This window comes from Enterobacter sp. RIT637 (assembly GCF_019718755.1).
Lineage (GTDB): Bacteria > Pseudomonadota > Gammaproteobacteria > Enterobacterales > Enterobacteriaceae > Enterobacter.
Genome location: NZ_JAIHAZ010000023.1, coordinates 1 through 48584, shown reverse-complemented (window position 1 = coordinate 48584; position 48584 = coordinate 1). Strand labels below are relative to the sequence as shown.

Sequence of the window (48584 nt, the reverse complement as noted above, 5' to 3'; positions counted from 1 at the left end):
ATAAATTGTTAAAGAGCAGTGCAACGCGGCTTTCGCTCACCGTTGCGAGGTGGCGTATATTACGCTTTCCTCTTTCAGAGTCAACCCGTTATTTCAGGATTTTTTCTCTTCAACCGAACCGCTTGTTTGTGAAGTGATTCACATCCGCCGTGTCGATGGAGGCGCATTATAGGGAGTTATCAGCAGGCCGCAACCGCTAAATGACAGAAAAATGACTGACTGCTGCATTCCACAGCAAAACCCCGCCTTATACCTTTTTACGCACAGACTTATCCACAGTCGCCCTTCAAATCCACTATACTAGCGACAAATATTCCCCCTGCAGGCTCCTCCCATGACCACACAACGTCTCACCCGTGACTGGCGCATCCCTACAGCAGGACTAATGGTGCTGGTACTCCTCTTTGCAGGTTTTACGCTTCATACGCACTGGAACGCCTTTATTCAGTGGTGCCTCGCCACCCAAATCACCTTACATCGCTATCTGGTGATGTACTTGCTCCAGCTGAATAACCATCAGTACAGCGGCGGTCTGTGGCTGCTAACCGGCTCCTTCCTTTATGGCGTACTTCACGCCATCGGACCGGGACATGGCAAATTCATTGTCACCACCTATCTCAGTACAAATAAAGAAAGCGAACTGGCCGCCCGGGTTGTGCCGTTTCTCGGCAGCCTGATGCAGGGCGTCAGCGCCATACTCTTTGTCTTTATACTGGCGATAGGGTTTAACCTCGCCTCGGGGGATATCAGCACCAGCCGATGGTATGTAGAGAAGGTCAGCGCCGTCCTTATTGGTGCATTCGGCGCATATGTGATTTATCAGGCACTGAAAAGCCTGCGGCCGCGTCGAATGACAATCTCCTCCATCAAGCCCTTCCACCCGCATGATGAACATTGCGGTTGTGGTCATCATGGCGTAGGAGCCGAGCTGACAAAAGGCGACTGGAAAACGCGGCTGGGCGTGGTGATGGCGATTGGCGCGCGACCGTGCAGCGGCGCCATCATGATCCTGATGTTCTCGAATGCGCTCGGCATTGTCACCTGGGGGATCGCCGCGGTGATGACCATGTCACTGGGTACCGCGCTTTCTATTATGGGTCTCTCGCTGGCGGTACGTTATGCCCGTGAACGCACGGTGGCGTATTTCGGCGGCGGGTCATCGCTGAGCTGGCTGGTGCCGGTCGTGAAAATTGCGGGAGGGATCGTGCTGATTCTGTTCGCCACCGTCCTGTTCCTGACGGTGATCCCCATCAGCGCCAACGGCGACTATATTGCCGCCGGATGCTAATAAAAGAAAACCCGCCAGCGGCGGGTTTCATTATTACTCGTTAATCCGTGGATGTTGATCAACAAGGCGGGAGCGCTTCTTCTGCAGCTCTTCAATCTCTGCGTCAATATCCTCTATCTTCTGCTCTACGTTATCGTAGTGCTCGCGCAGGATCTCTTTCGCTTCCTGGATATCGGATGCCGCAGGCGTGGCCCCTTTCAGAGGACGGTTCGCCGTCTCCTTCATGGTAAGACCGGTTGCCAGACCAATGACTGCAATAACCATCAGATAATAAGCAGGCATCATCAGGTTCTGCGTGCTTTCCACCAGAGAGGCGGCAAGCGTCGGCGTCAGGCCCGCAATCAGAACCGAGATGTTGAACGCCGCAGCCAGCGCACTATAACGAATGTGCGTCGGGAACATCGCAGGCAATGTTGACGCCATCACCCCGATAAAGCAGTTCAGGATCACCGCCAGCATCAGCAGCCCCGCGAAAATCAACCCCAGCACATTACTGTTGATCAGAATAAAGGCCGGGATCGCCAGCGCAAACAGCGCCACGCTGCCGAGAATGATGAACGGTCGACGACCGAAGCGGTCACTCAGCAGCCCCATAATCGGCTGCACAAACAGCATACCCACCATGATGGCGATAATAATCAGCACACCGTGATCTTCCGAGTAGTGCAGGTTATGCGACAGGTAGCTCGGCATGTAGGTCAACAGCATGTAATAGGTCACGTTGGTGGAAATCACCAGACCGATACAGGTCAGCAGGCTGCGCCAGTGTTTAGTGGCAATCTCTTTGAACGATACTTTCGGACCTTCCTGCAGCCCTTCGCGGTCGCCCTGCTCCAGCTTTTCAACGTGCTGCTGGAACGCTGGCGTCTCTTCCAGCGCATGACGCAGGTAAAGACCGATGATGCCCAGCGGCAGCGCGATAAAGAACGGGATACGCCAGCCCCAGTCGAGGAAGTTCTCTTCACCGACGACGGTTGAAATCAGCACCACGACGCCCGCGCCCATCACGAACCCGGCAATCGAACCGAAGTCCAGCCAGCTGCCCATAAAGCCACGCTTACGGTCAGGTGAATACTCCGCAACGAAGATCGACGCACCGGTATACTCGCCCCCGACGGAGAAGCCCTGCGCCATCTTACAGAGCAGCAGCAGAATCGGTGCCCAGATGCCTATGGTGGCGTAGGACGGTATCAGGCCGATACAGAAGGTACTGATCGACATAATCACAATGGTGATAGCGAGTATTTTCTGGCGACCGTATTTGTCACCGAGCATACCGAAGAACAGACCACCCAGCGGGCGAATCAGGAAGGGAACGGAGAACGTACCCAGCGCGGCAATCATCTGCAGGCTTGGGTCGGCACCGGGGAAGAACACTTTACCTAATGCATAGGCAACAAAACCGTAAACACCAAAATCGAACCATTCCATCGCATTACCGAGCGAGGCGGCGGTGATCGCTTTACGCAGTTTTGCGTCATCGATAATCGTGACATCGCGAAGCGTAATGGGTTTAACCTTTTTCCTTCTTAGCATAGCTTTCCTCGTAGACTTAGCCCTGTCCGTTCCACAGTTAACTCGCGTTCTGTGAACCTGGGATTCGCTCCATGCGAATCGCCTTATTCAAGCGTAGCAGGTTTACTTACATTGACGTTTCACGTCGATACAACCGAACCTGTTGACGCCTGTCTGGGCAGTTAGTGACCTTTTTACCCTACCAGCGTTTATATATGTGATCAACTTCACATATCTTTTTCCCGTTCGTCAAATCATGTCAGACTTTGTCAATTCCTGAGAATGCGTACTTTCTCAAGCGCGCAAAAAAATATGCTTCCGTCCGTTATTATTCGGTGCGCAGCAAAGGATTAAGCCACATTCCGTCACATCGAATTTACATAAATTTTAATAATAAAACGCCGCATGCTTTGTTTACATTCATTATGTGATCAAGATAACTAAAACACTGTTTTATTTTCATTGAATCGCAATTCCAAAGATCGCATCATAAATCCGCAAACATCATCTCTAGTGCTTTCGAACAAAAGAAACGGAAGACACTCATTTAATTTTATTGCATGGATAACGAATTAGCCCCTTCCTGAAGGTTGGTAATTCATTGAATTTATTTATCTATTTTTGAAGCCTTCCGCCAGATACGCGGGGCGAGATGCGAGGGTTAGACATGAAGATTAAAGCCACTATAGAACGTATCCCCGGCGGTATGATGTTGGTTCCGCTGGTACTTGGTGCGATCTTAAATACACTGGCACCGAATACCGGCGCTTATTTTGGTGGATTCACAAAAGGCATGATTAGCGGAACGGTACCGATTCTGGCGGTATGGTTCTTTTGTATCGGTGCATCCATTAATTTACGTGCCACGGGTACGGTATTACGCAAATCAGGAACACTGGTTATCACAAAAATTGCCGTCGCCTGGGTTGTTGCCATGATCTGTGCGATGTTCATTCCGGAGAACGGCATTCAGACCGGATTCTTTGCCGGATTATCCGTGCTCGCCATCGTGTCAGCGATGGATATGACCAACGGTGGTCTTTATGCCAGCCTGATGAATCAGTACGGCACCAAAGAAGAATCCGGCGCGTTCGTGCTGATGTCGCTGGAGTCCGGCCCGCTGATGACCATGTTGATCCTGGGCTCTGCCGGTCTTGCCTCCTTTGAACCTCACCACTTTGTCGGTGCGATCCTGCCATTCCTGATCGGTTTTGCGCTGGGTAATCTGGATCACGATCTGCGCGATTTCTTCAGTAAAGCTACGCCGGTACTGATCCCGTTCTTTGGTTTCGCACTGGGTAACACCATCAACCTGAACGTGATTCTGGATACCGGCCTGCTGGGTATTGTGCTGGGTGTTGCCGTCATCATCATCACCGGTATTCCGCTGATTATTGCCGACCGCGTGATTGGAGGCGGAAACGGAACCGCGGGTGTCGCCGCGTCTTCGGCCGCCGGGGCTGCCGTCGCAAACCCGGTGATTATTGCCCAAATTAACCCAGCCTTCGAACCGGTCGCCGCGTCAGCCACAGCGCTGGTTGCCGCCAGCGTAATTGTCACCGCGATTCTGGTCCCCATCATCACGGCGCTGTATGCGAAACGCTACGGAAATGTGCAAGAGACGCTGCCTGAACCGAAACCAATAGAAATGAATCATTAAAAACCACACCAAACCATCCCCTCTCCCCTGCGTGGAGAGGGTTAGGGTGAGGGGGAAGGGATCAGCCAAAAATCTCTTCCACCATCCCATCCACCAGCCGTTTTGCCGAACAGAGCCTCGGCATGCCCAGCGCGACAGTCTGCCAGCTCTGCGTCACCGACCAGCACACCGGATGCTTATCCGCCAGGCACCAGTCCCCCAACCAGCCCAGCATATCCTTATAATCCATCAGACCGGGGGATGCGGATGTTGTCAGCCATTGATGGTAAAAGTGTCGGGTGGTGGGAGAGGCATTAATACCCTGAGCAAGATAATTCGCCGCCATGCTGCGCAGGTTATCCTTGAGCATGGCCGCCACATCGTCATTTGCCAGGCGGCACGCATCACCAAACGCCCCCCAGCGTAATTCTTCCAGAACAACGTAACAGCGGCCAGCCAAAGACCAACTGTCGTATTGACCGGCACGCCAGCGGGTAAAAATCTGCTCACTATGCTCGCCCGCCTGAACCGTGAGCCCACGCTGCGTCAGCGCTTTCTCTTTATAAGCCGCGCGCTGGCTAAAGTGAGCGGTGAGTTCTTCATACTGCTGTATCAGACCCGGAGGCTGAACGGTGCGCGGGTTCGTCTGCTGCCGAAGCGCCAGCAATTTATCGGTCATACGGGTCAGCGCCAGATGGCCAGGATCGAGCATTCCAGCCAGCTTCTCCGCCAGCCCCAGACGCAATGCCGTATTTTCGGTCAACATTCCCGCCATCGCCCACGGACGTAGCCGGGTGTGCGTCATGATTTCCTGAGTCAAACGCTCACGAAACTGCAGCTGCTGCGGCCCCAGATGGGGATGACGCGCAGCGTCCACGCCCTGAACCAGATCGACCATAAATTTGGGATGAATACACTCCAGCGTCCGCCCGGGACCGTCCAGTACCTGTGTTGTCATGGTTGCTCTGCCGCGAATAGGGTTTGAATATCATCGCGTAACAGTCGGGTATCTTCCTGAATCCACGTTGCAGTCGTAAGACTTTGCTTCAGCATCTGGCTGAGCGCTCGGGTCGAATGCGCATTTTGCTGACGCACTGCGAGACTATCACGCAAGCTTTCCTGTAACCCGGTCAGGCATAATGAAAATTCTGCAAAGAAAGTCGCCATACCTGCCGTAACAGAGACATCGACCTGCGCGGCTAAAGCTTTACCGATTTGTTCACAAAACTGGTCGATATGGAGTTTAAATTTGTCATGAAGCTGCGCGATATCGATGACGTATCGTGTGCGCGTCGCGACAGCGTCCTCCCAGCCCCAGCCCGGATTGTTCAACCAGCGCGAGACGGTTTCACGCATGCTGCCCGCACCCGAAGTTCGTCCGGCAGGACGGTTATCCATCGCAATGGCATCATTGAACAGCGCACGCGTATTGAAGTTCAGCTGATTAGGCTGAAACGCAGGGAAACTGATCCGCGCCCGAAAGCCCGCATGGCTCAGCTGCGCTTTAATCCGCGTTTCTATGGGGCGCATGGCCTCATTCAGCGAGCGTGCCAGCGTGGATTCAAGCTGATCGAAGCGCAGCACCAGCTCTCGACAGATCTTATCCTGCGCATCCAGCATGATCAGTTCACATGAGGAGCTGATCTTGCTCAGTACAACCTGCGCCTGTCCTTCGTCGTCCAGCACCAGATGTCGTGCCTCTTCCACTGCGTCGTTTCGGACACTCAGCGGGTCGATACCAGCGACCCCCATAATATTGCTGTGACTGAAGACCTGCCCAATCGCCTGTTGCAGCGCGTGCTTTTGCCGCGCCATGAACTCATCCGTTGCGCTAAGCGCCTCTTCAACTTCGTGTTGCACTTCATCACTGACCACGCTCTGGCGCGTTTTTATCTGCGCCATGTCGTCCTCAAGCCGGGCAATATTCAGCTCCAGCTCGTCAAAAGCGACGGTCAGCCCCTGATAGCGAAAATCGAGATATTCCCGGGCATTCTGCGCATAGTTGAGCAGCTTGTGGGAAGCCGAACGCAGGGCAAACAGCGAGGCGTTGGCATACGCGGCATAAATCAACTTACGGATGGGTTGTTCAAACAACGAGTCTTCCCACAGCAGGTCCGCGGCATGACGGATATGGTCGATATCGTCCAGATCGGCTGTTCGCCAGCGACGTCCCAGCGCTGCCTCGGCAAAATCCTGCACCCAGCGCTGCGTCTGATGATCAGGGAGCCGTCCGTTAGCGGCCATCTCATAGCGGGCACGATTGGCCAGATAGGCCCACATCGAAGAAACCGGGTAAATCTGCCCAGGCGAAATATTCCCCTTCATTAATGTGCCGGAAATCAACGCCCGGACCTGTTCCTCGTCGTCGCTGTTACGGTCTTTCTGATCGAACTTATTGACCAGCGCATACAGGGGGACCGATTTCCCCGCCACCGAGATCGCCTGACGGACCTCTTCATCGGAAATCGATTTGAGCTGGGTATAGTCCATCACCGCGAGGACAGCCGAGGCGCGAGCCAACTGCTCGCTGAGCATTTTTTGCAGATGCGGCTGTCCGGCTTCATTTGGCCCCGGCGTGTCGAGTAACGTCAGTTGACCCAGATGGACATCCAGCCCTGCGAGATGCACAAACTCCACCTCAATGACCGGAATATGTTCAATGGCCGTATATTCAGAAAACGGAAAATCCACACCCAGCGCCTGAGAAAGGCGCACCAGGTCGTTAAGGCTTTTCAGACAATGGAATATCGGCTCCGCGCCCAGATGATGCTTTTCAAATGGCTCACCTTTTTCGATACGCTCCAGCAGGGTATTCATGTCTTTATCTATTTCAAGACGCTGAGCCAGCTTGCCGCGATCGTCATCGCAGAGCTTTTTCTGCAGTTGCAGGATCAACGCGTCAATAGGAGAGACATGCGAGAAATGAAGTACCGGCTCCTTCTGACCCGGCGTATGGCGGATCAGCGTCGGGAGCGCAGTCATTGGCCGGTTGCGGTTCGGCAATACCTCGGTACCCACAATCGCATTAATGGTGGTTGATTTACCCGCCTTCATGGTCCCGACAATGGCCAATACCATTTCGAGGCGGGTTATTTTGCGTAATTCATTATTTAGCATCGCCTGCTGAGCATCGACGCCTCGGGCGCTGAAATGTAAGGGCAGTACATTATTATTAACGCCTCTCACCGCGGCCGTCGCGCTATCCAGCATCGAACCTGGCATTGATTTCAAGGTCTCAAGATTCTGTAGCGCGAGCTGTAACAGACGCTCAGCTTCCTGGCTTAATTCAAAAATGGTCTGTGTGTGCATGATAAAAGCCTTTCCTTAACGCAAATTTATTACTTTTATTAAGCCACTTTGTTTTGATTATGCTGTTTCGGCTTATATGATCACGTATGGAAACATGTTCGCAAAATATAACTAATTGATGGCTATCAGAAATAAATAACCATCCTTGCAAGGCGCGTAAAACGGCCCCCTTGGCCGGAAAGCCAAAAGATAAAAAGCGTAGCTCATTTTCAGGAAACATCAGGATATATCATTGCTATTTACCCACCTAAAAAGAGAGGTAACTCCCCACCACCATGGGATGAATGGCGTTGGTGAACATGGATAAATAACAACTTGTTGCTTAACCTTATCCGAAATGGAAGAGCGTAGCAATTTGATGCAATAAAATATTCGATATATTTAGCATCATTTCTTTCCATCGTCTTAATGCATCAAAGCATCGCTTAACTGACTGACAGCAAGTGTCACTCGCCGCACAATTTTTGCATTTTTTTTATTATGCAATAGCACCGACAAAAGTGTGGATTTGCGTTATACTTGCCGCCTTTTTCGGCACTCTGCCGTCATTTAGCTGGCACTTTCCAGCGTGTTAACACTTTTTTGAGGATACCGACATGCAACTCCCACACTGCCCGAAATGCAATTCTGAATACACTTACGAAGATAATGGCATGTTCATCTGCCCGGAATGCGCACACGAATGGAATGACGCCGAGCCGTCGCAGGACAGCGATACCCTCATCGTAAAAGATGCGAACGGCAACCTTCTGGCCGACGGCGACAGCGTCACCGTAGTGAAAGATCTGAAGGTGAAAGGCAGCTCTTCCATGCTGAAGATCGGCACCAAAGTGAAGAACATCCGTCTGGTTGAAGGCGATCACAACATCGACTGCAAAATTGACGGCTTCGGTCCAATGAAACTGAAATCCGAGTTCGTGAAAAAGAACTGATTTACCCGCCCGGTGGCGCTTCGCTTACCGGGTTTTCGGGAACTACACTTAACGGGCTTTTCTTACGTGAGGTAAAGATTATGCCGTTAAGTCCCTACATCTCTTTCGCCGGCAACTGTGCAGAAGCCACTTCTTTCTACCAGCAAGCCGTCGGCGCAGAACTCCTTTATAAAATCACCTTCGGCGAAATGCCAAAAGACGAAAACAGCGAGGAAGGCTGTCCGTCCGGCATGCAGTTTCCCGATTCCGCCATCGCCCACTCTAACGTCCGCATCGCGGGCAGCGATATCATGATGAGCGACGGAATACCGCCCGGCAGCAGCGCGCAGTACGCGGGCTTCACGCTGGTGCTCGACACCCAGGACGTGGCAGAAGGTAAGCGCTGGTTCGACAATCTCGCCGCAGGCGGAAATGTCGAAATGGCCTGGCAGGAAACCTTCTGGGCGCACGGCTTCGGTAAGGTCACCGACAAATACGGCGTGCCGTGGATGATTAACGTCGTTAAATCGTAGGCCGGATAAGCGCAGCGCATCCGGCAACAGCGCCCGGTGGCGCTGCGCTGACCGGGCCTACGGTGATTGTCATAAAACTCCCCTCAACTCTTCAAATTCCCGCAACCCACACTTAACCCAAATGTCACATTGATGCGCCAGCATGAGGCCACATTTATCGTGAGGCCCAGCACATGCAAACCGTCATCCGCGTCGAGAAACTGAGCAAGACCTTCAATCACAACAAGGCGCTGCATGCCGTTGATCTGACCGTCCAGCAGGGCGACATGGTGGCGCTTCTCGGGCCGTCCGGTTCAGGTAAATCCACCCTTCTGCGCCATTTAAGCGGCCTCATCACCTGCGATAAAACGCCGGAAAGCCACGTCGAGCTGCTGGGCAATACCGTGCAGCGCGCGGGCCGTCTGGCGAGCGATATTCGCAAAAGCCGCGCCCAGACGGGCTACATCTTCCAGCAGTTCAACCTGGTTAACCGCCTGACGGTGCTGGAGAACGTGCTGATTGGCGCGCTCGGTAGCACCCCGTTCTGGCGTACCTGCCTGCGCTGGTTCTCCCCGTCCCAGAAGCAGGAAGCCTTACAGGCGCTGACCCGCGTCGGCATGGCGCATTTCGCCCACCAGCGCGTCTCCACCCTGTCCGGTGGACAACAGCAGCGCGTCGCTATCGCCCGCGCGCTGATGCAGAAAGCAAAAATCATTCTTGCCGATGAACCCATCGCCTCGCTGGACCCGGAATCGGCACGCATCGTAATGGAAACCCTGCGCGACATTAACCAGCACGACGGCATCACCGTGGTGGTGACGCTGCATCAGGTGGATTACGCCCTGCGCTACTGCGAGCGCATCGTCGCCCTGCGTCAGGGGCACGTGTTCTTTGATGGCGCAAGCCACCAGTTTGATAACGAACGTTTTGACCATCTCTACCGCAGCATTAATCGCGTCGAAGAGAACGCGCAGGCTGCATAACGTCCCCATAACGAGGAATGGAAATGAGCTATAAAACGGTTGCCGCGCTGGCCTTCACCAGCATGTTCAGCATCAGCACCCTGTTAAGCCCGGCGTATGCGGAAGAGCAGGAAAAAGCGCTGAACTTCGGCATTATTTCGACGGAATCACAGCAGAACCTGAAACCCCAGTGGGAACCGTTCCTGAAAGATATGGAAACCAAACTGGGGATCAAAGTGAACGCCTTCTTTGCCCCGGACTACGCGGGCATCATCCAGGGGATGCGCTTTAATAAAGTGGACATCGCCTGGTACGGCAACCTCTCCGCCATGGAAGCGGTGGACCGCGCGAACGGACAGGTGTTTGCCCAGACCGTTGCGGCAGATGGCTCTCCGGGCTACTGGAGCGTGCTGATCGTGAACAAAGACAGCCCGATCAACAACCTCAACGACCTGCTCGCCAAACGCAAAGAGCTGACCTTCGGCAACGGCGATCCGAACTCCACCTCCGGCTTCCTCGTCCCGGGCTACTACGTCTTCGCCAAAAACAACGCCTCCGCCAGCGACTTCAAGCGCACCGTCAATGCCAGCCACGAAACCAACGCTCTGGCCGTGGCCAACAAGCAGGTGGACGTTGCCACCAACAACACCGAAAACCTCGACAAGCTGAAGACCTCCGCGCCGGACAAGCTGAAAGAGCTGAAGGTTATCTGGAAATCGCCGCTGATCCCGGGCGACCCGATCGTGTGGCGTAAAAACCTCACCGAAAGCACCAAGGACAAGGTGTACGACTTCTTTATGAACTACGGCAAAACGCCGGAAGAGAAAGCGGTTCTTGAACATCTGGGCTGGGCACCGTTCCGCGCATCAAGCGATCTGCAGCTGGTTCCGATTCGCCAGCTGGCGCTGTTCAAGCAGATGCAGGGCGTGAAGGACAACAAAGGGCTTAAGGAAGATGAGAAGACCAGCAAAGTCTCTGAAATTCAGGCCCAGCTGGACGATCTCGACCGCCTGACCGCCGCGCTCGGTGCAATGACCAGCGTGAATAAAGCAGTGCAGTAGTGCCTTTCTCCCTCTCCCCGTGGGAGAGGGCCGGGGTGAGGGCATCAGCGCGCACATTTCCCCCTCACCCTAACCCTCTCCCTCAAGGGAGAGGGGACTAAAACCAAAGGAGTCAACATGCAAACCATCACCCTACCACCGCCGAAGCGCAGCTGGTTCTCGCTCATCAGCTGGGCCATCCTGCTGGCGGTGCTGGTTATCTCCTGGAAGGGCGCGGAAATGGATCCGCTGCTGCTCTTCAAAGATTCCGGCAACATGGCGACCTTCGCCGCCGACTTCTTCCCGCCGGACTTCAGCCAGTGGCAGGACTATCTCAGCGAAATGGCCATCACCCTGCAAATCGCCGTCTGGGGCACCGCCCTTGCCGTCGTTCTCTCCATTCCGTTTGGCCTGATGAGCGCCGAAAACATCGTGCCGTGGTGGGTATACCAGCCGATGCGTCGCCTGATGGACGCCTGTCGCGCCATCAACGAGATGGTCTTTGCGATGCTGTTCGTGGTCGCCGTCGGCCTGGGCCCGTTCGCCGGCGTAATGGCGCTGTTCATCCACACCACCGGCGTGCTTTCCAAGCTGCTCTCCGAAGCGGTCGAAGCCATCGAGCCCGGCCCGGTGGAAGGCATCCGCGCCACGGGTGCCAACAAAATCGAAGAGATTCTCTACGGCGTACTGCCGCAGGTGATGCCGCTGCTGATCTCCTACTCCCTGTACCGCTTTGAGTCCAACGTCCGCTCCGCAACCGTGGTCGGCATGGTGGGCGCAGGCGGGGTTGGCGTCACCCTGTGGGAAGCAATTCGCGGTTTCCAGTTCCAGCAAACCTGCGCACTGATGGTGCTCATCATCGTCACCGTCAGCCTGCTGGATTTCCTCTCTCAACGTTTGCGTAAGCACTTCATCTGAGAAGCGAGGCTTTGTTTTCTATGCACTTATCCAGACATCCGACCAGTTACCCGACCCGCTGGCAGGAGATTGCGGCAAAGCTCGAAGTGGAGCTACGCACGCACTACCGCTGCGGGGACTACCTTCCCGCCGAGCAGCAGCTTGCCGACCGCTATGAGGTGAACCGACACACCCTGCGCCGCGCCATTGACCAGCTGGTTGAGCGCGGCTGGGTCCAGCGCCGTCAGGGCGTGGGCGTGCTGGTGCTGATGCGCCCGTTCGACTACCCGCTAAACGCCCAGGCGCGCTTTAGCCAGAACCTGCTGGACCAGGGCAGCCACCCGACCAGCGAAAAGCTGCTCTCGGTATTGCGCCCGGCCTCCAGCCACGTGGCGGACGCGCTGGGCATTCAGGAGGGCGATAGCGTCATTCATCTGCGCACCCTGCGCCGCGTTAACGGCGTGGCGGTGTGCCAGATAGACCACTACTTCGCGGACCTCGCCCTCTGGCCTGTACTGCAAAACTTTGCCAGCGGTTCCCTGCACGACTTTCTTCAGGATGCGACAGGTATTGCCCTCAAGCGCACCCAGACGCGCATCAGCGCCCGTCGCGCGCAGGCGAAAGAGAGCAAGGTTCTCGAAATCCCCAATATGGCTCCGCTGCTCTGCGTGCGCACCCTCAATCACCGTGACGGCGAGATCAACGCGACGGAATACTCCGTCAGCCTGACCCGCGCCGACATGATCGAATTCACCATGGAGCATTGAATGCACTTCGACACCGCTACCCGACAGCGCTGGATGCGCGTGCTGGCCCACAGCCAGCCTGCCGCGCTCTCTGCCCGCATGAGCGCCCTGAGTCTGGCACCCGATTACGACACCCTCCGCGCCCCGGAGATCGGCCTCGTTCAGATCCAGGCGCGCATGGGCGGCACCGGCGAGCGCTTCTTCGCCGGTGACGCCACCCTCACCCGCGCCGCGATCCGTCTGAACAGTGGCACGCTGGGCTACAGCTACGTGCTGGGGCGCGACAAAGCGCACGCCGAGCGCTGCGCGGTGATCGACGCGCTTTTACAGGAACAACCCTATTTTCAGACGTTGATGGAAACCCTTATTGCCCCGCTGGAAGCCGACCGCGCCGCGCGCATTGCCGCGCGTCAGGCCGAAGTGAACGCCAGCCGGGTCGACTTCTTTACGCTCGTTCGCGGAGACAACGCATGACGCTTCAACCTGCCTTTACCCTGGCCGTCCAGGATGCCCAACACAGTTTTCGTCGCCTGCTGAAAGCGATGAGCGAGCCGGGCGTGATCGTCTCGCTGCACCAGCTCTCCCAGGGCTGGCTGCCGCTGAACCTGGCGACCACCAGCGTGCTGCTGACGCTTGCCGACAACGACACCCCGGTATGGCTCTCGGGCGCGCTGTCGAACGATATCGCCAGCCAGAACCTGCGTTTTCACACCGGCGCTCCGCTGGTCGATCAGCCCCAGCAGGCGGTTTTTGCCGTGGCCGACGAGCAAATCAGCCATGAACAGCTCAACGCCCTGAGCGAAGGCAGCGCCGTCGCCCCGGAGACCAGCGCCACGCTGATCCTGCAGGTCTCCAGCCTGAGCGGCGGCCGCATGCTGCGCCTCACGGGGGCAGGCATCGCCGACGAGCGCATGGTCGCGCCGCAGCTGCCGGAGTGCATCATTCACGAGCTGACCGAACGCCCGCACCCGTTCCCGCTGGGCATTGACCTGATCCTGACCTGCGGCGAGCGCCTGCTGGCAATCCCGCGGACCACCCACGTGGAGGTGTGCTGATGTACGTTGCCGTCAAAGGGGGCGAGAAGGCCATCGCCGCCGCCCATGCGCTACAGGCGCACAGACGACGGGGCGATGAACAGCTTCCCGAGCTGAGCGTCGCCCAGATCGAGCAGCAGCTCAATCTCGCCGTCGACCGCGTGATGACCGAGGGCGGCATCGCCGACCGCGAGCTGGCGGCGCTGGCCCTGAAGCAGGCCAGCGGCGATAACGTGGAAGCCATCTTCCTGCTTCGCGCCTACCGCACCACGCTTGCCAAACTGGCGGTCAGCGAGCCGGTGAACACGGCGGAGATGCGCCTGGAGCGCCGCATTTCTGCCGTCTATAAAGACATCCCCGGCGGCCAGCTGCTTGGCCCAACCTATGACTACACCCATCGCCTGCTGGATTTTACCCTGCTGGCGAACGGCGAAGCGCCGCAGCTCAGCACTTCTGACACCGAACAGGAACCGTCTCCGCACGTCTTCAGCCTGCTGGCAAAACAGGGTCTGGCGAAGGCGGAGGAAGATTCAGGCGCGCAGCCGGATGACATCACCCGCACGCCGCCGGTTTACCCGTGCTCGCGCTCGTCCCGCCTGCAGCAGCTGATGCGCGGCGACGAAGGCTATCTGCTGGCGCTGGCCTACTCCACCCAGCGCGGCTACGGGCGCAACCACCCGTTTGCAGCCGAAATTCGCAGCGGCTACATCGACGTCGAAATCGTGCCGGAAGAGCTGGGTTTTGCGGTGAACGTCGGCGAACTGCTGATGACAGAATGCGAAATGGTGAACGGATTTGTCGCGCCCGAAAATGAAGACCCGCACTTTACCCGCGGCTACGGGCTGGTCTTCGGCCTCGGCGAGCGCAAAGCCATGGCAATGGCGCTGGTTGACCGCGCCCTGCAGGCGCCGGACTACGGCGAGCATGTCGCAGGCCCGGCTCAGGACGAAGAGTTTGTGCTGGCCCACGCGGATAACGTTGAGGCCGCCGGTTTTGTCTCGCACCTCAAGCTGCCGCACTACGTCGATTTCCAGGCCGAACTGGAACTGCTGAAACGCCTGCAACGGGAGCGCGCCAATGGCTAACTTAAGCGGCTACAACTTTGCCTATCTGGACGAGCAAACCAAACGCATGATCCGCCGCGCCATCTTAAAAGCGGTGGCTATTCCGGGCTATCAGGTGCCGTTCGGCGGCCGCGAAATGCCGATGCCCTACGGCTGGGGCACGGGCGGTATTCAGATCACCGCCAGCGTGATCGGCGAGGCGGACGTGCTGAAGGTCATCGACCAGGGTGCCGACGACACCACCAACGCCGTGTCGATCCGCAGCTTCTTCCAGCGCGTTACCGGCGTCAATACCACCGAAAAAACCGAAGATGCGACGCTGATCCAGACCCGTCACCGCATCCCCGAAACCCCGCTGGCTGAAGATCAGATTTTGATTTTCCAGGTGCCGATCCCGGAGCCGCTGCGCTTTATCGAGCCGCGCGAAACCGAGACCCGCACCATGCACGCGCTGGAAGAGTACGGGGTGATGCAGGTGAAGCTGTATGAGGATATCGCCCGCTTCGGCCATATTGCCACCACCTACGCCTACCCGGTGAAGGTGAACGGGCGCTACGTGATGGACCCGTCGCCGATCCCGAAATTCGACAACCCGAAGATGGACATGATGCCCGCCCTGCAACTGTTCGGCGCCGGGCGCGAGAAACGCATCTACGCCGTCCCGCCTTACACCCGCGTGGAAAGTCTCGATTTCGACGATCACCCGTTTACGGTGCAGGAGTGGGACGAACCGTGCGCCATCTGCGGATCCAAACACAGCTATCTGGACGAAGTGGTGCTGGACGACACGGGCAAACGGATGTTTGTCTGCTCCGACACCGATTACTGCCGCCAACAGAGCGAGGCGAATGGCCAATGAAACCGCTGCTTTCGGTTAATCACCTGACCCATCTTTATGCGCCGGGCAAAGGCTTCAGCGACGTCTCGTTCGAGCTGTGGCCGGGCGAAGTGCTGGGGATCGTCGGCGAGTCCGGCTCCGGCAAAACCACCCTGCTGAAGTCCATCTCCGCGCGCCTGACGCCGCAACACGGCGAGATCCTGTATCAGGGACGCTCCCTCTACGGCATAAGCGAGGCCGAGCGCCGCCGCCTGCTGCGCACCGAATGGGGCGTGGTGCATCAGCACCCGATGGACGGCCTGCGCCGTCAGGTATCGGCGGGAGGCAACATCGGCGAACGCCTGATGGCCACCGGCGCGCGCCACTACGGCAACATCCGCGCCACCGCACAGCACTGGCTGGAGGAGGTGGAAATCCCCGCCTCGCGCATCGACGACCTGCCGACGACCTTCTCCGGTGGGATGCAGCAGCGCCTGCAGATTGCCCGCAACCTGGTCACCCACCCGAAGCTGGTGTTTATGGATGAACCCACCGGCGGGCTGGACGTCTCCGTGCAGGCGCGCCTGCTCGACCTGCTGCGCGGCCTGGTGGTGGAGCTGAACCTTGCAGTGGTAATTGTCACCCATGATTTAGGCGTTGCGCGCCTGCTGGCGGACCGTCTGCTGGTGATGAAGCAGGGCCAGGTGGTGGAAAGTGGGTTAACCGACCGCGTGCTCGACGATCCACACCATCCGTACACCCAGCTGCTGGTGTCGTCCGTGTTGCAGAATTGAGGGCGCCACCCCGGCAAAACGAACGCAGTCCCTTGTAGGCCGGGTAAGGCGAAGCCGCCACCCGGCAAGAAAACGCCACGAGGCCAACATGATCCACGTACAAAACGTAAGTAAGACCTTTGTGCTCCACCAGCAAAACGGCGTACGCCTGCCGGTACTGCAAAATGCCTCGCTAGAGGTCAGCAGCGGCGAATGCGTGGTGCTGCACGGCCATTCCGGCAGCGGAAAATCCACCCTGCTGCGCTCTCTGTACGCTAACTACCTCCCGGACGAAGGCCATATCCGCATTCGCCACAACGATGAGTGGGTCGATCTGGTGCAGGCCCCGGCGCGTCAAGTGCTGGACGTGCGCCGCACGACGATCGGCTGGGTCAGCCAGTTTCTGCGGGTGATCCCGCGGATCTCCGCCCTGGACGTGGTGATGCAGCCGCTGCTGGATCTCGGCGTGCCGCGTGAAACCTGCGCCGCCAAAGCCGCCAGCCTGCTGACGCGTCTCAACGTGCCTGAGCGCCTGTGGCACCTTGCCCCGTCGACCTTTTCCGGCGGCGAGCAGCAGCGCGTCAATATCGCCCGCGGCTTTATTGTCGACTACCCGATTCTGCTGCTGGATGAACCCACCGCCTCGCTCGACGCTAAAAACAGCGCGGCCGTGGTGGATCTGATCGAACAGGCCAAAGCGCGCGGCGCGGCGATCGTCGGGATCTTCCACGACGAAACCGTTCGCAGCCGTGTCGCAGACAGACTGCACCCGATGGGGACAAACGCATGATTATCAATAACGTCAGGCTGGTGCTGGAAAATGAAGTCGTTGATGGCTCGGTTGAAGTCCATGAAGGCGTTATTCGCGCCTTTGCCGAAACCCAGAGCCGTACCCCTGAAGCGATGGACGGTGAAGGCGGGTGGCTGCTGCCGGGACTGATTGAGCTGCATACCGATAATCTGGACAAATTCTTCACCCCGCGCCCGAAGGTGGACTGGCCCGCCCATTCGGCGATGAGCAGCCACGACGCGCTGATGGTCGCCAGCGGCATCACTACGGTGCTGGACGCGGTAGCGATCGGCGACGTGCGCGACGGCGGCGATCGCCTGGAGAATCTGGAGAAGATGATCAACGCCGTGGAGGAGACGCAGAAACGCGGCCTCAACCGCGCCGAGCATCGTCTGCACCTGCGCTGTGAGCTGCCGCACCACACCACCCTGCCGCTGTTTGAAAAGCTGGTGGGCCGCGAGCCGGTCTTGCTGGTCTCCCTGATGGACCACTCGCCGGGGCAGCGCCAGTTCGCCAACATTGAAAAGTATCGCGAATACTATCAGGGCAAATACTCCCTCAACGACGCAGAGATGGCGCGCTACGAGGAGGAGCAGCTGGCGCTTGCGGCCAAGTGGTCGCAGCCTAACCGCCTCAGGATTGCCGCGATGTGTCGTGACCGCAACATCGCGCTGGCCAGCCATGACGACGCCACGCACGATCACGTGCGCGAATCCCACCAGCTTGGCAGCGTGATCGCCGAATTTCCCACCACGTTCGAGGCGGCTGAAGCCTCCCGCAAACACAGCATGAACGTGCTGATGGGCGCGCCGAACATTGTGCGCGGCGGCTCGCACTCCGGTAACGTGGCGGCAAGCAGGCTCGCCTCGCTCGGCCTGCTGGATATCCTCTCGTCCGACTACTACCCCGCCAGCCTGCTGGATGCGGCGTTCCGGGTGGCGGATGACGAGGGCAACAGCTTTACGCTGCCGCAGGCGATTCGCCTGGTGACCAAAAACCCAGCCAGCGCGCTCAACCTGCACGATCGCGGTGAGATTGCCGAGGGTAAACGCGCGGATCTGGTACTCGCCCACCGCAAGGGCGAGCACGTTCATATCGACCACGTCTGGCGTCAGGGAAAAAGGGTGTTCTGATGGGAAAACTCATCTGGCTGATGGGGCCGTCAGGCTCCGGGAAAGACAGCCTGCTGTCGGCGCTGCGGCAGCAGGAACACGCGCGGCTTTTGGTCGCGCACAGGTACATAACCCGCGCGGCCAACGCCGGAAGTGAAAACCATATCGCCCTGAGCGAGCAGGAGTTTTTTACCCGCGCCGGGCAAAACCTGCTGGCGCTGAGCTGGCACGCCAACGGCTTTTATTACGGTGTCGGCATTGAGATCGACCTCTGGCTGCACGCGGGTTTTGACGTGCTGGTTAACGGCTCGCGCGCGCATCTGCCGCAGGCAAAAGCCCGGTATGAGGCGGCGCTGCTGCCGATCTGTTTGCAGGTGTCACCGGATATTCTGCGCAGCCGACTGCAAAGCCGGGGGCGGGAGAACGCGAAAGAGATCGATCAGCGCCTGGCGCGCGCGGCGCGCTACACCCCGTCGGGCTGTCATATCCTCAATAACGACGGAAGTTTGCTACAGTCAGTCGAGACCTTTTTAACGCTGATCCGCCAGAAGGAGAAACAGCATGCCTGAGTGCCAGCTTCGCCCCGCCACCGCCGACGATGCGCAGATTGTCTATGCCCTGATCTGCGAACTGAAGCAGGCCGAGTTCGACCATCAGGCGTTCCACGCGGGCTACCTTGCCAACCTGCAGGATCACAACATGCGCTACCAGCTTGCCGAATTGGACGGGCAGGTCATCGGCATGATCGGTCTGCACATGCAGTTTCACCTGCACCATGCGCGTTGGATCGGTGAGCTCCAGGAGCTGGTGGTGATGCCACAGGCGCGTGGGCACAAAGTGGGCAGCCAGCTTCTGGCATGGGCGGAAGCGTTCGCACGCGAGGCTGGTGCCGAGCTAACGGAGCTTTCCACCAGCGTGAAGCGCACTGACGCGCACCGTTTTTACGTTCGTGAAGGATATACGCAGAGCCATTTCCGATTCACCAAACCGCTGTAGAGGTGCGTTATGAGCCTGACCATCACCCTGACAGGAACCGGAGGAGCACAGCTGGTGCCAGTCTTTGGCTGCGACTGCGCGGCGTGCCGCCGGGCGCGCCTGCAGGACAACTATCGCCGTCGCCCCTGCAGCGCGGTGGTCAAATTCAACGATGCGGTGACGCTGCTGGATGCGGGCATTCCGCACCTGATGGACGACTGGCCGGCGGGCAGCTTCCAGCAGTTTTTGCTCACGCACTATCATATGGATCACGTTCAGGGTTTGTTCCCACTTCGCTGGGGCGTGGGAGCGACAATTCCGGTTTACGGCCCGCCGGACGAAGCGGGCTGCGACGACCTGTTTAAGCACCCGGGAATACTGGACTTCGGCCACACGGTCGAGCCGTTTGTGATGTTCGAACTCCAGGGCTTGCGGATCACGCCGCTGCCGCTGAACCACTCAAAGCTGACGTTTGGCTATCTGCTTGAATCTGCCCACAGCCGGGTGGCATGGCTTTCGGATACTGCCGGGCTGCCGGAGAAAACCGTGAAGTTTCTGCTCAACAACCAGCCGCAGGCGATGGTTATCGACTGCAGCCATGAACCGCGCGAGGAAACGCCGCGCAACCATTGCGACCTAACTACCGTGATTGCGCTGAACGAAGTCATTGGCTGCCCGCAGGTGATCCTGACCCACATCAGCCATCAGTTTGACGTGTGGATGATGGATAACCCGCTACCACAGGGGATTGAAGCGGGCTATGACGGGATGGTGCTGGTACTCGACTGAGTTTTGCCGGGTGGCGGCTGCGCCTTACCCGGCCTACGGCCCAGGGTTTTGTAGGCCTGCGTAAGCGAAGCGCCACCAGGCTTTAGCCTCGATCGTAATCGTCTTCTAGCCTGCGCTCATCCTCTTCTAACCGACGGCGATCGTCATCCAACTGGCGCTGGCGCTCATCTAAGCGCTGGCGTCTGTCCTCAAGCTGCCGACGACGATCCTCGTACTGGCGGCTGTCGGTCTGGCGGCTGCGATCGTAACGATCGTCGTCGTCATCGCTGCTGCGGCTGCTGCTGGGGTTATAAGCATCGTTGATCGCCTGTTGAATGTTGCCAATGGCATCATCAATCACATCGGCGTGAGCCAGCTGGCTGGTTAAAGACAGCAGGCCAAATAACAGCGCGGTAGAGTAACGTTTCATAGAGCCAGTCTCACAGGTTGACTGGCTTTACGGTAATGAACGGCAGAGAACTGGGGTAGCGGAGGAATCTCAAATTACCATGACCTTCCGCAGCGCCTGTGCCAGCTGCACCCGCGTAAACGGCTTGCGCAGTAACTGAACGTCCGGCAATTGAGGATTATGCGCGGGTCGCAAATCCTGGCCGCTGATCAGCAGCACAGGAAGCTGCGGATAATGGCTGCGCACCTGGTTTATCACTTCAGCGCCGCTCAGGCTTCCCGGCAGCATCAGGTCGCTGATAAACATGCCAATATCCGGCGACGCCGCCAGCATGCTCAGGGCCTGTTCGCCGTTGTCCGCTTCCAGCGTCAGGTAGCCAAGCTGATGCAGCTGTTCGCACAGGGTCTGACGAACGTCCGTCTCATCTTCCAGCACCATGACCAGCCGCTCGTTATCCACGGACGTTGTGGCAGCCAGCGCTTCATCCTCCGAAACGGCGGGCAGCGTCGAGCGCGGGAGATGAAGCCGGACGGTCGTTCCCTGCCCCGGCGCGCTTTCAATCTCCACGCGACCGCCGGACTGGCGCACAAAGCCGTAGACCATCGACAGGCCTAACCCGCTCCCGCTTCCGGTCTGCTTGGTGGTGAAGAACGGTTCAAAGACCCGAGATTTTACCTCCTGCGACATGCCGCTGCCGCGGTCAATCACCTCCAGCGCCACCATATCCTGCCTGCGCCCGTCGCTGCGGGTGACGCGCTGATTCCAGGTGCGGATTTTTATCACCCCGCTTTGTCCTTCCATCGCATCGCGCGCGTTCATCACCAGGTTGATAATGGCGTTTTCCAGCTGGCTGACGTCTATCCACGCGGGCCAGGCCGGCGATTGCGCTTCAATCTCCAGGGTCAGGGTGGCAGGCAGGGAGTGGCGCATCAGTTCCCGGAGGTTCTCCAGCAGCGGCAGCATCTCTACCGCATGCGGCGTCAGGGATTGCTTGCGGGAAAACGCCAGCAGGCGCTGCGTCAGTAAGGCACCACGCTCGGCCGCCTTCAGCGCCCGGCTAATGCGCGGCGCGTCTTTTGATTCGGGGTCGGTAAGCTCAAGGCTGCCCATTATCACCGCCAGCAGGTTGTTAAAATCATGCGCCAGCCCGCCGGTCAGCTGTCCGACCGCCTTCATTTTCTGGCTGTGCAGCAGCGCCTCTTCCAGCCCCTGACGCTCGACGCGGTCAATTTCCATCTGCGTGGTTTTCTCTTTCAGCAGGCGCGTGGTGTGCTCAAGCGAGGCGGTATTGCGGGCAAAAACGTTAAACGCGCGCGCCAGTTCGCCCAGCTCATCGCGCCGCTGCAGCGCGGGCACCGAAACATCCTGCTCGCCGTGCGCAAGGCGCGACATCGCTCTGGAGATAGCCGTCAGGTTAGAGCCCAGATTGCGGTAGATATACCAGCAGGCGCACCCGGTGATGATCAGCGCAAGTACGGCGAAAATGCTGATAAACACGCTGATCGAGCGCAACTCCTGATGGCTCTGAGCGGTACGAAGCGTGGAGGCGTTCGCCACCTGCTCGACGTACTGATTGATGTCGCCGTTGAGGATCGCCACCAGCGCCTTGATGTGGAACATATACCAGCTTATCGCCAGATCGCTCTGTTCCAGCTGCTTCGACAGCGGGGCGAGCTTAGCTAACTCGGCATTAAAATCAGGCAGAACCCCCTTCACAACAGGCTGTACGGCATTTTGAGGCAGCGTTGCGGCCACGGCGTCCAGTTGATGAATGGTCGCGCGCGGCGAAGGGGTGTCGATGGCAGCAGCGATCAGCCGGTCCATCTCCATCAGCTGCTGCGCATCCGGTACGTTGCTGCCATAGCGGCGGTTGATGTCCTGCAGATGCCGCAGGTAGCTCTGGTTTTGATACAGCGAACTCAGCAGCGCGTTACGCTCCAGATGGCGTCGCTGTCCACGCTCCAACATCTCCGTCACGCTTTGCTGTAATTCATTGCTTCGTTGAATAATGCGCGCCACCAGCGCTGGCTCCTGCTGCGCCAGCGGCGCTTCCGCAAGCTGTTCCAGCGAGCGGCGCAGCGCCATTTGCGTCTGCTTCAGGCGCTCGGCTTCGCCTTTATACTCCAGCGCCCCCACCACCTGCGAAAGCCGCACCGCCGCCGTCGCCACGTTGGCGGTATCGCGGGCCAGGTTCATGCTGCCGGTCATGTCATCCAGCGTTTGCTGCTGAACCTGCTCCTGGATTTGACTGGCGTGACGAAAGCCGAGCACCGCCACGCCGCTCACCATCAGCGTAACGGCGACCACCAGCAGATTGAAAATCAGCAGGCGGCCTCGGGCGCTGGCGAAAAACGGGGGGCGTGATGGCATGGATTTGGGCTCCTCTGCGATTTGGTGCCCTCACCCTGGCCCTCTCCCACGGGGAGAGAGAAAAGAGAAATGTGACGGCGATTAGCTATTCATAACTATGACAAATATGAACGGCTTCTGACATTTTGCATTTACGCACCTGTGATGAAGTGCAGATATCGATATTCGCAGGAGATCCGCCATGAGCAGAACCCCGGTTTTAGAGATGCGCCACATTGCCAAAACCTTTGGCAATTTCCACGCGCTCAAGGGTGTGGATTTGACGGTCTTCCCCGGTGAGATCCACGCCCTGATGGGGGAAAACGGCGCGGGAAAAAGCACGCTGATGAAGATCCTCGCGGGAGCCTATACCGCCACCAGCGGCGAGATCCTGATCGACGGCCAGCCGTTTCACATTAAAGGGCCGAAAGATGCGCTGGCCGCAGGCATTACCCTGATTTATCAGGAGATGCAGCTCGCACCCAATCTGACCGTGGCCGAAAATATCTTCCTCGGCAGCGAGCTGTCGCGCGGCGGGCTGGTCCAGCGCAAGGAGATGGCCGCCCAGGCGCAGGCAGTGATTGACCGTCTCGGCGCACAGTTCAATGCCACCGACCTGGTGATGAAGCTGACCATCGCCGAGCAGCAGCAGGTGGAAATCGCCCGCGCGCTGCACCGCAACAGCCGCATCCTGGTGATGGATGAACCCACCGCCGCCCTCTCCTCGCGGGAAACGCACCGCCTGTTTGAACTGATTTTGCGCCTGCGCGATGAAGGGATGGCGATTATCTATATCAGCCACCGCATGGCGGAAGTGTATGAACTCTCCGACCGCGTCAGCGTGCTGCGCGACGGACAGTACGTCGGCAGCCTGACGCGCGACAAGCTGAATGCCTCTGAGCTGGTACGCATGATGGTGGGCCGCCCGCTCAGCGACCTGTTCAACAAAGAGCGTGATATTCCCCTCGGCAGCCCTCGTCTGAACGTCCACCACCTCACCGACGGTAAAAAAGTACAGCCGTGCAGCCTGCAGGTGCGTTCCGGCGAAATCGTCGGGCTGGCGGGGCTGGTCGGAGCCGGACGCTCCGAGCTGGCGCAGCTCATCTTCGGCGTGCGTAAGGCCACCGGCGGCATGATTGAGGTGGACGGCGAGCCGGTGGTGATCCACTCCCCGCGCGCGGCCATCGATAACGGCATCGGTTTCCTCACTGAAAACCGCAAGGAGCAGGGGCTGTTTCTGGAGCTGGCGGCGCAGGAGAATATCACCATGGCGACGCTTGAGCGCGACGCAACCTTCGGCATGTTAAACCGCAAAAAAGCCCAGTCGATTTCCGATGACGCTATCGCCCTGCTCAACATCCGCGTGCCGCATTCGCAGGTGCGCGCGGGCGGGCTGTCCGGCGGCAATCAGCAAAAGCTGCTGATCTCCCGCTGGGTGGCCATCGGTCCGCGCATTCTGATTCTGGACGAACCCACGCGCGGCGTGGACGTCGGCGCGAAAAGCGAGATCTACCGCATCATGAACCAGATGGCGCACAAAGGGGTGGCGATTTTAATGATCTCCAGCGAGCTGCCGGAAGTGGTGGGCATGAGCGACCGGGTGTACGTGATGCGGGAAGGCAGCATCGCGGGTGAACTGCACGGGCGCGACATCTCTCAGGAAAACATTATGACGCTGGCAACCGGCGTGAACGACACTCATCATCAGGCGGTGCAATCATGACAACTCCAACCCATCCGCAGCAGGTGGCGAAATCCGCCTCCGCCAAAAAAATGCTGATGAGCGATCTGATGCAAACGGTCGGCATCCTGCCGATTTTAATCCTGATCGTCGCAGTGTTTGGCTTTATCGCCCCTAACTTCTTCACCGAGAGCAACCTGCTGAATATTACCCGTCAGGCGTCGATCAACATCGTGCTGGCGGCGGGAATGACCTTCATCATTTTAACCGGCGGGATTGACCTCTCTGTGGGCTCGATTCTGGGTACTACGGCGGTTGCAGCTATGGTGGTCTCGCTGATCCCTGAATTTGCGATGCTCTCCATTCCGGCGGCGCTGATGCTCGGCATGGTGCTGGGCCTGTTTAACGGCGCGCTGGTGGCCTTTGCCGGGCTGCCGCCGTTTATCGTGACGCTCGGCACCTATACGGCGCTGCGCGGCGCGGCCTATCTGCTGGCGGACGGCACCACGGTCATTAACTCCAACATCAGCTTCGAGTGGATCGGCAATAACTACCTCGGACCCATTCCGTGGCTGGTGGTGATCGCCCTGGCGGTGATTGCTATCTGCTGGTTTATCCTGCGCCGCACCACGCTCGGCGTCCACATCTACGCGGTGGGCGGCAACATGCAGGCGGCGCGACTGACCGGCATTAAGGTCTGGCTGGTGCTGCTGTTTGTCTACGGCATGAGCGGCCTGCTCTCGGGCTTAGGTGGGGTGATGAGCGCCTCACGCCTCTACAGCGCCAACGGCAACCTCGGCACGGGGTACGAGCTGGACGCGATTGCGGCGGTGATCCTCGGCGGTACCAGCTTCGTCGGCGGGATCGGCACGATCACCGGCACGCTGGTAGGGGCGCTGATCATCGCCACCCTCAACAACGGCATGACGCTGATGGGCGTCTCCTACTTCTGGCAGCTGGTGATCAAAGGGGCGGTGATCATCATAGCGGTGCTGATCGACAAATACCGTACCCGACACCATCAAAGTGCATAACAACAAAATCCTACAGCTTCGAGGAAAACCCTATGCGTTTGAAACCGTTAGTGACCGCGCTCTGTGCTGGCGCACTGCTCGCCGCAACACCGTTTGCGCAGGCAAAAGATCTGAAGTCCATCGGCGTGACGGTGGGCGACCTGGCCAACCCGTTCTTCGTGCAGATCACCAAAGGTGCCGAGCTGGAAGCGCGCAAGCTGGCTGGCGATAACGTCAAGGTGACGCTGGTTTCCAGCGGGTACGATCTGGGCCAGCAGGTGGCGCAGATCGACAACTTCATCGCCGCGAAGGTGGATATGATCATCCTCAACGCCGCGGATTCCAAAGGGATCGGCCCGGCGGTGAAGCGCGCTAAAGAGGCGGGGATCGTGGTCGTTGCGGTGGACGTGGCGGCTGAAGGCGCTGATGCCACCATCACCTCCGATAACACCCAGGCGGGCGAAATGGCCTGTAAGTACATTACCGACCGCCTGAAGGGCAAAGGCAATGTGGTGATCATCAACGGACCACCGGTCTCTGCGGTGCAAAACCGCGTGGAAGGTTGCCAGATGGAATTCAAAAAACATCCGGATATCAAGGTGCTCTCGGATAACCAAAACGCCAAGGGCAGTCGTGAAGGCGGTCTGGAAGTCATGACCTCCCTGCTGGCGGCCAATCCGAAGATCGACGGCGTGTTTGCGATTAACGATCCGACCGCGATCGGCGCCGATCTGGCCGCGAAGCAGGCTCAGCGCAACGAGTTCTTCATCGTCGGCGTGGATGGTTCCCCGGACGGTGAGGAAGCGCTGAAGCGCGAAAACTCGCTGTTTGTCGCGACCCCGGCGCAGGATCCGCAGGTGATGGCGGCAAAAGCGGTGGAGATCGGCTATGACATTCTACAGGGCAAACCTGCGCCGAAAGCGCCCGTGCTGATCCCGGTGACGATGATCGATAAAAAGAACGTCGGCACGTATAAGGGTTGGACGGTTAAGTAACCCCCTCACCCTGCCCTCTCCCCAAAGGGGAAAGGGTGTTCAAGTTCCCTCTCCCCTTTGGGGAGAGGGTTAGGGTGAGGGGTAAGGTTTTGCAAAAAACGCAGGAGTCCCCATGAAACGCTCCGACATCAATGAAATTCTCGGCCACACGCGACAGTTTTTTTCCATGCACGACGTGCATCTCCCGCCGTTTGCCAGCTTTCCGCCCACAAAATGGCAGCAGCTTGACCAGGCCGCATGGCAGGAGGTGTTCGACCTCAAGCTCGGCTGGGACGTGACGGCGTTCGGCGGCAACAGCTTTGCCGCACAGGGCCTGACGCTGTTTACCCTGCGCAACGGCTCGCCCAACGGCGTGCCGTATGAAAAGTGCTATGCCGAAAAAATTATGCACGTGCGCGACGGCCAGGTGACGCCGATGCATTTTCACTGGCGCAAGCGAGAAGACATCATCAACCGGGGCGGCGGGAATCTGATTATTGAGTTATGGAATGCGGGAGCGCATGAAGAGACGGAAAACACCGACGTGACGGTCACCGTCGACGGCTGCCGTCAGACCCACGCGCCCGGCAGCCAGCTGCGCCTCACACCAGGGGAAAGCATCTGTCTCACGCCCGGCCTGTACCACAGCTTCTGGGGCGAACGCGGCTTCGGCGACGTGCTGGTCGGGGAGGTGTCATCGGTAAACGACGACGAGCACGATAATCACTTTTTGCAGCCCGTTGCCCGCTATAACAACATCGAAGAAGACGAACCGGCGGTGCTGGTGCTGTGCAACGAGTACAACCTGTTTCGGATATAAGGAGTAAATGATGCCATTGATCTCGCTTGCCGACGGTCTTGAGCACGCCCGGAAACATCGCTACGCGCTGGGCGCGTTTAACGTGCTCGACTCCCACTTCCTGCGTGCGCTGTTCGCCGCCGCGAAGCAGGAACGCTCGCCGTTTATCATCAACATCGCCGAGGTGCATTTTAAGTACGTGTCCCTGGATTCGCTTGTCGAAGCGGTGAAGTTCGAAGCCGCCCGCCACGATATTCCCGTGGTGCTTAACCTCGACCACGGCCTGCATTTCGAGGCGGTGGTGCGCGCCCTGCGCTTAGGGTTCAGCTCGGTGATGTTCGACGGCTCGACGCTAAGCTACGAGGAAAACATCCGCCAGACGCGAGAGGTGGTGAAGATGTGCCACGCGGTAGGCGTGTCGGTGGAGGCGGAGCTGGGCGCGGTCGGCGGGGATGAAGGCGGCGCGCTGTACGGGCATGCCGATGAAGCCTTCTTTACCGACCCGCAGCTGGCGCGCGAATTTGTCGATTCAACCGGCATTGACGCGCTGGCGGTTGCCATCGGCAACGCGCACGGAAAATACAAGGGTGAGCCGAAACTCGATTTCCCCCGCCTGGACGCCATTCGCCAGCAGACGGGGCTGCCGCTGGTTTTACACGGCGGCTCCGGGATTAGCGATGCCGACTTCCGCCGTGCTATCGAGTTGGGCATTCATAAAATCAACTTCTATACCGGCATGTCGCAGGCCGCACTCGCGGCCGTTGAGCAGCGCATGGCAAACCGCCAGCCGCTGTACGATGAATTTGCCGAGCTGCTGTTGGGGATAGAAGAGGCAATTACGGATACGGTCGCCGAACAGATGCGCATCTTCGGCAGCGCGGGGCAGGCATAATGGAACGCAACGGCATCATCGCCGCAGGTAACATGCTGGTGGATCACGTCCACCAGATCGTGCAGTGGCCGGAGCGCGGCTGGCTGGCGGAAATCACACACAGCGAACGCTCAACCGGCGGCGCGCCGCTCAACGTGCTGCTGACGCTGGCCAAAATGCACGTTGGACTGCCGCTGCAGGCGGTGGGGCTGATTGGCGATGACGGCGACGGGGATTACATTCTGGCGATGCTCGACCAGTATCACGTCAACCGCCAGCGCGTGCAGCGCACCACCTTCGCACCTACCTCCATGTCGCAGGTGATGACCGATCCCAGCGGACAGCGCACCTTTTTCCACTCGCCGGGCGCCAACCGCCTGCTGGATCTTCCCGCCTTCGATCGCCTGGACGGATCGATGAAGATCTTCCATCTCGGCTACCTGCTGCTGCTCGACAGTCTGGATATGCCCGATGACGAATTTGGCACCCGCAGCGCGCGGCTGCTGGCGCAGATGCGCGACCAGGGGTATGAAACCTCGCTCGATCTGGTATCCCGCAAGGGCGACCCGCGCTATCAGCCGCTGGTGCTCCCTGCCCTTCGCCATCTGGATTATCTGGTGATTAACGAGCTGGAAGCCGGGGAATTTAGCGGGCTTGAGATGCGCGACGGCAGCGATAAGCTGAATATTGCCCATATCGCGGAAGCCGCCGCGCAGCTGCTGGCGGCAGGCGTTCGTCAGCGGGTGGTGATCCACTGCCCGGAAGGGGCATGGGGGGAAGCGCCGGGTGAGCAAGGCAGCTGGATCCCGTCGTGGATGCTGGAGCAGGAAGAGATCATCGGCAGCGTCGGCGCGGGCGATGCGTTTTGCGCGGGGTTTTTATACGGTTGCCATGAATCGCTGCCGCTCACCGAGAGCATTTATCTGGCGCACGCCTGCGCGCGGGCAAGCCTGCTGGCCGCCAACGCCATCGACGGCGCGAAAACGCTGGCCGAGCTGCAACTGTTTATCAAAGAGAATACCTAAGCCGCTTTCTCGTTATGAGACACATCGGTGGCAAAGACGTAGCCCAGCCCGCGTATGGTTTTAATCAGTGCGGGCTGATGCGGGTTGGCCTCGATTTTTCGCCGCAGGCGCATGATCAACACGTCAATCGTGCGGTCGAACACCTCGGTACTTTCGCTGTGGGTGAGTTCAAGCAGTTGCTCGCGGCTGAGTACCCGGCGGGCATTTTGCGTGAGCGCCAGCAGCAGGCCGTACTCGCCCTGGGTTAAGGGAACGGTGTTACGCTGCGGATCGCTCAGCTCGCAGCGGGTGGTATCCAGCGTCCAGCCGTTGAAAGCGACGCCCGCCGCACGCGGCGCGGGGGCCTCTGCAGCCAGCACGCCCGTCCGGCGCAGTACCGCTTTCACGCGGGCAACCACCACGCGCGGGTTAAACGGTTTGCCGATGTAATCGTCGGCTCCCATCTCCAGACCCACCACCACGTCTGATTCACTGCCCAGCCCCGTCAGCATGACCACCGGCAGTTCTGGCCGCAGCTTTTGCAACTGGAGTAAGACCTGCAGGCCGTTGATATCCGGCAGCATCATGTCCAGCAGCACGAGGGCGATAGTCGGTTCCTGATGCACCCGGTTCAGCGCGTCCTGTCCGTTATGGCAGACGAGCACGCTAAAGACGTGCTCGCTGAGCACATCCTGCAGCAATTCACACACTGCCGTATCGTCATCAACCACCAGAATCGCCGGTTTCATCGTATGCTTCCGTCAGGGGATTATGTTAAGTCTGAACCATTCTGCCGTTGGCTCCAGCCAAATTGTTTTTTACGTGACGGAATTTCAACCCATGTCACATCCGCTGCCTTTTCGACACGTCAATTTTGACGATTGCCTGTTTTTCGTCAGGGTTTTGCGCGCATATCAGCCGTACAGTCTGGAGATACCCACATTAAAAACATGGCATAGAAGCTGCATAGTGGGTGCGAAAGATTCGATTAACTGGAGCAGACTGATGAAAAAAGTCGTCACGGTTTGCCCTTATTGTGCCTCAGGTTGCAAGATCCACCTGGTGGTCGATAACGGCAAAATCGTCCGGGCAGAGGCCGCACAGGGGAAAACCAATCAGGGCACGCTGTGCCTGAAAGGTTACTACGGCTGGGATTTTATTAACGACACCCAAATCCTCACTCCGCGCCTGAAAACCCCTATGATCCGCCGCGAGCGCGGCGGCAAGCTGGAAGCCGTTACCTGGAGCGAGGCGCTGGATTACGTCGCCGCGCGCCTCAGCGCTATCAAGGCCAAGTATGGCCCGGATGCGATTCAGACCACCGGCTCTTCACGCGGAACGGGGAATGAAACCAACTATGTGATGCAAAAATTCGCGCGCGCCGTTATTGGAACCAATAACGTCGACTGCTGCGCTCGCGTCTGACACGGCCCATCGGTTGCAGGTCTGCACCAGTCGGTCGGTAACGGCGCAATGAGTAATGCCATCAACGAGATAGATAACACCGATCTCGTCTTCATCTTTGGTTATAACCCGGCGGATTCGCACCCTATCGTCGCGAACCACGTTATTCGCGCCAGGCAGAACGGGGCGAAAATCATCGTCTGCGATCCGCGTAAAATTGAAACCGCGCGCATTGCGGATATGCACATCGCGTTAAAAAACGGCTCGAACATCGCGCTGCTGAACGCAATGGGGCACGTCATTATTGAGGAGAATCTGTACGACCAGGCGTTTGTCGCGACCCGTACGGAAGGCTTTGAAGAGTATCGGAAAATTGTCGAAGGCTATACGCCAGAGTCGGTGGAAACCATTACTGGCGTGAGCGCGCAGGAGATCCGCCAGGCGGCACGGATGTATGCCGGGGCGAAAACCGCCGCCATCCTGTGGGGCATGGGCGTGACTCAGTTCTACCAGGGCGTGGAAACGGTGCGTTCCCTGACAAGCCTCGCGATGCTGACGGGCAATCTGGGCAAGGCACACGTTGGCGTCAACCCGGTGCGCGGTCAGAATAACGTCCAGGGTGCCTGCGATATGGGCGCGCTGCCGGATACCTATCCGGGCTATCAGTACGTCAAGTTCCCGGAAAACCGCGCCAAGTTCGCCAAAGCCTGGGGCGTGGAAAGCCTGCCGGAACACACCGGATATCGCATCAGCGAGCTGCCGCACCGCGCGGCGCACGGCGAAGTGCGTGCGGCCTATATCATGGGTGAAGATCCGCTCCAGACCGACGCCGAGCTGTCTGCGGTGCGCAAAGGGTTTGAGGATCTGGAGCTGGTAATTGTTCAGGATATCTTCATGACCAAAACCGCGGCGGCGGCGGATGTGATTCTACCGTCGACCTCCTGGGGCGAGCATGAAGGCGTCTACACGGCGGCGGACCGCGGATTCCAGCGCTTCTTTAAGGCGGTCGAGCCGAAGTGGGATCTGAAAACGGACTGGCAGATCATCAGCGAAATCGCCACCCGCATGGGCTACCCGATGCACTACAACAACACCCAGGAGATCTGGGACGAGTTGCGCAGTCTGTGTCCGGACTTCTACGGGGCAACCTATGAAAAAATGGGTGAGCTGGGGTACATCCAGTGGCCGTGCCGCGATGAGTCCGAAGCCGACCAGGGAACGTCGTATCTCTTCAAAGAGAAATTCGACACCCCGAACGGGCTGGCGCAGTTCTTCACCTGCGACTGGGTCGCGCCGATCGATAAGCTCACCGATGAGTATCCGATGGTGCTCTCCACCGTGCGTGAAGTTGGCCACTACTCCTGTCGTTCGATGACCGGCAACTGCGCCGCGCTGGCGGCGCTGGCGGACGAACCGGGCTATGCGCAAATCAACACCGCCGACGCGGAGCGTCTTGGTATTGAGGACGAAGCGCTGGTGTGGGTGAATTCGCGCAAAGGGCGGATCATCACCCGCGCGCAGGTCAGCGATCGTCCGAACAAAGGGGCGGTCTATATGACCTACCAGTGGTGGATTGGCGCCTGTAACGAACTGGTGACGGAAAACTTAAGTCCGATAACCAAAACGCCGGAGTATAAATACTGCGCCGTGCGCGTGGAGCCGATTGCGGATCAACACGCGGCGGAACAGTATGTGATCGACGAATATAACAAGCTGAAAGCCCGACTGCGCGAAAGCGCAATGGGTTGAAACCGTTAATTCATCATTGAATAAAGGGAGTGATATATTCACTCCCTTTTTATTTCTGCTTAAGCCATAAAATACATCAATTATTATTCTGGAAAGCGGCTCGCAGAAATAATGTAATTTTCGCAAAAAAGAATTACATCTTTGCATTTTAATTCAGGGGGATAAGATGTGCGGCGGGTGCTTAAGACTTTCTGTCTTGAGCATTGTTGAGGGACAGAAAGTGGAAAGCCCCGGGAAATTTTCATTCACCCGAGGCTACCCCTCAACTACCCAACAGGTTGAGAGTAGCCTCTTATTCTTTTGTAAGCAAGGAGTAAAAGGCATGACGCCATTAAAAACTGCGTTAGGTATTGTCTTTATTATATGCCTGACGATAGTGATTTTTACCTTTATTACTCGCGGTAAGTTATGCGAGTTTTCAATAAAGAGTGAACATCAGGAGGTGGCGGCTAAATTAGCTGCAACGCAGGCTAACCTCTACGGGCGGAACAACCGTTCCGCCCGGCTTGTAGGATGCTGAGGTCTTAATGCACCCATTTTTTTCTTCTGTCGCCGCGATTATACTGCGCGGCATGTACCCAGATGATAAGAACTCATGAAACCTATTTTTCTGTTGTTATTACTTTTTACATCGCTTGTCTTTGCCGATGAGATTGGCAGCCAGTACAAGGAACAGGCTGAAGCGGGTGACGCCCGCGCGCAGTATTATCTTGCTGATACGTACTTCAGTTCCGGTGACAGCAAGCAGGCAGCACTGTGGGCCGAGAAAGCCGCTAAAGGCGGCGACGTCGACGCCATGGGGCTGCTCTCGCAAATCCTCTTTACCCAGGGCAATTATGCGCAAGCTAAAGCACTGGCACAGCAGGCAACTATCGCGGGCAGCAAACGCGGCGCAATCATGCTGGCGCGCGTGCTGGTGAACACCCAGGCGGGGAAAACTGACTATCCGCAGGCGATCAAGCTGCTGCAAACGGCTACCGAGGATATCGACAACGACTCCGCGGTTGATGCGCAGCTGCTGCTGGGGCTGATTTATGCCAACGGCGTTGAAGTGGTGCAGGACGACGCTCAGGCAGCAGCGTGGTTTAAGCGCAGCTCGTCTCTGTCACGTACGGGCTACGCAGAATACTGGGCTGGGATGCTGTTCCAGCAGGGCGAGAAAGGGTTTATCACGCCTAATAAACAGAAAGCGCTTTACTGGTTGAACCTGAGTTGTACGGAAGGGTTTGATACGGGATGTGAAGAGTTTGATGCGTTAAGCGGAGAATAAAGTGCCGGGTGGCGGCTTCGCCTTACCCGGCCTACAAAACCCGTAGGCCCGGTAAGCGCAGCGCCACCGGGCTTAGGATGTTACTGGTCAGCCGTCTTATCAAAACGACCCAGCACCTCGCGTTCATACGCCAGCGCTTTTTTACGGTCGAATTTGTGCTCCCACTTGGCGATAACCAGCACCGCCAGGGCATTACCCACCACGTTCAGCGCGGTACGCGCCATGTCGAGGATACGGTCCACACCGGCGATAAACGCCAGACCTTCCAGCGGGATCCCGACGCTGCCAAGCGTTGCCAGCAGCACCACGAAGGAGACGCCCGGAACGCCTGCAATACCTTTGGACGTCACCATCAGTGTCAGCACCAGCACGATCTCCTGCCACAGCGACAGATCAATGCCGTACAGCTGCGCAATAAAGATAGCGGCGATACTCTGGTACAGCGTTGAGCCGTCCAGGTTAAAGGAGTAACCGGTCGGTACCACGAAGCTGGTAATAGAGGCAGGCGCGCCGTAGGCTTCCATCTTCTCAATGATACGCGGCAGCACGCTCTCAGAGCTTGCCGTGGAGTACGCCAGAATCAGCTCATCCTTCAGGATACGGATCAGGATCCAGATGCTCAGCCCGCACAGGCGCGCCACAATACCCAGCACCACCAGCGCGAAGAACAGGATGGCGAAGTGCACCAGGATCACCAGCTTCGCCAGCGGCCACAGGGAGGCAAAACCGAAGTTCGCCACGGTGACGGCAATAAGCGCAAACACCCCAACCGGCGCGTAACGCATCACCATGTGGGTCACTTTAAACATGGTTTCGGAGATAGAGCGGAACACGGTGACCAGCGGCTCACGGTGCGTCGCCGGCAGGGAAGAAAGCCCCAGACCAAACAGCACCGAGAAGAAGATGATTGGCAGCATCTCGCCCTTCGCCATTGATGCCACGATGTTGGTCGGCACCAGCGAAAGAATAGTGCCCATCAGGCCATGCGCGTGGCTCTGCACGTCAGCGGTGGTGCTTTGGTATTTCGAAATATCCACCGTGGCCAGCTGCGACATATCGATCCCGGAACCCGGCTGGAACACGTTCGCCAGCGTGATACCGAGGATAATCGCAACCGTAGTGATCACTTCGAAATAGAGAATGGTTTTTGCACCAATACGGCCTAACTGCTTCGCATCGCCGACGCCCGCAATACCGACCACCAGCGTCGAGATCACAATCGGCACCACAATCATCTTAATCAGATGAATAAAGATATCCCCTGCCGGTGAAAGCAGGTTCGCAATCAGCCATTCGCGGCTGTCGCTGTGATAGTGCAGGTAACTGCCCAGCAGGATGCCCAGCACAAGGGCGATTAAGATCTGCCAGGCAAGGCTGACTTTAACGTTTTTCATAGAAACTGACTTCCTCAATGAAGCGCCCTATTCACAAAAACTGCATGAATATGGGGACATACTGAAAGGGTATGAATTGTGTTGCGTTGGTTTATGGGATTTTTTAACGCGGCGTATGAGTATCATTTGCGCGGCCTGTTGCGCAAGCCTTAAAGAACGACGCATTTCACTCGAAAAAGCGGGGATGACGGGAGTTTATCCTAATTCTAATAAATAACCTTTTGTTATAAAAACGCTTTTTTAAACATAAATGTGAATAATCGTTCGCGTAAATTATTTCCCTTCAAAGTTTCATTCGCTCATTTTTCAGCCTATTCAAACAATGCGTGATCTGCCGCCCAAATACTAAACAAAGCTTGTAAAGCCCCTACAATTAACGTTTTTGCGACATATTATTAACATCTTACACGGAGAAAAAAAGCCATGAGCCAAATCCATAAACACGACATTCCCGCAAACATTGCGGACCGTTGCCTGATAAACCCGGAGCAGTACCACGAGAAGTATCAGCAATCCATCTCCAGCCCTGACCTCTTCTGGGGTGAGCAGGGCCATATCCTTGACTGGATCAAACCTTATCAGAAGGTGAAGAACACCTCCTTTGCACCGGGTAACGTCTCCATTAAATGGTATGAAGACGGCACGCTGAACCTGGCGGCGAACTGCCTTGACCGCCACCTCGCCGAGCGCGGCAACGAAACGGCCATTATCTGGGAAGGCGATGACGCCTCGCAGAGTAAACATATCACCTATAACGAACTCCATCGTGATGTCTGCCGCTTCGCCAACGTGCTGCTGGAACAGGGTATTAAAAAAGGCGACGTGGTTGCTATTTATATGCCGATGGTGCCGGAAGCGGCAGTTGCCATGCTCGCCTGCGCGCGTATCGGTGCGATTCACTCGGTGATTTTCGGTGGGTTCTCGCCAGAAGCGGTTGCCGGTCGTATTGTCGACTCAAGTTCAAAACTGGTGATCACGGCCGATGAAGGCGTGCGCGCCGGTCGCGGTATCCCCCTGAAGAAAAACGTCGACGAAGCGCTGAAAAACCCCAATGTGAAAACCATCAGCAACGTCATCGTCCTTAAGCGTACCGGCGGCAAGATCGACTGGAACGAAGGGCGCGACCTGTGGTGGAGCGACCTGATTGAAAAAGCGAGCGACCAGCATCAGCCGGAAGAGATGAACGCAGAAGATCCGCTGTTCATTCTTTATACCTCCGGCTCCACCGGTAAGCCGAAAGGCGTGCTGCACACCACCGGCGGCTATCTGGTTTATGCGGCCACCACCTTCAAATACGTCTTCGACTATCATCCGGGCGACATCTACTGGTGCACCGCCGACGTGGGCTGGGTCACCGGACACAGCTACCTGCTGTACGGCCCGCTGGCCTGCGGTGCGACGACGCTGATGTTTGAAGGTGTACCAAACTGGCCGACCCCGGCGCGCATGTGTCAGGTGGTCGACAAGCACCAGGTCAACATTCTCTACACCGCGCCAACGGCGATCCGCGCGCTAATGGCAGAAGGCGACAAGGCCATCGAGGGCACCGACCGCTCATCATTGCGCATCCTCGGTTCCGTGGGTGAGCCCATTAACCCGGAAGCCTGGGAGTGGTACTGGAAGAAAATCGGCAACGAGAAATGCCCGGTGATGGACACCTGGTGGCAGACCGAAACCGGCGGCTTCATGATCACCCCGATGCCGGGCGCTACCCAACTGAAGGCCGGTTCTGCAACCCGTCCGTTCTTCGGCGTGCAGCCTGCGCTGGTGGATAACGAAGGCAACCCGCAGGAAGGAGCCACCGAAGGCAACCTGGTGATCGTCGACTCCTGGCCGGGTCAGGCGCGCACGCTGTTTGGCGACCACGAGCGCTTCGAGCAGACCTACTTCTCGACCTTTAAAAACATGTACTTCAGCGGCGACGGCGCGCGTCGTGATGAAGACGGCTATTACTGGATCACCGGACGCGTTGACGACGTGCTGAACGTTTCCGGCCACCGTCTCGGCACTGCGGAGATTGAGTCCGCGCTGGTGTCTCATCCGAAAATTGCCGAGGCGGCGGTTGTGGGTATTCCGCACAACATTAAAGGCCAGGCGATTTACGCCTACGTCACCCTGAACCACGGCGAAGAGCCGTCGCCAGAGCTGTATACCGAGGTGCGCAACTGGGTGCGTAAAGAGATTGGCCCGCTGGCGACGCCGGACGTGCTGCACTGGACCGACTCGCTGCCGAAAACCCGCTCCGGGAAAATTATGCGCCGTATCTTGCGCAAAATCGCCGCAGGGGACACCAGCAACCTCGGTGATACCTCAACGCTCGCGGATCCTGGCGTGGTGGACAAACTGCTCGAAGAGAAGCAGGCCATCGCAATGCCTTCATAATTTTTTCTCCCTCTCCCACAGGGAGAGGGCCGGGGTGAGGGCATCAGACCGCACCTTCCTCCCCTCACCCTCTCCCCATAGGGGAGAGGGGATAAAAACAAACCAACCTTACCTCTGGAGACTCTGTGATGAATAACGATATTTGTCAGCAGATAGAAAATAGTGCGCACTACAGGGAGCTCGTCGATAAGCGGCAACGGTTTGCCTTCATCCTTTCCATCATCATGCTGGTTATTTACGTCGGCTTTATTCTGCTCATCGCCTTCGCCCCGCACTGGCTGGGTACCCCGCTGCACGCGGGTACCAGCGTGACGCGCGGTATTCCGATCGGCATCGGCGTGATTGTCATTTCGTTTGTGCTGACCGGCGTGTACGTCTGGCGTGCGAACGGTGAATTCGATCGTCTTAATAAAGCGGTTCTGCATGAGGTAAAAGCATCATGAAGCGAGTCCTGACGGCGCTTGCCGCCACACTTCCCTTTGCTGCCCACGCGGCAGATGCCATTACCGGCGAGGTCCAGCGTCAGCCAACCAACTGGCAGGCGATTGTGATGTTCCTGATTTTCGTCCTGTTGACGCTGTATATCACCTACTGGGCGTCAAAACGCGTGCGGTCCCGTAACGATTACTACACCGCAGGCGGTAACATTACCGGCTTCCAGAACGGGCTGGCGATTGCAGGTGACTTTATGTCTGCCGCCTCGTTCCTCGGGATCTCCGCGCTGGTCTATACCTCCGGCTATGACGGTCTGATCTACTCCCTCGGCTTCCTCGTTGGCTGGCCGATCATTCTGTTCCTGATTGCCGAACGCTTGCGTAACCTGGGACGCTACACCTTCGCTGACGTGGCATCCTACCGCCTGAAGCAGGGGCCAATTCGTACTCTCTCCGCCTGCGGCTCGCTGGTGGTGGTGGCGCTGTATCTGATCGCCCAGATGGTGGGCGCAGGCAAGCTTATCGAACTGCTGTTCGGCCTGAACTACCACGTCGCGGTGGTGCTGGTCGGCGTGCTGATGGTGATGTACGTCCTGTTCGGCGGCATGCTGGCGACCACCTGGGTGCAGATCATCAAAGCCGTCCTGCTGCTGTTCGGCGCCAGCTTTATGGCCTTTATGGTGATGAAGCACGTCGGCTTCAGCTTCAATAACCTGTTTACCGAAGCGATGGCGGTCCACCCGAAAGGGGAAGCGATCATGAGCCCGGGCGGGCTGGTGAAAGATCCGATATCCGCGCTCTCACTCGGTCTCGGCCTGATGTTCGGCACCGCGGGTCTGCCGCATATTCTGATGCGCTTCTTTACCGTGAGCGATGCACGTGAAGCACGTAAAAGCGTCTTCTATGCCACCGGCTTTATGGGTTACTTCTACATTCTGACCTTTATCATCGGCTTTGGCGCGATCATGCTGGTGGGGGCGAACCCGGCGTTTAAAGACGCGGCGGGCGCGTTGATTGGCGGTAACAACATGGCGGCGGTGCACCTGGCCGACGCGGTAGGCGGTAACCTGTTCCTCGGCTTTATCTCCGCCGTGGCCTTCGCCACCATTCTGGCGGTAGTTGCAGGGCTGACGCTGGCAGGCGCGTCTGCGGTGTCGCATGACCTCTACGCCAACGTCATCCGCAAAGGCGCGAGCGAGCGCGACGAGCTGAAGGTCTCGAAAATCACCGTGCTGGTGCTGGGCGTCGTGGCGATTCTGTTAGGCATTCTGTTCGAGAAGCAGAACATCGCCTTTATGGTGGGGCTAGCCTTCTCGATTGCGGCAAGCTGTAACTTCCCGATCATCCTGCTCTCCATGTACTGGTCGAAACTGACCACCCGTGGGGCGATGATTGGCGGCTGGCTGGGTCTGCTGACGGCGGTGATCCTGATGGTTCTCGGCCCAACTATCTGGGTGCAGATCCTCGGTCACGCAAGCGCCATCTTCCCGTATGAATACCCGGCGCTGTTCTCTATCGCCGTGGCGTTTATCGGTATCTGGTTCTTCTCGGCCACCGACAATTCGCCGGAGGGTAACCTGGAGCGTGAGAAATTCCGCGCCCAGTTTATCCGCTCACAAACCGGTCTCGGCGTCGAGCAGGGCCGCGCGCACTAAGCCTTTCTCCCCGGTCATTCTGGCCGGGGAGCTTAAAACATCACCCACGCCACCAGCGGCGCAATCAGCACCATCACCACGCCCGAAAGCATCATCACCAGGCTCGCGACCACGCCCTCCTGCTGACCCAGCTCATACGAACGTGCAGTGCCCGCGCCGTGCGACGCCGCACCGAACCCAGCCCCTTTCGCCATGCCTTCGCGAATGGAAAGCCGCAGGAACAGCACATCGCCCACCGCCATACCAAACACACCCGTCACCACCACAAACAGCGCCACCAGATCCGGCTGCCCGCCGAGCGGTTTGGCGGCCGCCAGCGCAAACGGCGTGGTCACCGAGCGCACGGCGAGGCTGCGCTGAATTTCATCGGACAGGGTAAACAGGCGCGCCAGCCAGACGGAGCTGCACACCGCCACTACCGTGGCGGTAATTACGCCCGCGCTAAGCGACATCCAGTGACGTTTGATAATGGCGAGGTTGTCGTAAACCGGTACGGCGAACGCGATAGTCGCCGGACCGAGCAGCCACAGCAGCCAGTGGGATTCACCAATGTAGTTCTGCCAGGAGATATGGCCGAAGACCAGCATCAGCACCAGCAGGATCGGCGTAAAGACCAGCGGCATCAGCGGCAGGGCGTGAAAGCGGCGATACAGCCGCTTGTTGGCAAAGTAGATAATTAGCGTGGCAACCAGGCACAACACGCTAATCTGAAAGTTAGTCATGTTTATGCCTGCTGATTTCAAAGCGATACACTTTATCCACCACCCAGGCGGTCGCCCCCAGCACCATCAGCGTGCTTAACGCGATGACCGCAAAGATGCGCCAGCCGTCCACCATCAGCAGCTGCGCGTAATTCACTACCGCGACCACGGCAGGGACAAAAAACAGCAGCATCTCCGCCAGCAGCCAGCGCGCGCCGGCGCGCACCCAGTTCAGGGGGATCACGCGGCAGAGAATAAGCGTCAGCATCAGCAGCATCCCGACAAGATTGGCAGGCAGCGGCAGGTGCAGCCAGCCGACGAGATATTCCGCGAAAACAAAGAGTCCCGCATAGAGCAGTACCTGAACCGGTACCTGGAGTCGTTGCACAACGGCAGGCGTAACACGGCTTAACGCCACGGCCATGGAGGGTTTCCTCAAAAATGAGACGAGGCGCCAGTATAGAGACCGCACGGTGTGGACAGAAATGAATTAAAATCATCGAAGGTATAGTTTCGAGGAATAATCATGGACATAAGAACGCTGCGCTATTTTGTCGAAGTGGTTCGCCAGCAAAGCTTTACCCGCGCAGCGGAGAAATTGTTCGTTACCCAGCCCACCATCAGCAAGATGCTGAAAAACCTCGAAGATGAACTCAACTGTACCCTGCTGATCCGCGACGGGCGCAAGCTGTTGCTGACCGACACCGGACGCGTGGTGTTCGAGCGCGGGCTGGCGATTCTGGCAGAGTTCCGCCAGCTGGAGGCGGAGCTGGACGACATTAACCACCTGACGAAAGGGGTGCTTCGCCTCGGCATTCCGCCAATGGTGGGGATGATGATGGCCGGGCCAATTAGCCTGTTCCGCCAGCGTTATCCCGGCGTTGAGCTTAAGATTTCGGAGTTTGGTGGGTTAACCGTCCAGCAGGCGGTCACCAACGGCGATCTGGACGTGGCGATGACAGCCCTTCCCGTTGAGGAAGAGAGCGGTCTGGCGACGCTGCCGCTCTTTAGCCACCCGCTGTGCGTGCTGGTGCCCCGCTCCGGTGAATGGCTGAAGATAGACTCGGTGAAGCCCGAGTTGCTCGGCGAGCACCCTCTGCTGATTTACAACGAAGATTTCGCCCTCAGCCGCCAGCTGATGGCACTGTTTAATCAACACAGCGTCAAGCCGCGCATAGCGGTGCGCAGCGGCCAGTGGGATTTCCTGGCGGCGATGGTTCAGGCGGGGGTGGGGATTGCCATTCTGCCGCAGCCTATCTGCGAGCGTCTGGATAAAAACACCCTGCGCTGGATCCCGCTGGAGAGCGACCTGCACTGGCAGTTGGGAATGATCTGGCGTGAAGGGGTGTATTTGTCTCACAGCGCGCAGGCGTGGCTGCAGTGTTGTGAGGGGTTTTGGGTGCGGTCTGAATAGTGCCGGGTGGCGGCTTCGCCTTACCCGGCCTACGGTTCGAAGGTAGGCCCGGTAAGCGCAGCGCCACCGGGCAAAAACAGCGCTACTGATTCTCTATCAACAGCGCTTCCAGCAGGTCCAGATCGTGCAGCAGCTTTTGCAGCGTTTCGTTGCTGATCTGCCGCGTGGCGCGCAGATGGTACAGCTCGGCACGCTCGGAGCGCAGCGCCGCCAGGCGGAACCGGCGTTCAAGGTTCTCCTCCTGCAGCGAGCTTTCCACGTCGTTACGCCCGTCCGCGCGGCGGCGCAGGTTACCAATCACGCGGGAACTCACTTCCGTCAGCAGTTGATTATCGATGTTCTCTTCCGCATCCGCGGCCAGACGTTCTTCCATTTTCTGGATGGCGACAATTGCCACTTCGGCAGTCGCCGCCCGGGCAATACGCTCCTCTTTATGCTGCTGGGTCGAATCACCGGCATCAATATGCTGAAGTAAAATCGGCAGCATAATCACGCCGACAAACAGGGAGAACAGAATCACGCCCGCCGCCAGGAAGACCAGCTCGTAACGCGCCGGGAAGACGTCGCCCGTAGGCAGCAGCAGCGGAATGGAGAGCACACCGGCAAGGGTGATTGCCCCGCGCACGCCCGCAAACGAGGCAATCAGCAGCTCGCGCGTTGACCACGAACCGAACTCCATCGGCTTTTTGGTCAGGAAGCGCACGCTGAATTTTTTCATCGTCCACAGCCAGCCAAAGCGCACCAGCATCAGCGCGATGTAGATCAGCACGATATCGGTGAACAGCAGCCAGGTTTCAACGTTCGGATCGGCCTCAGCCGCCACCAGCGAGGTCTCCAGAATGCCGGGCAGCTGCAGGCCCAACAGCAGGAATACCATGCCGTTAAACACGAATTCGAGCATCGCCCAGGTGCTGTTGGCGCGCAGGCGCATCGCCAGCGGCGCGCGGCGCATCACGCCGGAGCGGGTGATGGTCATCCCTGCCGCTACTGCCGCCAGAATGCCCGACACGCCGATGTGTTCAGCAATCAGGTAGGAAGCAAACGGCAGCAGGAACAGCAGAACGATTTGCGTTGCAGGCTCATCACCGCCCCAGCGGCTGAGGAAGCGCAAGGAGCGACCGTACAGCCAGCTCACCACGAAGCCAGCCAGAATGCCGCCAATCGCCACCTTAAAGAATTCCAGGGTCGCGCCGCCGACGGTGAAGACCATGGTGCCCATGGCCACCGCCACGGCAAATTTCAGCGCGACCAGGCCGGAGGCGTCGTTCATCAGCGCCTCGCCCTGCAAAATGCCCATGATTTTCTTCGGAATACGGCCTTCGCCCACAATGCCGGAAAGCGCCACGGCATCGGTTGGCGACAGCACGGCGGCCAGCGCAAAAGCCGGTATTAACGGAATGCCCGGCACCATCCAGTAGATCAGGAAACCAATCCCGACCACGGTAACGACCACCAGCGCCAGCGCCAGACCGAAGATCTCGCGACCGTGCTCAAGAAATTCGCGCGTGGGGGTTTTCCAGCCATCGGCAAACAGCAGCGGCGGGATAAACAGCACGAGGAACAGTTCCGGGTCGAACTCAACGTGCAGGCCAAACGTCGGCCACGCCAGCAGCGCACCGATGGCAATTTGCATTAATGGCAGGGGAATTTGAAAGGGCAGTACGCGTGTAACCACCCCGGATAGCGAGACCACAAGGGTCATGATGAGTATTGTGAAGAAGATTTCCATGCGTTCCCTGTTTGCTGTGTTGCTTCTAAGCCAAACCTAAGGCGTCGTGCCTCTTATTCTATCTTCTCCAGAGTAACGCAAAAGGCAACGGGATGAGTCCTGAAAATAAAAACGGGCGGCCTGAGCCACCCGTTTTCGCATAAATGGACAACTTAGATTGCCCAGCCGCCCGCGTAGAACGCCACCAGTGCGATAGCGATAACAACGGTGCCGATGTTCAGCTTGCGCCATTCACCGGAAACCAGACGACCAATCACCAGCGACGCGAAGCCGATCATAATGCCGGTCACGATGTTGCAGGTCAGCACGATAAAGACCGCGGTGATCAGGCCGGACATCGCGTCCACGAAGTCCGCAAAATCGATTTTCGCCACGTTGCTCAGCATCAGCAGGCCGACGTACATCAGCGCTGGCGCGGTCGCATACGCCGGAACCAGATAAGAGAGCGGAGAGAGGAACAGGATCAGCAGGAACAGCACGCCAACGGTGATCGCCGTCAGGCCGGTTTTGCCGCCTGCAGCCGTACCCGCTGCGGACTCGATGTATACCGCCGCAGGCGCTGCGCCCACCAGACCAGAGAAAACGCTGCTCAGGGAGTCGGTCGTCAGCGCTTTGCCGCCGTCGATAATCTGGCCGTCTTTATCCAGCAGGTTTGCCTGACCGGCCACCGCGCGGATGGTACCGGTCGCGTCAAACACGGCGGTCATCACCAGCGCCAGCACGCTTGGCAGGATCACCGGGTTCAGCGCGCCGACAATATCCAGGCTGCCAATCAGGGAGTTGCCTTTGTCATCGCTCAGGGACGGCATGGCGAAGATACCGGAGAAGTGCACGGTCGGGTCGAAGATCAGGCCAACAATAGAAATGCCGATAATGGTCAGCAGAATACCGCCCGGCACTTTCAGTTTTTCCAGACCGATAATCACCGCCAGACCAATCAGGGACATGATCACCGGGAAGCTGGCGAAGTGACCCAGCGCAACCGGCAGGCCGTCCAGCGGGTTCTTGATGACCAGGCCCACGCCGTTCGCGGCGATCAGCAGCAGAAACAGGCCGATACCGATACCCGTACCGTGCGCCACGCCCTGCGGCAGGTTGCGCAAAATCCAGCTACGGATGCCGGTGGCGGAAATCACGGTAAACAGCACGCCCATCAGGAACACGGCACCGAGCGCAACGGGCACGCTGATGTGCTGACCCAGCACCAGGCTGAACGCGGTAAACGCGGTCAGCGAGATGGCGCAGCCGATTGCCAGCGGCAGGTTCGCCCACAGGCCCATCACGATAGAGCCAACACCGGCCACGAGACAGGTGGCAACAAAGACAGCCGCAGGCGGGAAGCCCGCTTTGCCCAGCATGCCCGGTACAACGATGACGGAGTACACCATCGCCAGAAACGTCGTCAGACCCGCAACGACTTCCTGACGCACGGTGCTGCCGCGAGCAGAAATTTTAAAGATGGCGTCAAGCGAACCGCCGGTACGCGCAGATGGCGTAGACATAGAAAACATCCCCTGAGAGTTTTTATAGAACGTCCATAAGCGTGGTGGAGACGCCACTGCCAGCTATAACGTCAAATCCATGTCTTGCGTTTGCGACAAAAGGGGCGTCACAAAAAAAGCAAACGTTTAGCTCCGCGCTTACGAAACGGGTGGTCAAATTAAGGCAAACGATTATCTAGCCTAATCCCCGCCCTTTTCAACTGAACTTTCTCGTTTTTCGCTAAAATTCCCTTATGACGATGAAGAAATAAACAGACGATGCGCAAACGTTATCGTCTATGCGCAATTTAGTTACATTTCACCCTTCGCCTGGAATAGTGAGCGGCCCGCCCTGTTCCAGGGTTTTTTGCCAGCCAGGCCGGTTTTCGACCTTTTTCTTCCACGCATGGGTATGCGGGAGATTTTCGACGCCGCCGCGCGCCAGCAGGGCAAAGACCGGGAAACTCATCTGAATATCGGCCATGCTGAGCGTGTCACCGGCAAACCAACTGTTTTCTGAAAGGTGCGATTCGATATAACGCGCATGGGTTTCCAGCTGGCGGTTGAGGTAAGCCTTTTGCACTCCCTGCCCCAGCGCTTTCCCCAGCGTGCGCATCCCAAACGGCACGGGCGGTTTGCCCAGGCTGTTAAAAACCAGCTTCATTAGCAGCAGCGGCATAAGTGAACCTTCTGCGTAGTGCAGCCAGAAACGATATTGCACCTTGTGTGCAGGATCCCGCGGTTTAAGGTGTGATTCTGCATCGTAGGTTTCCTGGAGATACTCCAGAATGGCGCCGGACTCGGCAAGGATCAGTCCGTTGTCTTCAATGACCGGTGATTTGCCCAGCGGATGCACTTTTTTGAGAGACTCAGGCGCCAGCATGCTTTTTTCACGCTGGTAATGAACGATCTCATAAGGCAGGGCAAGTTCTTCCAGCGCCCAGATCACGCGGTGCGAGCGTGACTGGTTCAGGTGATGTACCGTGAGCATGATTGTCTCCTGTAATTCATACTTTCTAACTATAGAAAATCGAACAACATCGCGAAAAAATTTTGGCTAAAAAGAAACCCACTGCGCTGGCGAAAATCGGGGTCTTGCATAGAATTAAAGTGTCAGCACAAACCGGAACCTCCCCAACTTGCTCGACATGAGGGGTGCTGATGTCGGGGGAAACCCTCCCGTGAACCAGCGGGATAGAGAGAAAGACAAAGACCGGGAAAAACTAAAGCGCCCTTTGTGGCGCTTTAGTTCTTTATTATGCTTTTTGCCGGGTGACGCTTTGCTTACCCGGCCTACGTTCTCGGTTTTGTAGGCTGGGTAAGGCGCAGCCGCCACCCGGCAAACCGGCCGCACAGACTCAATCCTCTTCCAGCAGCCGCGCCCCCGTTCCCTGCTCGCCCAGCCTGTCGCCGGGGTTACGCAACGGGCAGTCGCTGCGAGATAAACACCCACAGCCAATACAGCCATCCAGTTCGTCACGCAGCGCGACCAGTGTATGAATGCGTCTGTCCAGCTCTTCACGCCACTGGGACGACAGCTCTTTCCACTCTTTCGGGCTAAGCGTGTGTCCTTCCGGCAGCACGCCAAACGCATCGCCGATGGTGGCCAGGGGGATTCCGATTCGTTGCGCAATTTTGATAATCGCCACATAGCGGAGCACGTCGCGGGTGTAACGCCGCTGGTTTCCGGCATTACGGATACTCTTAATTAACCCTTTGCTTTCATAGAAGTGGAGCGCCGACACCGCAACGCCGCTACGCTTTGCCACTTCACCGGGGGTTAAGAGTGCTTTAATTCGCGGCAATCTCTTTTCCATAAAACCTCTTTACCTCAAGTTAACTTGAGGAATTATACTCCCCCGCAGAGAAAACGACGAATCCACCAGGACAGATGTATCTACAGAGGGGCAACCTTATGTCGCATCAGCAAATTATTCAGACGCTTATTGAATGGATTGATGAACATATCGACCAACCGTTGAACATTGATGTGGTCGCGAAAAAATCGGGCTATTCGAAATGGTATTTACAGAGAATGTTCCGCACCGTCATGCATCAGACGCTGGGTGAGTACATTCGCCAGCGCAGACTGCTGCTGGCGGCGCAGGCGCTGCGCTCTACGCAGCGGCCTATTTTTGATATCGCGATGGATCTGGGCTATGTGTCGCAACAAACGTTTTCCCGCGTGTTTCGCCGCGAGTTTGACCGCACGCCGAGTGATTACCGCCACCAGTTGAATTAATGTGTATCAGTGCAAAGGTTGCTGCTGCCAGGCCATAAATTCCTGGGGCGGCATCGCTTTCGCGAAATGCCATCCCTGACAGTACTGCACGCCGCGCTTCAACAGCCAGCTGACCTGCTCTGCCGTTTCCACACCTTCCGCGATGGTTTTAAGACGCAAACTTTGCGCCATCTCGATGATGTGCTCGGCAATCAGGTGGCTGGTGCTGTTGGTGGTTAAGGTATCGATAAAGGATTTATCGATTTTCAGAATATCCACGTTCAGCGAGTAGAGGTTGTGCAGATTCGAGTAACCGGTCCCGAAATCATCGATGGCCACCTCATAGCCCGCCTGACGGAAAGCCTGAATAACGGGCGTGGTTTTAGGAACATCGATAAACCCGCGTTCCGTCACTTCAATCTTTATCTGCTGGGCGCGCACGGCATAGTGTCTGGCCTTGTCTGAGATCATCGCGATCAGGCGCGATGAGTGGAAATCAGTCGCCGACAGGTTGATGGAAATATAGAGATCGGGATGCGTCGCCAGGAAATGCCCCAGATCGCTGAAGACTTCTTCGACGACGTAATCCGTAATACGTTCGCTCATGCCCTCTTTTTCCGCCAGCGGGATAAATTCCACCGGGCTCATCACCTGTCCGTTAAAGCCTGGCCAGCGCAGTAACGCTTCTGCCCCCACGCATCGATTATTTTTAATATCAATAATTGGCTGATAATGGACGCGAAGCTGGCGCTTATTCAGCGCACGATGCAGCAAGCGCCCTGGAGAGTTGAGTTCACGGTGGGTACGTGACCACACCAGCAGAATAATAATGCTGCAGATCATCCCCAGCGGCAGCGTCAGCGTGGCCTGATGATAAAGCGTTTCATAAAAGCGTGTATTCGATGTGGAAACGATGGCCGCGATAGGACGTTTATCGGATTTAACGATGGTATAAAAACGGTCATCTTTTTGAAATGTCGATTCCTTATCCCGGATTAGCGCATTCAATAATGTAATATTGGCCTGCTGGCTGACGGAAAAGAATGCATTAGTTACCGTGTCGTACACCCCCCACGACAGAGAATGATCGGCTGACATCACTTCACTGTAAGAAAGCGGATTGACCACCACAACATAATTACCGCGCTGCATATATGTCATTTTATAGCCAGTAAAAAATGGCGTATCGCGATAATAATAGATGGCAATGTCGGGTTTACGTTTGTAATTGGCGACTGGAATCAGATAGGGCTGATCCGGGGTAAAAGCGGTTGAACAGAGAAAACGTTGGCCTTCTGCATAAATTAAATCCGCGACGAAAAGACGACCACGAACCACATTCAACATATATTGCCGATGCTCAGGTGTACACAGTTTACCCTGATATTTCTCAGCGCCGTCGCGTGCTAAATCAACCTGTTGAATGACAAGCTCTGTTTTGTCTAACGCCAGTCCAGCAAATGTGCGCAGTTGGGCGCTTGTTTCGGACACGGCTCTG

General features: G+C 57.6%; 45 protein-coding genes and 1 pseudogene. 32 read left to right on the top strand and 14 right to left on the bottom strand.

What is annotated here, in order from left to right; translation table 11 throughout:
* Positions 1–334 precede the first annotated feature (334 nt).
* Positions 335–1288, top strand: a complete 954-nt coding sequence (locus tag K5E19_RS21845; protein WP_221553061.1) for a nickel/cobalt transporter — start codon at positions 335–337, stop codon at positions 1286–1288.
* Between the two features lie 33 nt (positions 1289–1321).
* Here K5E19_RS21845 and proP read toward each other — a convergent pair whose 3' ends face one another.
* Entirely contained in the window at positions 1322–2824 is a 1503-nt protein-coding gene (gene proP / locus K5E19_RS21840; protein ID WP_221553060.1) for a glycine betaine/L-proline transporter ProP, read from the bottom strand.
* A 646-nt stretch (positions 2825–3470) separates the two neighbouring features.
* Here proP and kdgT point away from each other — a divergent pair.
* Positions 3471–4463 carry a 2-keto-3-deoxygluconate transporter gene (gene kdgT / locus K5E19_RS21835; protein ID WP_214606317.1) on the top strand — a complete coding sequence of 331 codons (993 nt, stop codon included), beginning with the start codon at positions 3471–3473 and terminating at the stop codon, positions 4461–4463.
* A 61-nt stretch (positions 4464–4524) separates the two neighbouring features.
* On the opposite strand, the gene K5E19_RS21830 is transcribed toward kdgT, so the two are convergent.
* Positions 4525–5400, bottom strand: coding sequence for a YjcZ-like family protein (locus K5E19_RS21830; protein WP_221553059.1), 876 nt, complete (start codon positions 5398–5400; stop codon positions 4525–4527).
* Positions 5397–7751: a clamp-binding protein CrfC gene (crfC, locus tag K5E19_RS21825; RefSeq protein ID WP_221553058.1), complete on the bottom strand. Its 2355-nt coding sequence runs from the start codon at positions 7749–7751 to the stop codon at positions 5397–5399. The genes K5E19_RS21830 and crfC overlap by 4 nt, the downstream gene beginning before the upstream one ends.
* 596 nt (positions 7752–8347) lie before the next feature.
* Here crfC and K5E19_RS21820 point away from each other — a divergent pair.
* The 16 genes from K5E19_RS21820 (at position 8348) to phnP (ending at position 20173) form a co-directional block, all read left to right on the top strand.
* Entirely contained in the window at positions 8348–8683 is a 336-nt protein-coding gene (locus K5E19_RS21820; RefSeq protein ID WP_042719123.1) for a zinc ribbon domain-containing protein YjdM, read from the top strand.
* An 80-nt stretch (positions 8684–8763) separates the two neighbouring features.
* Complete coding sequence (gene yjdN, locus K5E19_RS21815) at positions 8764–9195, top strand: VOC family metalloprotein YjdN (protein ID WP_221553057.1); 432 nt, start codon at positions 8764–8766, stop codon at positions 9193–9195.
* Positions 9196–9368: 173 nt separating this feature from the next.
* Entirely contained in the window at positions 9369–10157 is a 789-nt protein-coding gene (gene phnC / locus K5E19_RS21810) for a phosphonate ABC transporter ATP-binding protein (protein WP_221553056.1), read from the top strand.
* Between the two features lie 23 nt (positions 10158–10180).
* Positions 10181–11197: a phosphonate ABC transporter substrate-binding protein gene (phnD, locus tag K5E19_RS21805; RefSeq protein ID WP_221553055.1), complete on the top strand. Its 1017-nt coding sequence runs from the start codon at positions 10181–10183 to the stop codon at positions 11195–11197.
* 117 nt (positions 11198–11314) lie between these two features.
* Entirely contained in the window at positions 11315–12094 is a 780-nt protein-coding gene (gene phnE, locus K5E19_RS21800) for a phosphonate ABC transporter, permease protein PhnE (protein WP_221553054.1), read from the top strand.
* Positions 12095–12114: 20 nt separating this feature from the next.
* The gene (gene phnF / locus K5E19_RS21795; protein WP_221553052.1) at positions 12115–12840 is read left to right on the top strand and encodes a phosphonate metabolism transcriptional regulator PhnF; all 726 of its coding nucleotides are present in this window, start codon (positions 12115–12117) and stop codon (positions 12838–12840) included.
* Positions 12841–13293: a phosphonate C-P lyase system protein PhnG gene (gene phnG, locus K5E19_RS21790; RefSeq protein ID WP_063144952.1), complete on the top strand. Its 453-nt coding sequence runs from the start codon at positions 12841–12843 to the stop codon at positions 13291–13293.
* A complete protein-coding gene (gene phnH, locus K5E19_RS21785; protein ID WP_096150964.1) occupies positions 13290–13874 on the top strand; it encodes a phosphonate C-P lyase system protein PhnH in 585 nt (194 codons plus the stop codon). Before phnG ends, phnH begins: the two co-directional genes overlap by 4 nt.
* Positions 13874–14938 carry a carbon-phosphorus lyase complex subunit PhnI gene (locus K5E19_RS21780; RefSeq protein WP_221553050.1) on the top strand — a complete coding sequence of 355 codons (1065 nt, stop codon included), beginning with the start codon at positions 13874–13876 and terminating at the stop codon, positions 14936–14938. The genes phnH and K5E19_RS21780 overlap by 1 nt, the downstream gene beginning before the upstream one ends.
* Complete coding sequence (gene phnJ, locus K5E19_RS21775; RefSeq protein WP_047646863.1) at positions 14931–15776, top strand: alpha-D-ribose 1-methylphosphonate 5-phosphate C-P-lyase PhnJ; 846 nt, start codon at positions 14931–14933, stop codon at positions 15774–15776. Before K5E19_RS21780 ends, phnJ begins: the two co-directional genes overlap by 8 nt.
* Positions 15773–16528 carry a phosphonate C-P lyase system protein PhnK gene (gene phnK / locus K5E19_RS21770; protein ID WP_213329605.1) on the top strand — a complete coding sequence of 252 codons (756 nt, stop codon included), beginning with the start codon at positions 15773–15775 and terminating at the stop codon, positions 16526–16528. The genes phnJ and phnK overlap by 4 nt, the downstream gene beginning before the upstream one ends.
* Positions 16529–16616: 88 nt before the next feature.
* Positions 16617–17297 (top strand): phosphonate C-P lyase system protein PhnL, encoded by a 681-nt coding sequence (gene phnL, locus K5E19_RS21765; protein WP_221553049.1) that lies wholly within the window; start codon positions 16617–16619, stop codon positions 17295–17297.
* Positions 17294–18430: an alpha-D-ribose 1-methylphosphonate 5-triphosphate diphosphatase gene (phnM, locus tag K5E19_RS21760; protein ID WP_221553047.1), complete on the top strand. Its 1137-nt coding sequence runs from the start codon at positions 17294–17296 to the stop codon at positions 18428–18430. Before phnL ends, phnM begins: the two co-directional genes overlap by 4 nt.
* On the top strand, positions 18427–18978 hold the full coding sequence (phnN, locus tag K5E19_RS21755) for a ribose 1,5-bisphosphokinase (RefSeq protein WP_221553062.1): 552 nt from the start codon (positions 18427–18429) through the stop codon (positions 18976–18978). The genes phnM and phnN overlap by 4 nt, the downstream gene beginning before the upstream one ends.
* Positions 18971–19405 carry an aminoalkylphosphonate N-acetyltransferase gene (gene phnO / locus K5E19_RS21750; protein WP_221553045.1) on the top strand — a complete coding sequence of 145 codons (435 nt, stop codon included), beginning with the start codon at positions 18971–18973 and terminating at the stop codon, positions 19403–19405. Before phnN ends, phnO begins: the two co-directional genes overlap by 8 nt.
* A 9-nt stretch (positions 19406–19414) precedes the next feature.
* Positions 19415–20173, top strand: coding sequence for a phosphonate metabolism protein PhnP (phnP, locus tag K5E19_RS21745; RefSeq protein ID WP_221553044.1), 759 nt, complete (start codon positions 19415–19417; stop codon positions 20171–20173).
* A gap of 82 nt (positions 20174–20255) precedes the next feature.
* Here the strand turns inward: phnP and yjdP are convergent, their stop codons facing one another.
* Both yjdP and K5E19_RS21735 read right to left on the bottom strand, forming a co-directional pair.
* Positions 20256–20582, bottom strand: coding sequence for a DDRRRQL repeat protein YjdP (yjdP, locus tag K5E19_RS21740; protein ID WP_221553043.1), 327 nt, complete (start codon positions 20580–20582; stop codon positions 20256–20258).
* Between the two features lie 69 nt (positions 20583–20651).
* Complete coding sequence (locus K5E19_RS21735; protein WP_221553042.1) at positions 20652–22931, bottom strand: hybrid sensor histidine kinase/response regulator; 2280 nt, start codon at positions 22929–22931, stop codon at positions 20652–20654.
* 181 nt (positions 22932–23112) lie between these two features.
* Between K5E19_RS21735 and K5E19_RS21730 the strand changes: the two genes are divergently transcribed.
* The 6 genes from K5E19_RS21730 to K5E19_RS21705 all read left to right on the top strand — a co-directional run bounded on the left by K5E19_RS21730 (position 23113) and on the right by K5E19_RS21705 (position 29273).
* Positions 23113–24633, top strand: a complete 1521-nt coding sequence (locus K5E19_RS21730) for a sugar ABC transporter ATP-binding protein (RefSeq protein ID WP_221553041.1) — start codon at positions 23113–23115, stop codon at positions 24631–24633.
* A complete protein-coding gene (locus K5E19_RS21725; protein WP_032662554.1) occupies positions 24630–25625 on the top strand; it encodes an ABC transporter permease subunit in 996 nt (331 codons plus the stop codon). Before K5E19_RS21730 ends, K5E19_RS21725 begins: the two co-directional genes overlap by 4 nt.
* A 32-nt stretch (positions 25626–25657) precedes the next feature.
* The gene (locus tag K5E19_RS21720; RefSeq protein WP_221553040.1) at positions 25658–26599 is read left to right on the top strand and encodes an ABC transporter substrate-binding protein; all 942 of its coding nucleotides are present in this window, start codon (positions 25658–25660) and stop codon (positions 26597–26599) included.
* A gap of 112 nt (positions 26600–26711) precedes the next feature.
* Positions 26712–27398 (top strand): D-lyxose/D-mannose family sugar isomerase, encoded by a 687-nt coding sequence (locus K5E19_RS21715; RefSeq protein ID WP_221553039.1) that lies wholly within the window; start codon positions 26712–26714, stop codon positions 27396–27398.
* 10 nt (positions 27399–27408) lie between these two features.
* Positions 27409–28269: a ketose 1,6-bisphosphate aldolase gene (locus K5E19_RS21710; RefSeq protein ID WP_042719153.1), complete on the top strand. Its 861-nt coding sequence runs from the start codon at positions 27409–27411 to the stop codon at positions 28267–28269.
* Positions 28269–29273 carry a carbohydrate kinase family protein gene (locus K5E19_RS21705; protein ID WP_221553038.1) on the top strand — a complete coding sequence of 335 codons (1005 nt, stop codon included), beginning with the start codon at positions 28269–28271 and terminating at the stop codon, positions 29271–29273. Before K5E19_RS21710 ends, K5E19_RS21705 begins: the two co-directional genes overlap by 1 nt.
* Here K5E19_RS21705 and K5E19_RS21700 read toward each other — a convergent pair.
* A complete protein-coding gene (locus K5E19_RS21700) occupies positions 29270–30001 on the bottom strand; it encodes a response regulator (protein WP_221553037.1) in 732 nt (243 codons plus the stop codon). The two genes, K5E19_RS21705 and K5E19_RS21700, sit on opposite strands and share 4 nt — an antisense overlap.
* 256 nt (positions 30002–30257) lie before the next feature.
* Here K5E19_RS21700 and fdhF point away from each other — a divergent pair, with 256 nt between their 5' ends.
* The 3 genes and pseudogenes from fdhF (at position 30258) to K5E19_RS21685 (ending at position 33675) form a co-directional block, all read left to right on the top strand.
* Positions 30258–32405: a formate dehydrogenase subunit alpha gene (gene fdhF, locus K5E19_RS21695; RefSeq protein WP_221553035.1), complete on the top strand. Its 2148-nt coding sequence runs from the start codon at positions 30258–30260 to the stop codon at positions 32403–32405.
* 322 nt (positions 32406–32727) lie between these two features.
* Positions 32728–32865, top strand: a pseudogene (locus K5E19_RS21690) (Hok/Gef family protein); the annotation flags it as partial.
* Positions 32866–33000: 135 nt separating this feature from the next.
* Positions 33001–33675, top strand: a complete 675-nt coding sequence (locus K5E19_RS21685; protein ID WP_221553032.1) for a tetratricopeptide repeat protein — start codon at positions 33001–33003, stop codon at positions 33673–33675.
* Between the two features lie 80 nt (positions 33676–33755).
* Here K5E19_RS21685 and gltP read toward each other — a convergent pair whose 3' ends face one another.
* Entirely contained in the window at positions 33756–35069 is a 1314-nt protein-coding gene (gene gltP, locus K5E19_RS21680; RefSeq protein ID WP_089598629.1) for a glutamate/aspartate:proton symporter GltP, read from the bottom strand.
* Positions 35070–35492: 423 nt separating this feature from the next.
* Between gltP and acs the strand changes: the two genes are divergently transcribed.
* From acs to actP, 3 genes are all read left to right on the top strand, one after another.
* On the top strand, positions 35493–37451 hold the full coding sequence (gene acs, locus K5E19_RS21675; protein ID WP_221553030.1) for an acetate--CoA ligase: 1959 nt from the start codon (positions 35493–35495) through the stop codon (positions 37449–37451).
* 128 nt (positions 37452–37579) lie between these two features.
* Positions 37580–37894, top strand: coding sequence for a DUF485 domain-containing protein (locus K5E19_RS21670; RefSeq protein WP_221553029.1), 315 nt, complete (start codon positions 37580–37582; stop codon positions 37892–37894).
* Entirely contained in the window at positions 37891–39540 is a 1650-nt protein-coding gene (gene actP / locus K5E19_RS21665; RefSeq protein WP_063624406.1) for a cation/acetate symporter ActP, read from the top strand. The genes K5E19_RS21670 and actP overlap by 4 nt, the downstream gene beginning before the upstream one ends.
* Before the next feature lie 32 nt (positions 39541–39572).
* Here actP and K5E19_RS21660 read toward each other — a convergent pair whose 3' ends face one another.
* Positions 39573–40262, bottom strand: coding sequence for an LrgB family protein (locus tag K5E19_RS21660; RefSeq protein ID WP_108418085.1), 690 nt, complete (start codon positions 40260–40262; stop codon positions 39573–39575).
* Positions 40255–40665 carry a CidA/LrgA family protein gene (locus K5E19_RS21655; RefSeq protein WP_021242769.1) on the bottom strand — a complete coding sequence of 137 codons (411 nt, stop codon included), beginning with the start codon at positions 40663–40665 and terminating at the stop codon, positions 40255–40257. The genes K5E19_RS21660 and K5E19_RS21655 overlap by 8 nt, the downstream gene beginning before the upstream one ends.
* 102 nt (positions 40666–40767) lie before the next feature.
* Here K5E19_RS21655 and K5E19_RS21650 point away from each other — a divergent pair, with 102 nt between their 5' ends.
* Positions 40768–41655, top strand: coding sequence for a LysR family transcriptional regulator (locus K5E19_RS21650; protein ID WP_221553028.1), 888 nt, complete (start codon positions 40768–40770; stop codon positions 41653–41655).
* A gap of 82 nt (positions 41656–41737) precedes the next feature.
* Here the strand turns inward: K5E19_RS21650 and K5E19_RS21645 are convergent, their stop codons facing one another.
* From K5E19_RS21645 to soxR, 4 genes are all read right to left on the bottom strand, one after another.
* Positions 41738–43384, bottom strand: a complete 1647-nt coding sequence (locus K5E19_RS21645; protein WP_221553027.1) for a Na+/H+ antiporter — start codon at positions 43382–43384, stop codon at positions 41738–41740.
* 152 nt (positions 43385–43536) lie between these two features.
* Positions 43537–44886 carry a guanine/hypoxanthine transporter GhxP gene (ghxP, locus tag K5E19_RS21640; protein WP_221553026.1) on the bottom strand — a complete coding sequence of 450 codons (1350 nt, stop codon included), beginning with the start codon at positions 44884–44886 and terminating at the stop codon, positions 43537–43539.
* Between the two features lie 298 nt (positions 44887–45184).
* Positions 45185–45856: a glutathione S-transferase family protein gene (locus K5E19_RS21635; RefSeq protein ID WP_221553025.1), complete on the bottom strand. Its 672-nt coding sequence runs from the start codon at positions 45854–45856 to the stop codon at positions 45185–45187.
* 367 nt (positions 45857–46223) lie between these two features.
* Positions 46224–46682 carry a redox-sensitive transcriptional activator SoxR gene (gene soxR, locus K5E19_RS21630; RefSeq protein WP_126546120.1) on the bottom strand — a complete coding sequence of 153 codons (459 nt, stop codon included), beginning with the start codon at positions 46680–46682 and terminating at the stop codon, positions 46224–46226.
* 98 nt (positions 46683–46780) lie between these two features.
* Here soxR and soxS point away from each other — a divergent pair, with 98 nt between their 5' ends.
* Positions 46781–47107, top strand: coding sequence for a superoxide response transcriptional regulator SoxS (gene soxS, locus K5E19_RS21625; RefSeq protein ID WP_013095071.1), 327 nt, complete (start codon positions 46781–46783; stop codon positions 47105–47107).
* 6 nt (positions 47108–47113) lie between these two features.
* Here the strand turns inward: soxS and K5E19_RS21620 are convergent.
* On the bottom strand, positions 47114–48584 hold a 1471-nt coding region (locus K5E19_RS21620; protein WP_221553024.1), incomplete at its 5' end, for an EAL domain-containing protein.

Bases quoted from the DNA above. Each gene is read 5' to 3' on its own strand.
- K5E19_RS21845 (WP_221553061.1), top strand. From the start codon at position 335: ATGACCACACAACGTCTCACCCGTGACTGGCGCATCCCTACAGCAGGA.
- proP (WP_221553060.1), bottom strand. From the start codon at position 2,824: ATGCTAAGAAGGAAAAAGGTTAAACCCATTACGCTTCGCGATGTCACG.
- kdgT (WP_214606317.1), top strand. From the start codon at position 3,471: ATGAAGATTAAAGCCACTATAGAACGTATCCCCGGCGGTATGATGTTG.
- K5E19_RS21830 (WP_221553059.1), bottom strand. From the start codon at position 5,400: ATGACAACACAGGTACTGGACGGTCCCGGGCGGACGCTGGAGTGTATT.
- crfC (WP_221553058.1), bottom strand. From the start codon at position 7,751: ATGCACACACAGACCATTTTTGAATTAAGCCAGGAAGCTGAGCGTCTG.
- K5E19_RS21820 (WP_042719123.1), top strand. From the start codon at position 8,348: ATGCAACTCCCACACTGCCCGAAATGCAATTCTGAATACACTTACGAA.
- yjdN (WP_221553057.1), top strand. From the start codon at position 8,764: ATGCCGTTAAGTCCCTACATCTCTTTCGCCGGCAACTGTGCAGAAGCC.
- phnC (WP_221553056.1), top strand. From the start codon at position 9,369: ATGCAAACCGTCATCCGCGTCGAGAAACTGAGCAAGACCTTCAATCAC.
- phnD (WP_221553055.1), top strand. From the start codon at position 10,181: ATGAGCTATAAAACGGTTGCCGCGCTGGCCTTCACCAGCATGTTCAGC.
- phnE (WP_221553054.1), top strand. From the start codon at position 11,315: ATGCAAACCATCACCCTACCACCGCCGAAGCGCAGCTGGTTCTCGCTC.
- phnF (WP_221553052.1), top strand. From the start codon at position 12,115: ATGCACTTATCCAGACATCCGACCAGTTACCCGACCCGCTGGCAGGAG.
- phnG (WP_063144952.1), top strand. From the start codon at position 12,841: ATGCACTTCGACACCGCTACCCGACAGCGCTGGATGCGCGTGCTGGCC.
- phnH (WP_096150964.1), top strand. From the start codon at position 13,290: ATGACGCTTCAACCTGCCTTTACCCTGGCCGTCCAGGATGCCCAACAC.
- K5E19_RS21780 (WP_221553050.1), top strand. From the start codon at position 13,874: ATGTACGTTGCCGTCAAAGGGGGCGAGAAGGCCATCGCCGCCGCCCAT.
- phnJ (WP_047646863.1), top strand. From the start codon at position 14,931: ATGGCTAACTTAAGCGGCTACAACTTTGCCTATCTGGACGAGCAAACC.
- phnK (WP_213329605.1), top strand. From the start codon at position 15,773: ATGAAACCGCTGCTTTCGGTTAATCACCTGACCCATCTTTATGCGCCG.
- phnL (WP_221553049.1), top strand. From the start codon at position 16,617: ATGATCCACGTACAAAACGTAAGTAAGACCTTTGTGCTCCACCAGCAA.
- phnM (WP_221553047.1), top strand. From the start codon at position 17,294: ATGATTATCAATAACGTCAGGCTGGTGCTGGAAAATGAAGTCGTTGAT.
- phnO (WP_221553045.1), top strand. From the start codon at position 18,971: ATGCCTGAGTGCCAGCTTCGCCCCGCCACCGCCGACGATGCGCAGATT.
- phnP (WP_221553044.1), top strand. From the start codon at position 19,415: ATGAGCCTGACCATCACCCTGACAGGAACCGGAGGAGCACAGCTGGTG.
- yjdP (WP_221553043.1), bottom strand. From the start codon at position 20,582: ATGAAACGTTACTCTACCGCGCTGTTATTTGGCCTGCTGTCTTTAACC.
- K5E19_RS21735 (WP_221553042.1), bottom strand. From the start codon at position 22,931: ATGCCATCACGCCCCCCGTTTTTCGCCAGCGCCCGAGGCCGCCTGCTG.
- K5E19_RS21730 (WP_221553041.1), top strand. From the start codon at position 23,113: ATGAGCAGAACCCCGGTTTTAGAGATGCGCCACATTGCCAAAACCTTT.
- K5E19_RS21725 (WP_032662554.1), top strand. From the start codon at position 24,630: ATGACAACTCCAACCCATCCGCAGCAGGTGGCGAAATCCGCCTCCGCC.
- K5E19_RS21720 (WP_221553040.1), top strand. From the start codon at position 25,658: ATGCGTTTGAAACCGTTAGTGACCGCGCTCTGTGCTGGCGCACTGCTC.
- K5E19_RS21715 (WP_221553039.1), top strand. From the start codon at position 26,712: ATGAAACGCTCCGACATCAATGAAATTCTCGGCCACACGCGACAGTTT.
- K5E19_RS21710 (WP_042719153.1), top strand. From the start codon at position 27,409: ATGCCATTGATCTCGCTTGCCGACGGTCTTGAGCACGCCCGGAAACAT.
- K5E19_RS21705 (WP_221553038.1), top strand. From the start codon at position 28,269: ATGGAACGCAACGGCATCATCGCCGCAGGTAACATGCTGGTGGATCAC.
- K5E19_RS21700 (WP_221553037.1), bottom strand. From the start codon at position 30,001: ATGAAACCGGCGATTCTGGTGGTTGATGACGATACGGCAGTGTGTGAA.
- K5E19_RS21685 (WP_221553032.1), top strand. From the start codon at position 33,001: ATGAAACCTATTTTTCTGTTGTTATTACTTTTTACATCGCTTGTCTTT.
- gltP (WP_089598629.1), bottom strand. From the start codon at position 35,069: ATGAAAAACGTTAAAGTCAGCCTTGCCTGGCAGATCTTAATCGCCCTT.
- acs (WP_221553030.1), top strand. From the start codon at position 35,493: ATGAGCCAAATCCATAAACACGACATTCCCGCAAACATTGCGGACCGT.
- K5E19_RS21670 (WP_221553029.1), top strand. From the start codon at position 37,580: ATGAATAACGATATTTGTCAGCAGATAGAAAATAGTGCGCACTACAGG.
- actP (WP_063624406.1), top strand. From the start codon at position 37,891: ATGAAGCGAGTCCTGACGGCGCTTGCCGCCACACTTCCCTTTGCTGCC.
- K5E19_RS21660 (WP_108418085.1), bottom strand. From the start codon at position 40,262: ATGACTAACTTTCAGATTAGCGTGTTGTGCCTGGTTGCCACGCTAATT.
- K5E19_RS21655 (WP_021242769.1), bottom strand. From the start codon at position 40,665: ATGGCCGTGGCGTTAAGCCGTGTTACGCCTGCCGTTGTGCAACGACTC.
- K5E19_RS21650 (WP_221553028.1), top strand. From the start codon at position 40,768: ATGGACATAAGAACGCTGCGCTATTTTGTCGAAGTGGTTCGCCAGCAA.
- K5E19_RS21645 (WP_221553027.1), bottom strand. From the start codon at position 43,384: ATGGAAATCTTCTTCACAATACTCATCATGACCCTTGTGGTCTCGCTA.
- ghxP (WP_221553026.1), bottom strand. From the start codon at position 44,886: ATGTCTACGCCATCTGCGCGTACCGGCGGTTCGCTTGACGCCATCTTT.
- K5E19_RS21635 (WP_221553025.1), bottom strand. From the start codon at position 45,856: ATGCTCACGGTACATCACCTGAACCAGTCACGCTCGCACCGCGTGATC.
- soxR (WP_126546120.1), bottom strand. From the start codon at position 46,682: ATGGAAAAGAGATTGCCGCGAATTAAAGCACTCTTAACCCCCGGTGAA.
- soxS (WP_013095071.1), top strand. From the start codon at position 46,781: ATGTCGCATCAGCAAATTATTCAGACGCTTATTGAATGGATTGATGAA.